This is a genomic window from Pseudomonas sp. NPDC086251 (assembly GCF_044746405.1).
Lineage (GTDB): Bacteria > Pseudomonadota > Gammaproteobacteria > Pseudomonadales > Pseudomonadaceae > Aquipseudomonas.
Map to the genome: position 1 here is coordinate 768,360 of NZ_JBIVBY010000001.1, position 57,671 is coordinate 826,030.

The window sequence follows — 57,671 nt, forward strand, 5'->3', positions numbered from 1 at the left end:
CTTCCGAACGGCATGACCTACGAATGGACCGACCTGACCTACCAGCAGATTCTGTCCGGCAACACCGCGCTGTTCGTGTTCCCGCTCTGCGTACTGCTGGCGTTCCTGGTACTCGCGGCGCAATACGAAAGCTGGAGCCTGCCATTGGCGGTGATCCTGATCGTACCGATGACGCTGCTGTCGGCGATTATTGGTGTGATTGCTTCGGGCGGCGACAACAACATCTTTACCCAGATCGGCTTGATCGTACTGGTGGGACTTGCCTGTAAGAACGCGATTCTGATCGTCGAGTTCGCCAAGGATAAACAGCAGGACGAAGGCCTCAGCCCGCTCGCCGCGGTACTGGAAGCGTGCCGTCTGCGTCTGCGGCCGATCCTGATGACCTCCTTCGCGTTCATCATGGGTGTCGTGCCTCTGGTGTTCTCCAGCGGTGCCGGTGCCGAAATGCGTCACGCCATGGGTGTGGCGGTGTTCTCCGGGATGCTCGGGGTGACCTTCTTCGGCCTTTTGCTGACGCCGGTGTTCTACGTATTGATTCGTAATTTTGTGGAGCGCGGTGAAAAGCGCAAAGCGGCCAAGGCGCACAATCTTCAAAAGCAACTGGAGGCGCAACAATGAGCTTGAAAGCCTTCCTGCCGAGCCTTCTGGTACTGGCCCTGAGTGCCTGTGCCGTCGGCCCGGACTACAAGACCCCAGCCACTGAACCGGCCAACATCACCACGGCCACCGATGGCGCTGCCGGCCAGAAGAACTTCGACCGCTCGCGTTTCGAAGGCATCTGGTGGCAGCAGTTTGAAGACCCGACGCTGAACCAGTTGGTAACCGAGTCGTTGAAAGGCAACCGCGATTTGCGCGTAGCCTTTGCGCGCTGGAAAGCGGCGCGGGCGATTCGCGACGACGTCAGCAATGACGCGATGCCGACCATCACCAGCCGGGCCAGCAGTGATCTGGGCAAAGGGCAGATTCCTGGCGAGACCACCAAACGGGTCAATAGCGAACGCTACGACCTGGGCCTGGACATGGCGTGGGAGATCGACCTGTTCGGCCGTATCCAGCGCAACCTGGAATCCGCCGACGCCGAACAGCAGGCGATCGAAGCCGATCTGTACCAACTGCAAGTCACCATGATTGCCGAACTGGTGGACGCCTACGGTCAACTGCGCGGTGCGCAACTGCGGGAAAAGATCGCGCTTGCCAACCTCAACAACCAGCAGGAATCGCGCAAGATCACCGAAAGCCTGCGTGATGCCGGCGTCGGCGACCAGCTCGATGTGGAACGCGCCGATGCCCGCCTGGCGTCCGTCGAAGCCAGCGTGCCGCAATTGCAGGCTGAGCAGGTAAGGCAGAAAAACCGCATCGCCACCCTGCTGGGTGAGCGCCCGGACAAGCTGACCGTGGACTTGGGTCCAAAGGACTTGCCGGCCATTGCCAAGGCGTTGCCGATCGGTGATCCGGGCGAGTTGCTGCAACGTCGTCCGGACATTCTCAGCGCCGAACGCAAGCTGGCCTCCGCCACCGCGCGCATCGGCGTGGCCAAGGCTGATTTGTTCCCGCGTGTCAGCCTTAGCGGCTTCCTCGGCTTCACCGCCGGGCGCGGATCGCAGATCGGTTCGTCGGCGGCCAACGCCTGGGCGCTGGGCCCAAGCATCACCTGGGCCGCGTTTGACCTGGGCAGCGTGCGAGCACGTTTGCGTGGCGCCGATGCGGATGCCGAAGGCGCTTTGGCAACTTACGAGCAGCAAGTGTTGCTGGCCCTGGAAGAATCGGAAAACGCTTTCAGTGATTACGGCAAACGGCAGCAACGTTTGATTTCGCTGATTCGTCAAAGCGAATCGAGCCGCGCCGCTGCCGACCTGGCGGAAATTCGCTACCGCGAAGGCACGGCGGACTTCCTCGTGCTGCTTGATGCCCAACGCGAGCGTCTGGCGGCGGAAGACACCCAGGCCCAGGCCGAAGTCGATCTGTATCGCGGCATTGTCGCGATTTACAAAGCCCTTGGCGGTGGCTGGCAACCAGAAACCGTCGCCAGCAAGTAACGTTTCAAACGAGCCCCTTTGGTTGGCCGCAACCAACCAATTTCTTTGCCCCGCGCCTCATTCGGTCGCGGGGCTTTTTTTTTGCCTGCCCACCGTGCCACGTTCCTGTAGGAGCAGAGCTTGCTCGCGAAAGCAGATGTACATTCAAAAATGACGGTGACTGACCCACCGCTTTCGCGAGCGAGCTCGGCTCCTACAGGGGATTGCGTCGTTCGCAACAGTGCGTTCAGGCGCGGATTCAGTGTAGGAGCAGAGCTTGCTCGCGAAAGCGGTCTGACAGGCAATTTGATGTCGAGCCTGCCGCTGTCTTCGCGAGCGAGCTCGGCTCCTACAGGGTTAGCGGTGATCTTCAGTCTTGTGGTTTTCCTCGACGGTGACGGTGGCTGTGGTCCCGGCGCGCAGGGTGTTTTTGCCGGCGTAATCGGCGTCGATCTGGATCCGCACCGGCACCCGCTGGGCGAGTTTGACCCAGGTGTAGCTCGGGTTGATGTTGGCCAGCAAGCGACCGCCCGGCAGGTTCTCGCGGTCAGCAATGGCGAAGGCAATGCTTTGGACGGTGCCGCCGAAAGTCTCGCCGCTCATCAATTCGATCCTGACGTGGTCGCCCTCCTCGATTCGTGGCAGCTTGGTTTCTTCGAAGTAGCCACTGACATAAAACGAATCGCTGTCCACCAGCGCCAGCAGCGCGCCACCGGCAGTGGCATAGTCACCCTGACGGGTCAGCAGATTGGTGACGTAACCGCTGACAGGCGCTTCGACCCGGGTGCGCTGCAAGTCGAGTTCCGCCTGGGTCAATGCGGCGATCGCCAATTGCACATTGGCCTGAGCCAAACCCAGGTTGGCCTGGTTACGCAGCAACTCGGCCTGCGCCACGGCGACGTCGGTGCTGGATTTTTCCCACTCCTCGCCTGAAATCGCGGCGCGCTCCTTGAGGGTGCGACGTCGGCGTTCTTCGCTCTGACGCTGCCTTAGCAACGCTCCACTGGAAACAATCGTCGCCTCGGATTGCCCGAGGGAGGCTTTCGCCACTTCCACCGAGCGCCTGGCATGCTCCACCGCCAGGGTGTAGCGCGCCGGGTCGATTTCCAACAACAACTGGCCCTTGTCGACATGCTGGTTGTCCTGCACGCGAAGGCTGACGATGCGCCCGGCAACATCGGCGGACAAGGTCACCACATCGGCCCGCACCCGCGCATCTCGCGTCCAGGGCGCGCGGGTGTAATGCTCCCAGGCGAACCAGCCCAGCACAAAGGCCAGCAACACCACCGCCACGGTTGCGAGTCGGGAAAGGATCTTCTTCAACGCATCAAGCTCCCATCACCAGAATCAGCGTCGCGCAAACGCAGGCGTACAACGCGCCTTCGAACAACGCTTCATGCCAGACAAACCGCAGCACGCCCAAGCGGCGCAGGATCCAGTCCAGCAGCAGGTAAATCGGCAACGCCAGCAGCAACGCCTGGGCGATTGGCGGCAGGTAGACGCCACCCACTTCCAGATCAATGGGCAAGGGCCGGTACTCCTTCCACGTCCAGAGGTTGAAAGTGGATGCGATGCCGCTGCAGAAACGACACCACAATCAGCAGTGCCACGCGCATCCTGAAGACTGACCACAGGTGTTCATGAACGTCCAAATGCAAGTCGTCCATTTCATCGCCCAGGACATGCAAGGTTTCGAGCAACTGTTCAAGGTCAATCCCGGGCCGCCCGGCGATCAACCGTCCTGTCTCGCGGACCGCTCCCAACAAACGGTTTTTCTGTTCCGTGCTCAGTAACGTGTTGCTTTGCCCCTGTTGCCTGAGCTGGTTCAACGCCACGCCCAGCGCCATGCAGCCAAGGCTGACTTCGAATAACTCGCTGGATTGCTTGTCATGGGTGGCGGGCAATAATCCCAGCATCATGGTCAAGCGATCGACCATGCGACTTTCAAAGGCAAATTGCTGCTCATCGGTGGCCGGTGTCTTCAATAAAGCGTAGACCTGCTCGCAGTTCTCATTGAACAGCCGGCGTATCCGCAAAACCGGCCTGAACGGGAAGATCAAGGCGTAGACACTTAACGCCAGCGACGCTGCGCAGATATACGCGCCGGCAAACTCGAACCACTGAATGGCGGTGTTCTGCCCGGTGCCGACGTTTTGCGGGCCCAGCAACAGCATCGTCGTCAGCCCAAGGCCAATGCCGGTGCCCGTGGTTGGCGGACTGGACAGCCCCACCGCGACGGCATACAGCAAAGGGGCCAACAACAAGGCGAGTAACTCGAAGTTGCTGATCATCGGTATCAGCAGGAACAGGTACAACGCCGACACCACCAACGCCAATCCCAGTCCTCTGGCAAAGCTTTGGCTGGCCAGCAGCGGCCGCGGAAACGTCGCCATCAGCGAACACAGAATCCCCGTCACAATCATCCCGCCACGCGCCCCGTCCCAACCGGTCTCGATCCAGATCAGGCCGGCCACCAGCAACGCGGTAAAAGCCCGGATCGCGTTCATCGACGCCAGGGTGAAGTCCAGGTGCAACGGGTTGTCCTGGCCGCGAAACATGCTGCTGGCCGGACGCCCGTCCTGGATTGCGTCGCTCAGTTCCAGAATTTGCGCCAGTTGCTCCAACATTCGCGCCTGCTCCCAGCGCAGCGCCCAGGCCAGTGAGCGCAGCGTGGCCGGCATCGTTTCGGTAAGCTGCTCGGCCTTGTAGGCCTGGTCATCGAACCGCTGTTGCAACGCCCCGAAATGGTGGCGCGCATCGGCTGACAATGAACGTCCCTTCTGGGCCAGTTCATCGAGAAAAACCAGTTCTTCGGCGCGTAAACGCTGGATCTCTTCTGGCAATGCGCCTTTCCAGCGCTCGGCCAACAGCTGCCGCTGGTGGCGCAGCGCCGTCAGCCGCGACGTCAGCAGCACCAGCTGATTACCGAGCAACTGCACCAGGCCATTGGCGCTGCGCAAACGGGGGGCATCGTAGTACAAGTGCCGACGGACACCTTCCAGCGCGCTGATCGCGCCGAGCAGCTGCATTTGCCGACGGTGGAAATCGTCCTCGCTTTCTTCGGTGCGGATGACAGCGGCAGCGTGGGTGGCGAGCAGCTTGATCACTTGATCGACCTTGGCAAAGTAATCACGGGCCACCGCCTCCGGGCGCGCCGTGAGAAGGCTGACCACGCACACGCAGGCCACCGCCAGCAACGTCTCGGTCACGCGGGTGACGGCCAGCAGGAACGTGCCGTCCTGATCCGGCACCGCCAGCAGCGCCACGACCACCGCCGTGTAGCCACTCAGGACAAACGCCTGGGAACTGGTGTAACGCAGCAACGTGCCACCGGCGGTACACAGCGCCAACCACAAGGCCAGGGTGATGATGAAAGGCATCGGCGCCTGGGGGAAGATCGCCATGATCACCACCGCTACCGCCGCGCCCAGGGTGGTGCCGATCACCTGGCCAAAACTGCGCGCCAGCACCATGCCGCCCAATGGCTGGCTGATAATGACCACGGCCATGATCGACCATTTCGGCTGGTCGAGGTCGAACAGAAAGGCCAGATACAGCGTCAAAATTCCGGCCGTGATGGTTCTCAAGGCAAACAGCAACACCCCGGGACCGGGATGGATAATTGCCTTGAAATATTGCAACAGCGCTTGCATGGAGGTGCCTGTCGGGTTGTCTCCAGCAAGCGTAGTCACTGCTTCGAGACCTCGACAGGTTTCAATGTCGACGGGTCCTGTAGGCAAAATCACTGATTGGCCAGACTGCCTTAAATCGCCTGACACACAGACTGAAGCCAGTCAGGGTTTGACTCACAGCCGTGCCTGACCGAAGCTGACGGCTTTGCAAAAGCTTGCCAGCTCCTGGATTCCTGCATGCCTCAGTCCCGCCGCTACCTGATCATCAGCCTCTGCATTCTCATTGCCATCGGCCTTGCCATCGGCCTTGCCTGGTTGTTCCTGCGCAGCTCCGCCCCGGTGGTGCCGGAGGCGATCAAGCGCGGCTTCACCGAAGCCCTGAACCAGGCACGCGCGGGTCAACCGGGTGCGGCGCGGGTCCTTTATCAGCAGTTGGCCCGCCCGGATATCTCACCGAAGCGACGCATCTGGCTGCACGCCGAACTGCCCAACTACCCGAGCTCCGTGGCCCTGAAACTGGCGGATGCGGACTTGCAACATGAATCGCCAGACGTGCGCATCGCGGCGATCAAAAGCATCAGCGGGCTGGTGCCCAACGGGCAACGCAGCCTGTTGATCGGGCCGTTGCTCGATGACAGCGAGCAGAAGGTCCGCTTTGCCGCTATCAACGCGCTGCTGGGGCTTTCGCCGGATGATCTTGGCCTCTACTTCGGCCCATTGCAGCAGGCGATCGACGCCTGGGAGCTGGTGCTCAAGAGCGCCCCGGAAAGCGCCGACAACTACTATCAGCGCGCTCGGCTGCACCTGCACAATGCCGAACTGAAAGAAGCCAAGGAGGCCCTCGAACAGACCTTGCGCCTGGACCCCGGCAACCTGCCGGCCCTGGTGATGCAGATCGAAGTGCTGGATAAACAGGGCCAGAGCGATGCCGCCCGGCAACTGTTGGCCAAACAGTTGAAGGCTCAGCCGGATTCGGCCTACCTGCAACATGCCCTGGGCCTCTGGTTGCTGCACCACGGCCAAAGCGAATTCGCCCTGCTCGGCCTGTCCAAAGCCGTGGAGCTGGAGCCGGACAACAAGGATTACCGCTACGACCTGGCCACCACGCTTCACGGTGAAGAAGAGCTGGAAGCGGCGCAGAAACAGTTGCAGGAAATCGTTCAGCGCCACCCGGCCGATCGCAAGGCCCGCGTGCTGTTGATCAATTACTGGAAGGAAAGCGGACAACTGCAGAACGTGCAGATCCTGCTGGCGCAACTCGAGCAGCTCAACCCGGACGATCCGGCGCTGCAACAAGGCCTATAAACACCTCCCCGTGTAGCAGCTGCCGAAGGCTGCGTTCGAGTGCGTAGCGCTCGTCATCGGGCGGCCGGCGGGCGCTACGCGCCCGAACGCAGCCTTCGGCAGCTGCTACAGATTACGTAGAAGAAAGGTTGAACCGTCGCCTCGGCCAAAGGTCAAGTGATCAGGTAGTCCATTCAGGCACTTCAGGCCTGCTGCCTCGCTTCCCCTAGTCATGAGAGGGCTTTTTTTGTCTACATCTAACGAGTTGTTCAGTGCAAAAGCCGCCACCGGCATCGAAGGTCTGGATGACATCCTGGCCGGTGGATTGTCCCGCGGCCATGTGTTTTTGCTCGAGGGGGAACCCGGAACCGGCAAAACCACCGTCGCCTTGCATTTTCTGTTGGCCGGCGCCCGAGCCGGCGAACGCTCGTTGTACATCACCCTGTCGGAAACCGAACGTGAGCTGCGCCAAGGCGCGCTGTCCCACGGCTGGGAGCTGGATGAAAACATCCACATCTTCGAACTGACACCGCCTGAAAGCCTGCTCAATGCCGAGCATCAGCAAAGCCTGCTGTACTCATCGGACCTGGAGTTGGGCGAGGCGACCAAGCAGATTTTCGAAGTGGTCGAACGGGTCAAGCCGACCCGCGTGGTGCTCGACAGCCTTTCCGAAATCCGTCTCCTGGCCCAAAGCTCCCTGCGCTACCGGCGCCAGATCCTCGCGATCAAACACTACTTCGTGCGCTATGACGCCACCGTGGTGTTGCTCGACGACTTGACCACCGAATCCCTCGACAAGACCGTGCACAGTGTCGCGCACGGGGTGATTCGCCTGGAAGAACTGACCCCCAACTACGGCGCCGAACGTCGGCGGATCCGCGTGGTGAAGTACCGTGGCCAGAAGTACCGTGGCGGCTTTCACGACTTCACCATCATGGGCGACGGCGTGCACGTGTTCCCCCGGCTGGTCGCTGCCGAACACCGTGGCGTGTACGTCCGCCAGCAATTGACCAGCGGCATCAAGGAAATGGACGCCCTGCTCGGCGGCGGCATCGAGACCGGTTCCAGTACCTTGATCCTCGGCCCGGCCGGTACCGGCAAGTCGCTGATCTCGATGATCTTCGCCGCCGCCGCCGTGGCCCGGGGCGAAAAAGCTGCGTTGTTCATTTTCGATGAAGAACTCGGGCTGCTGTTCGAGCGCATGAGAAACATGGGCATTGATTTGCAGGCCCTGCAAGACACCGGCAACCTGCTGATCGAACAAGTGGATGCCGCGGAATTGTCCCCCGGCGAGTTTTCCCACCGGGTGCGTCGCTGCGTCGATGAACGCGACATCAAGACCGTGGTGATCGACAGCATCAACGGCTATCAAGCCGCGATGCCTGAAGAGAACGCCCTGGTGCTGCACATGCACGAGTTGCTGCTGTACCTCAATCGCCGAGGCGCCGCGACGTTCATGACCGTCGCCCAGCATGGTTTGGTCGGCGACATGCAGGCCCCGGTGGACATCACATATCTGGCCGACACGGTCATCCTGCTGCGTTATTTCGAAGCGCTGGGCAAGGTTCGCCGGGCCATCTCGATTATCAAGAAACGCACGGGCAGCCATGAATCGACCATTCGTGAATACCGCATCGGCTCGCATGGCATGACCATCGGCGAACCGCTGGAAGCCTTCCAGGGCGTATTGCGTGGCGTCCCCACGTATCTGGGCGCGAGCAATCCATTGCTCGGGGATGAAACGCCGTGATTGCCCAGGAAGCGATGTCCGAGCGCGCGATCATTCTCGCGCCGCTGGGTCGCGACAGCCAGATTGCGCTGATGATGCTCAACGAGGCAGGTTTCGACGGGGTGATCACCCGTGATCTGATCGGGCTTTGCTTCGAGCTGCAGCAAGGCGCCGGTTTACTGCTGATCTCTTCCGAGGCCCTGCTGGGCGGTGATCTTGAGCCGCTGCTCGGGCTGATCGAGCAGCAGCCGGCCTGGTCGGACCTGCCGATTGTCCTGATGACCTACCATGGCGGCCCGGAACAGAACCCGGCCTCGCGATTCGGTCCGCAACTGGGCAATGTCACCTTTCTCGAGCGCCCTTTTCACCCGGTCACGTTGATCAGCCTGGTGACCACCGCGTTGCGCGGCCGTCGACGACAGTACGAAGCCAGGGACCGGCTGATCGACCTGAGTCAGAGCGAACTGCGCCTGCAAAACACCCTCGAAACCCTCGAACAACAGGTCGAAGAACGCACCGCTCAGTTGCGACACAACGAAGAAGCGTTGCGTCAGTCGCAGAAAATGGAAGCGGTCGGCCAACTCACCGGCGGTATTGCCCACGACTTCAACAACATGCTGACCGGCATCATCGGTAGCTTGGAACTGCTGCGTCGGCGCCTGGCTCGTGGGCGCATCGAAGACCTCGACAGCCTGATCGATCTCGGCGTGACGTCGGCCAACCGTGCAGCGGGCCTGACCCACCGCTTGCTCGCGTTCTCGCGGCGCCAGTCGCTGGACTCAAAACCCGTGGAAATGAATACCCTGGTGGTGTCCATGGGCGAACTGCTGCAACGCAGCATCAACGAAAGCATTCAACTGGACATGCAGCTCAGCGAACCCTTGTGGGTGGCCGAGGCCGACCCCAACCAACTGGAAAGCGCCCTGCTCAATCTGGTGATCAATGCGCGGGATGCCATGCCCGACGGCGGCAAGCTGGCGGTAAAAACCTGCAATCAATATCTGGATTCGGGCTTCACCGCCGCCCACAGCAACCTTGATCCGGGTGATTATGTGGTGTTGAGCGTCACCGACACCGGGTGTGGCATGCCACAAAGCACGATCAGCCGAGCATTTGATCCGTTCTTCACCACCAAGCCGATCGGCCAGGGCACCGGCCTTGGGCTGTCGATGATCTATGGCTTCAGCAAGCAATCGCGCGGGCATGTAGCCATTGACAGTGAAGTAGGCAAAGGCACGACCGTGAGCCTGTACCTGCCACGTTTCGGCGGCGACGTGCCCCAGGACAAGCCCGTCGACGTGCCGCACGCGCCGTTCGCGCAAAATGGCGAAACGGTGTTGATCGTCGAGGACGATCCGGCGGTGAGGGTCTTGGTCAGTACGGTGTTGAGCGAATTGGGTTATGCCTTCGTCGAGGCTGGCGACGCTGATAGCGCGGTGCCGATTCTCGATTCCGGGCAACGCATCGATCTATTGATCAGCGACGTCGGATTGCCCGGCATGAACGGCCGACAACTGGCGGAAATCGGCCGGCAGTACCGCCCTGAGCTCAAGGTGCTGTTCATCACCGGCTACGCCGAACACGCAGCGGTGCGTGGCGGTTTCCTTGACCCGGGCATGCAAATGATCACCAAGCCGTTCACCTTCGACCTGTTGACGGCGAAAGTGCGGGAGATGATCCGTGTGTGAGACGGTACTCCCCAGCCTGAAACGCAGCTTCACGACCCCAGCAATGAGCCCGCAGGTCAGGTTCACTTTTCGCGCCCATAGCGGGCGCTGACTGCTGCGTTAGAGCGGTAGCACAGTATCTGACAGCGGATCGCGGGGCTGAATCTGCCCCCTCCAGGATCGCTCATTAGCGTTCTTTGATCGCGACGAATCCGTTTCGCACCGTAATATTTATACATTAATTTTGTATTGCCTTACTTTCGCCTTCGGGTCCAACCTTAGACGCGAAGTTAATGGCGGCGAGCTCCAATAACATCAAGACACAGTTAAACCACTTGGTAGTCTGTTTAAACTTTTACGCACCACGGCGCGATACAAACCTATATGCGTTGCGCGAGGTATGGATACCTCTCAACTCGTTTTAAAAGGGACTTTAAATGGAATTGACTCCGAAGTTCATCCACGAACAGCTTCGTCATGAGCGAGTTCTCACACGAGACGTAGGATATATCTGTGACCCGGTTGAAGTCTGGTGGGCAAATCACCGGCCCAACCTGTCAAATCACGCATTGAAGTTACAGCTCATTTCCCTGCTCAGCGATACATTGCGTGAAGACGACAAGCTTTACTTTGACAGTGTCGGAAAAAATGGCATCTCAGCGGTATGCTTGACAGGCGTGTTCCGAACGGACAACTACTGTCTCGCCTTTATCGTTCACGAAGCACTGTGCGAGTTGTTCCATCTTCGGGACATCAAGTACCCTTATGAAAATCATAAAGCGATATTCCTAAAAACAAATGCCGAACGGTATCGAAACTGGGGGAATGGTTATGGCGAAATCACGCCTCACTCCGATGATCTGTACGAAGTTGAATCAACCGACCTTCTCGCACTAACCGTCTGCCGCGACAAGACCTGCACGCCGACACAGTATTTTCTTGCAAAAAATATAATTGATGGTCTTAGTGATACAGAACTTAGGCAACTTGCGCAAATGAGCGCACGCTTTCGATCGGGGAAAAACGTTGAAATTTCGAAAAGCCATGAGCGAAAACTGATTCAGTACGATCCCACCTACGGAATACAGGTTTACCTCGACTTCCGTGTTGACACTGATATCGGCGCGCGCATGGTGCCAACCAACCCTGTCGACAGGCCGTTGATTCGAAGGATCAGGCAGCAAATACCGTCATGGACCCCAACCTGTTCAGCTGCTACCACGGGTACCTTTCTTATTTTAGCGAACCATAAGGTGCTGCATGCCCGGCCCGTTTTGAATCTGGACATCCATACCGCAACCACTCATGCACGGAGGACCAAGCTCAGCGAAACTCCCCGCCTGTTGTTTCGTAGTAAAGGTCCGAGACACCATTTGTCTTTGGCACCCGGGTATGACGCTTATCTCTAAAGCAGTCAGAAGTACGTTCCTCACTTCAAATCCAGAAACACATCGAGGCATGCCTACCGTCACTACAAGGATATCCAATGAAAGGAGCCTTCATCGTTCGACTCATTATTGCGACTTCGCTCTACACGATTCTGGGTCGCGCTACCGTCTGGTTTGATCCCATTTCGAATGCAATACTTGTTTTCGGCAGTCGCTTTTTTCTGGTTTTTTCGCCGTTCTTTTTCGCCCACTTCAGGGCTGACGCAATCCTGGTAGCCACATTGTTAGCCGCGCTGGGTGCGTTATTGCTCGTGCTCCCCGGTCAGATATTTCTTATTGCGGGAGCGATATGCCTGGCGACCGGTGTTAGCGTGGCGGGTTATCTGATTAGAGCGTATGCCTCCGAAAACATTGGTGCAGCCGCGCGCAACAAGGTTGCCATAAATTCCGGCGTCATCCTTGCCGGCATCGCGCTTTCAATTCCAGACCAAAGTAACACTGTTATAGCGTTGGCAAGTTTCATACTTCTGTTACTGGCCGCGTATGTGGCTCGAAATATCGTTTCCTCTCGAACCCGTGTCGAATTACCCGCAGGAAGCACCGCGTCCCGATCCATTCAATTGGCATGTGTGCTGCTGGGTTTAACAATGGGCATCAAACTGTACAGCCCGTTTACCCTGCTGCCGCAATATATCGTGTCGACAACTGGATCACTCGCCCCGTGGTATGGAATGGTTGTTTTGGCCAGCAGCGTGTTCATCGTCATTCTGCAAAAACCGGTTATCAGCGTTATGGGCAAGTTTACCGGTGACAGGGTTTCGATGATCACCACATGGCTGACAATGTTCTGCGGCCTCTGCGTAATCGCGCTGCCGGGACCTTTCCAGGCAGCGACATTCACCGGCGCACTTGTGTGGGTACTGATGCTCTCGCTAGTTGAATGTTTTGCCAGCTACCTGGACGTGTTTGGAGCGAAAGACAATTGTCTTTTTATCAAAGAGCTCGCGGTCGGGGCTGGTGGAGGACTGAGCGCCCTGGTCTCACGTTACGCCCCTCCGGACATATCTGGCCCAATCCTGGCACTGACCGGGATGGCTTTCATGGTGATCGCCGTGATGATCATTCTGAATTCAAGCTCGGCTTATCGACCGAAACTCAGGAAATACGATGCGAATTAAAAGAGTGTCCATCAGTTTGCTGCGCATACCCCTTCGAAAACCGTTTGTGTCATGCCTTCGCCGTGTCGAATACATCGAGGACGTGGTCATCGAGATAGAGACGGATTGCGGCTTGCGTGGCTACGGAGCAGGTACACCCTCTTTGCGAATGAACGGCGAAAGCGTCGATTCAATAATATCGGTCGTAAAAAACGTATTGGCACCCACCTTGATGGGCAAGGATGTTTCGCAGCTTGAAGCGATCCTGACGTCGATGGATCATTCCATTGCCGGGAACGCGGCCGCAAAGGCATCAATCGACATAGCGCTACACGACCTTATGGCTCAAGCCGCCGGGCTGCCGCTTTATCGTTTCCTGGGTGGTGACAACCAGCAGATAACCACGGGCATCTCGATTTCCCACAACACACTTGATGAGATGGTGAGCGACGCTGCTGCCGCGGTCAGCAACGGTTTCACGACCTTGAAGCTTAAACTCGGCTCCGCGCAGGGTATTGAGGACGACCTTCGACGGGTGCGCGAGATCCGTCGCTCGGTTGGAGAATCTATTGAAATCGGCGTCGACGCCAATCAGGCATGGCGTGAAAACGATGCGCTGAAATTTGCGGAACAGGTCGACGCTAGCGGAATGAATCTGTCTTTTATAGAACAGCCTGTGCTGTTTACCGAAAGGTCCTGTCTGGGTCGAGTCACCGACGCCTCGCGTATTCCTGTGCTGGCGGATGAGAGTTGCTCATCGCTACTTGACGCAGCCGATCTGGCAAAACACGGAATTGTGGACGGGCTCGCCATAAAACTGATGAAGCTGGGGGGGATCCGCGCCGCAAGATCGGCTTACGACCTCGCTCGCCTGCACGCCAGGATTTGTGCGGCGACATGTCTCATGGAGTCTCCCATCGCGATCGCGGCAATGGCGAGTTTTTGCTCAGGCAGGCATTTCAGGTTCATTGATCTGGACGCTATGGCGTTGATCACTCACAACCCCGTTATCGGGGGCGCGACGATGTCGATGAATACGCTTCTCTTGAGTGACCAGCCAGGTCTGGGAATACAACGAATCGAGGGCTTGGAGCCGCTGCTCAGTATTAGTTGACGTGCGGCTATCGGAGCCGAATACGTTCATTGCGCCCCAATCAAAGGACAAGACCGACATGGAAAAATGCTTGATCGTCGTTGGCTACAACAACGTCCGTATTTACGACATCCCCAAGATTCAACGAGCTTGCCATCAGCTCTTCGATGCGAAGTTACTACTGGTGACAGAAAAGATCGAAGAAGCCGATCGTCACGCCGCCGATGAAGTCGTCGCGTGCGCCCTCGGGGAGGAAGCCGTCGAAACGTCGACTCGATGGGTGTGCGCAGAGCTTGACCGGCTTGAGCTCAACCCCATCGGCATCCTGCCCTTTTCAGACCGTGGCGTGCTGCTTGGCGCGACACTGGCCAAGCATTTCGGGCTTGCTGGAATAGCGCCGGACGATGCACTTGCAGGCCTCGACAAGTACGCCTTTCGCAACCGGGACGCGCAAAGCAAAGCGCACGTTCCAGGGTACCAACCTGTCCGTTGCGTTCACGTACGATCAAAAGCGCAGTTCCAGAGCACTGTAGCTGAGTTCGGCGGCCGAGCGTTCGCCAAGCCGCTGAACGAAGGAAACAGTCGTGGTTGCCATGTCGTACCCTCCATCGAGCACTGCGACGTCATCTGGTCAGACTTGAGGCACTATCACGACGGCGGAATCATCGTCGAAGAATTGATCGAGAATGCTCAAGAGTACAGTTGGGATTACGTGGCGGGATGCTCGTGGATAACGGAGAAACACACGACAACAGGGCTATACCGCGCAGAAATACAACAAATTGTGCCTGCACCATTGTCAGAGGATGTCCGGCGTCAGATCAACGCCGCCGGGAATCACATACGGCGACTGCTGCCAGACGGCGGTGCCTACCACAACGAAATATTCTCGCGCTCCGGACTCACTGCCGCAGTAGAAACAAACTTGCGGCCAGCCGGCCTGCACATCTGGGACCTGGCGGCGTTGGCGTTCAACCATCTGGATCCCTGGGAGATCTGGGTGCGGTGGGCTGTCACTGGCGTTGTCGAAGAGAGGTCGCCAGACCCGCTGTGCTACTCCGGTATTCGGCTGATTAAAGCACCGGCGTCAGGGGTTTTGACTGCGCTTCCGGATATTGGGCAGATCGCGGCCGAGCTTGGAATCGAGGTACGAGACTATCGATACACGAAACACTCTGGAGAGCGCGTCACGGATACGCCTCAAGACAACTCTGACTTTTTGGGTGAAGTCATAAGCTGTTCCACTGAGTACGCAGATCTCTGCGCGCAGCTGCTTGAATTGACGTCGACGATTGAATCCAGGGTAAACATCGCTTGATCGGCGGACTCTCCCACCGGTGAGTCACATCCGCCACGTCTGCGATCTTCTGATTTTCAAGCCTTTCAAAAGATCGCAGTTCACGGCAGCTCCCACCCGCAGGTGTGGGGCCGAAATTCCCCGACGGGTCTTACGAGAGCATTTCCTGCATCAGCTCTTGCAGCACATCCAGATCGAACGGTTTGCCCAGGATCGGCGCTTTGCGCGTGATCGGGCTGTCGGTCTCGCGGATTTCCTGCGGATAACCGCTGATGAAAATCACTTTGAGCTCCGGTCGCAGCTTCACGGCCGGTTCGGCGATCTGGACGCCAGAGATTCCGCCTGGCAGGCGGAAATCGGTGATCATCATGTCCAGATGCGGTTTGCTCGCGAGGATTTCGAAGGCCTGCTCGCCGTTTTCGGCCTGCAGCACCCGGTAGCCCTCACCCGACAGATAGGCCGACAGCACCATCAAAATCGAGGGGTCATCTTCGACGATCAATACGACGTCTTGTGCATCTTCACTCATGGGAAGCCTTTGTTCGGTCAATAGCTGCTGATACGACCGTGAGGTCGATCAGAGGTTGCGTTTATCCAGCTGTTTTCCTACAGCGGCAGACAAACGCGAAATAAGGCGCCCTCGCCAATCCGGCTTTCGACGGTAATGGAGCCGCCATGAGCGGCCACAATCTGTTCGGAAATAAACAAGCCCAGGCCCAGGCCCGCGACGGCGTGTTTGGCCGTAACGCGCTCGAACTGCTGGAAAATACGCTTCTGGTTTTCTTCACTGATGCCGATCCCCAGATCGCGCACTTCCACCAGCGCCTGCTGGTTGTCACTGTACACCTTCACGGTGATTGGACTCTTGGCGCCGTAACGCAAAGCGTTGGTCAGCAGGTTGGAAATCACCTGTTCAATACGAAATTCGTCCCAACTGCCGATCACCGGTTGCTCGGCGTCCAGGGTTACCGAGGACTCGGCGGCATCGATCTGCGCGGCGAAGTTCTGCAGCAAACCGCTTACCAGCGCCGACAGATCGAAGCGTTTCGGGCGGATCGACAGCTTGCCGGTGCGAATGCGCGACACATCGAGCATGTCTTCGATCAAGCGGATCAGGCTTTTGATCTGCCGTTCGTCGCGGTCGACCATGGCGTGCATTTTGTCCAGGGTGAACGCCGAAGCGTTATCCCGGGCCAGGTGCATTTTGCGCAATTGGGTTTCGAGGATCAGGCCATTGAGCGGCGTGCGCACTTCGTGGGCGACGATGGACATGAAGTCATCGCGCATGCGCACCGCCTGCTCCAGTTCGAGTTGGGTGCTCTGCAATTGCTTGAGCAGCGCCTCCTGCTCGCGGCGGCTCTGCTCCAGCGCTTCAACCTGCTGCTTCATCGCCTTGCTCTGGCGATAGAGTTCGACGAACACATTGACCTTGCTCTTCACCGCATGGATATCCAGCGGCTTGTGCAGGAAGTCCACCGCGCCGCTTTCGTAGCCCTTGAACGCGTAGTTCAACTCACGTCCGGCGGCACTGACGAAGACAATCGGAATGTTTTTGGTCTTTTCCGTGCCGCGCATCAACTCGGCCAGCTCAAAGCCGTTCATGCCTGGCATCTGCACATCAAGAATGGCCATGGCGAATTCGTGCTGCAACAACAGCGACAAGGCTTCGTCAGCCGAAAGAGCCTTATAGACCGTACGGTCTTCGCGCTTGATCAGCGCTTCAAGTGCCAACAGGTTCTCCGGCAGATCGTCGACGATCAGCAGTTTGGCTTGGATGTCACTTAGCATGCTATTCGTTCCAGCTCGACAATCAGACGGCCAATGCCGTGTATAGGGAGAACATGGTCTGGCTGGTGTATATCCAGGGCCGCCAGGGGCATGGTCGCGACTTGGGCTTCGTCCGGGTCCTGCACGATGGTCAGGCCGCCACGGCGCTTGACCTGCGCCAGGCCGCGGGCGCCATCCTGGTTGGCGCCGGTCAACAACACGGCGGCCAAGGCCGGGCCATAGGCATCGGCGGCAGACTCGAAGAGAAAATCGATGGCGGGTCTCGAATAGTGCACGCGGGGTTCCAGACTCAAGGAAAAACTGCGGTCCTGCTCCACCGACAAGTGATAACCGGGCGCGGCGAAATACAGCGTTCCGGCTTCGACCCGCGTCTTGTCATGGGCTTCCAGGACCGGCATGGACACGCGCCGTGCGAAGACTTCAGCCAGATGGCTGCGACGCGCGTCTGGCAGGTGCAACACCACCATGATCGGCAACCCGAAACCTTTGCGCAGTGGGCTGAGAATGTTCAGCAACGCCTCTACGCCACCGGCCGAGGCGCCAATCACAATCGCTTCTATAGTAGGCAGACCCACAGCATTGTTCATGATTTACGGTAAATCCGTTCTTGTTTGACCAACGGCTCGAACTGGTTGCCGAAGGCCGAAAAATCCAGCGTCTCCTTGCTGCCCAGCACTAAAAATCCACGGTGACACAGGGACTCGTGAAACAAACCAAACGCACGATCCTGAAGTTTTTTATTGAAGTAAATCAACACATTACGACACGAAATTAATTGAGTTTCTGAAAACACGCTGTCGGTCGCCAGGCTATGATCGGCGAAGGTCACGTTCTCACACAGCGTCTTGTCGAAAATGGCGTAGCCATACGCCGCTGTATAGTAGTCGGCGAACGAACGCTGGCCACCTGCCTGCTGGTAGTTATGAGTGTAGGCGCGGACATTCTCCATTGAGAAAATCCCTTGCTTGGCTTTTTCCAGCGAGCGCGGATTGATGTCGGTGGCGTAGATGATGGTGCGATCGAGCAAGCCTTCCTCGCGCAGCAAGATCGCCATCGAATAGACCTCTTCACCGGTGCTGCAACCGGCAATCCAGATCTTGATCGACGGATAGGTCTTGAGCAGCGGCACCACTTCCTTGCGGATCGCCAGGAAGTGCGAAGGATCGCGAAACATCTCGCTGACCGGGATCGTCAGCAATTGCAGTAACTGCATGAACGCCGTCGGATCGTGCAGCACTTTCTCCTGCAACGCCGAAATGGTGGCGCACTCGAACTGGCTCAACGCATGCTGGACCCGGCGCTTGATCGAAGCGCCGGAATAGTCGCGAAAGTCATAGCTGTATTTGAGGTAGATCGCCTCGATCAACAACCGCAATTCGATTTCGGTGTTCTTTTCCACTAAATACGTTCCACTAGATGCGTTCCATCTTCGGTAACCACACGCGAATCAGCGAGAACAGGCGATCCAGGTCGATGGGCTTGGCCAGGTAATCGTTGGAACCGGCCTGCAGGCAGCGTTCCTGATCGTCCTTCATGGCCTTGGCCGTCACCGCAATGATCGGCAGCTTGCGCCAGCGCGGGTCCTTGCGGATCTCGATGGTGGCCTCGTAGCCGTCCATCTCCGGCATCATCACGTCCATCAGCACCAGGTCGATGTCCTCGACTTCATTCAACTTTTCAATCGCCTCACGACCGTTCCGGCCGATGATCACGACTGCGCCTTTTTGCTCCAGCGCACTGGTGAGGGCGAAGATGTTGCGTACATCGTCGTCCACCAGCAGCACCTTGCGACCCTCGAAGACCTTATCGCGGCTGCGCGCGGTCTTGAGCATCTTCTGCCGTTCATGGGACAACTTGGATTCGACTTTGTGCAGAAAGAGTGTCACCTCATCCAGCAAGCGCTCCGGCGAGCGTGCGCCCTTGATGATGATCGAGCGCGAATACTTGCGCAGTTCAGCCTCTTCGTCCCGGGTCAGGTTGCGCCCGGTGTAGACGATCACGGGCGGGAACGAGCAGATATCCTCGGTGGACATGCGCTTGAGCAGGTCGTTGCCGAGCATGTCCGGCAGTTTCAGGTCGATGATCATGCAATCGAAAATCGTCGTGCGCAGCAGCTCCAGCGCATCCTGCGCCAGGCCGACCGCGGTGATCTCGATGTCCTCATCACCGATCAACCGGGCAATGCTGTCGCGCTGCAAGTCGTCGTCTTCCACCAGCAGGACGCGTTTCACCTTCTGGGTCAGCTTGGCTTCGAGACGGGCAAACACGTCCTTGAGCTCTTCGCGGGTGGTCGGCTTGACCGCATAGCCGATGGCGCCCATGTGCATCGCCGCCTCGACGCGGTCCTCGACAGAAATCACGTGAACCGGAATGTGCCGGGTTTCGGCGTGTTCTTTCAGGCGCTGCAACACGGTCAAGCCGGAATGATCCGGCAGGCGCATGTCCAGCAAAATGGCGTCCGGGATGAACTCCCTGGCCAGGTCGTAACCTTCGTCGGCACCGTGCGCGACCAGGCACTGATAACCCAGTTCATGCGCGAGGTCGTAGAGGATGTTCGCAAAGTTCGGCTCATCTTCCACCACCAGAATGCAGCGGGTGGCGAAGGGTGAACGACCACGATCGTCGTCGAAACGGGGGATATCGACTTCGGCAATCAGCGGCACCAACGCGACCGGAGCCACCCTGGGTGTCACGGCAACCGGCGAGGCTCTCATCGGTTCAATGGGCACATCGCCCGGTTCAACGTACTGCTGCGGCAGCACCAGGGTGAACACACTGCCCTGCCCCGGTTCGCTGGTGACGCTGATGGACCCACCCAGCAACGCGGCCAGGTCACGGGAAATCGACAAGCCCAGGCCGGTGCCGCCGTAACGGCGATTGGTGGTGCCATCGGCCTGACGGAACGCCTCGAAAATGCTTTCCTGCTGCTCCTGCGCGATACCGATCCCGGAGTCGCGTACGACAAACGCGATGCCTTCGTTCGGCTGCGTGGCCACGTTCAGGCTGACCGTCCCCTTTTCGGTGAACTTCACCGCGTTGGACAACAGGTTCTTGATCACCTGCTCCAGGCGCTGGCGGTCGGTGAAGATCATCAGCGGCGCACCGGCCTGCACATCCACGTGGAAATCCAGTTTTTTGTCCGCCGCCAAGGGCTCGAACATTCCCCGCAAGCCATCCACCAGGCGCGCGACGCTGGTGTTCTCCGGGCGCATCTCAAGCTTGCCGGCCTCGACCTTGGAAATGTCGAGAATATCGTTGATCAGGTTGAGCAAATCATTGCCCGCGGAATAGATCGACTCGGCAAACTTGACCTGCTCGGCGGTGAGGTTTTCCTGGGGGTTTTCCGCCAGCAACTTGGCCAGGATCAACGAACTGTTCAACGGCGTACGCAGTTCGTGGGACATGTTGGCGAGGAATTCGGACTTGTACTTGCTCGAACGCTGCAACTCTTCAGCGCGTTCTTCGAGCAGGAGTTGGGCCTGATTCAGTTCGGTGTTTTTCAGGTCCACGGTGTCGCGTTGCTCGGCCAGGATCTGGGCCTGCTCGGCGAGCTGTTCGTTGGTCTGCTCCAGTTCGACTTGCTGCGTTTCCAGATGCGCCTGGGATTCCTTGAGAATCCGCGACTGCTCTTCCAGCTCTTCGTTGGCGGTCTTGAGTTCTTCTTGCTGGACTTGCAGCTCTTCGTTGAGCTGTTGGGTTTCGGCCAGCACTTCCTGCAAGCGCTGGCGATAGCGCGCGGCTTCGATGGAGGTGCCGATGTTGCCGGCAATAAGTTCAAGCAATTCGATGTCGCGGTCATCCAGCGTGCGCAAAAAGCCCAGCTCGATCACGCCATTGACCCGGTCGTCGTCGCTAGTCGGCACCACCAGCACACTGTGCGGCAGACCTTCACCGAGGCCGGAGCTGACCTTGAAATAGCCGCTCGGCACCTCGTCGAGACGAATCAAACGAGCCTGTTGTGCCGCCTGGCCGACAATCCCTTCGCCACTGTAGATCTGTTGTTCAAGCGCTTCCTGTTCACGGGAGAAACCGTAGGCCGCGATACGCTTGAGGCCGCCATGATCTTCGCGCACATAAATAGCCGCCACGGCCGTGCCCAGGTACTGCGCGCAAAACTGCAGGATGTTGCGGCCCAGTATATTGAGCGACAGTTGCCCCAGCACTTGCTCGGCCAGTTCGGTCTGGCCGTTGCGCAGCCAGGCTTGTTGCTCCAGTCGCAGGGCACTGGCCTTTTGCGCGGCGAGGTTGGCGCTGTAACTGTTGGACAGATTGAGCAGGTCCCGACGGCCAATGTAGGCGAGCATCGCGCTGATACCGGCGATGAACAACAGATAAAGGCCAATGCTCCACACCGTGGTGCGGCGCACGTCTTCGTTGCGCGCGGCGCGCAACTGCTGCTCCATGTCGATCACTTCTTCGAATTGCTTGCGGATCTCGTCAGTCAAGCGCTTGCCCTGCCCGGCCTTGACCACACTGCGGTAATCGCCGCCGCTGCGTTGCAAGTCGATCATGTTTTGCGCGTAATTGGCCCAGTCCTGCTGCAGGGCTTTCAAGCGGTTCAGGCGGTCGGTTTGGACCGGGTTGTCCGCCGTCAGCTCAAGCAAGGTCTTGAGGGCAACCGCGATTCTCGGCTTGGCCGTTTCGTAGGGTTGCAGAAACGTGTCGTCGCCGCTGAGCAGGAAACCGCGCATGCCGGTTTCCAGATCGACTGTCAGTTTTATCGCTTCATTGGCGTTATTGATCACCCGGTCCGTGTGCTCGACCCACTGGATCGTCGACAGCAAATAGGTGATCAGGGAAATAAAGAAAACCGCGCTGATGACACCAACACCCAGCGGCAGGCTGATGTTACGGCTCAAGAGTTTGCGGAATCGTTGCTCATCAACCGAAGACGCGGAGGTCATGGGGTGGCCTTGTCGAACTGTTGAAAACCAGGGAGTTTGCCCCAAAAGTGGCACATTGATCCAACTATCTGACAGATTTTCGCGCAAAATCCTACATTCCCCAGCGACGGTGCAAGGGAGCGGTTATCCTTGCCGCCTCTTGCGCGGCTATTCTTTTTTGTAAAGCGCCGGGAACTTGTCGGGATCCGCCACTTACTCATGCAAGAGCCCGGTGATTTCGATCGACCGGCCAACGCGAATTTCAATCTTTGGGAACCCTTACTATGTCCTCCGACGCGTCCATCATCCTAGTAGTCGAAGACGACGCCATTGTGCGCATGCTGATCGTCGATGTGCTGGAGGAGCTGGAATTCAAGGTGCTTGAGGCCGACGGCAGCGAACAGGCGCTGGAGTTTCTCAATGACGAAGACCAGTACATCGATCTGATGATGACCGACGTCGGCTTGCCAGTGATGGACGGCCGTGAACTGGCCACCCAGGCGCGCATGCTGCGTCCCGAACTGCCGATTCTGTTCGCCAGCGGCTATGCCGAAAGCATTGACGTACCCGCAGGCATGCAGGTTATTGGCAAACCGTTCTCCATTGATCAGTTGCGCGACAAGGTCAAAGGCATGCTCGCGTCGTCCTGATACCCGCTCAAGCGCACGCAAGATCTCGATCGGCTGTGGTTTAATTGCGCCCCGTTTTTCGCCGCCCCTGCCCGTTTCAAGGAAATTCCGTGATGATTCAGCCCCGCGCAACCAAAGTCCTGGTCATTGGTTACGTCTGGCCCGAGCCGCGCTCTTCAGCGGCCAGTGGGCATGTGATGCAAATTCTCGAGAGTTTCAGGCAACAGGGCTGGGACATTACGTTCAGCAGCCCGGCCGGGATCGGTGAACACAAGGCCGACCTGACGGAACTGGGCATCCGTGAAGTGCCGATCGAGCTGAACAACAGCAGTTTCGACACCTTCATCAGCGAACTGGCCCCGGACATCGTGTTGTTCGATCAATTCATGATGGAAGAACAGTTTGGCTGGCGCGTCGAAAAGCACTGCCCCGAAGCGCTGCGCGTGCTTGAGAGTTGTGACCTGCAAAGCCTGCGGCATGCTCGGCATCAGCGCCTCAAGGAGCGTTTGAAGGCCAGTGAAGACGCCAACGATTTCAGCGAATTTTTCGCGCCGACGTTGCGTGAAGAATTCGAGTTCATGGCCGACATGGATCTGGCCAAACGGGAGATCGCGGCGATGTATCGTTGCGACCTGACGCTGATGGTCTCCGAAGTGGAAATCGACATACTGGTCGAGCAATTCCAGGTGCCACGCAGCCTGTTGTTCTGGTGCCCGCTGATGGTTGATCTGCCGAGCGAGCCGTCCGTGGCGTTTGAAGACCGGGCGAATTTTCTGCACATCGGCAACTTCCGCCATGCGCCCAACTGGGATGCGGTGCTTTGGTTGAAGACGGCCATTTGGCCAATGATCCGCGAGCGATTGCCCGCTGCTCAGTTGCATATCTACGGTGCTTACACCCCGCCCAAGGCCACCGCTTTGCACAACCCCGCCCAGGGTTTTCATGTGATGAACTGGGCCGAAGACGCCTTGCAAGTGATGTCGGCGGCGCGCGTGTGCCTGGCACCACTGCGTTTCGGTGCGGGGGTCAAAGGCAAGATTGTCGATGCAATGCTCTGCGGCACGCCGAATGTCACCACGCCGATTGGCGCCGAAGCCATGTATGGCGACGAAGCCTGGCCCGGGGCGATTACCCGGACAGCCCGCGAGTTCGCCGATAACGCCGTTCGCCTGCATGACGACAAGGCTCAATGGCTGATCGCCCACTCTCAGGCGCATCCCCTGTTGGCCAGCCGTTACCAGCAATCCGTACACGGCCCGGCACTGATTGACAGGTTGATGGATTGCCAACAGCATCTTGTGCAACTAAGAATGGATAATTTCACCGGCAGTATGTTGCGCCACCATCACCATAAAAGTACTCAGTACATGGCGCAGTGGATTGAAGCCAAGAATCGCAATCCGATAGAAGCTCTCTAATCACCGCTTAGATCCAGACTCACTATACCGAACAGCAACTTTCACACCGACTTGATACTTACTGTATCAAGTCGGCATTTGGCATTTTAGTTCCTGGCAATTATAACTACCGCTCACTTTTCCACTTTAGCCCGGCGCTTACAAACAGTCGCGCCATTAATAAATGCAAGGATGCATTCATGAGCAATACAGCATTAGAACACTATGAGCCGAGTCAATGGATGGCCTCCACGCTGGACATGGATTCATTGGCCCTTGGCGATTTGATTTTACCCGGTGCCCATAATAGCGGCGTCGACCGCAAGGCAACTTACGCAGCGCCCGGCTTAGCGCACTGGACAGCGTGCCAGAACAACTCTTTTTACGAGCAGTTGCAAAACGGCGCCCGCGCGCTGGATGTCCGGGTCGAGTACGACGTGGATTCCAGAGGCGTAGGCACGTTCTGGTTTCAGCACAACGGCGTACGGTCATCCCGATCGATGGAAAACCTGATCATGCAGTTGATGCGTTTTCTCCAGGAGAACCCCGACGAGTTTGTACTGCTTGATTTTCACAAATTGGAACCCGCCAACACCGCCTTCGACTATCAAGAGTTCAATCGGTTTTTACTGGCACATCTTGGGCCGAGAATCATTCCTTCGAGCAACCGGCACCTGAGTCTCGGCCAGTTGAAACAGGCCAATGCGGTTCAGCGAGTATGGGTGGCGGCAGAGCGCCATTGGGCGTTGGACAGGGACTGGTTTGTGCCGAAAGTCGAGCATCAGTGGAGCGGCATCGGCGATACCAGTGTCGATGAACTGGAAGCGCACATCACCCGAGTGATGAAAAGCCCGCCGTCCGGATCGATGCCCTGGTCGCTCTCCGCCACCAGCTATAGCATCGCGTTGGGGCCCGTGGACATCAAGGAACACCTCGATCGCTGGTTCGATGTCGAGGCCGGCCACTGGGTTTACGGGTGCAGCGTGATCAATGCGGATTTTTTTGAAGAGTCCCGCCTGGTGTACAACTGCCGGGCCGCTAACATACGCAAGGCTCAACAACGCAGTAAATAAGTAACACCCTTGTTTTTGTCCGTCAGGTAATTTCAGGCTTCATGCACCCTGAAGCCACTTTTTCCATGGAAGGGTTTGCTCAGAAAAAGGAAGAACAATGACTGATAAAAAAACAGTAATGAGAGATAAACATAACTGGATGAGCAGAGTCCTGGACATCGACAAACTCAAACTCAGCGATATTGTCTGGCCCTGCGCTCATAACGCGGGCATGGATAAAAAGGCGCCCAAACAAGAAGCGCTGTTGGGGAACTGGATAAGTTGTCAGAACGATACATTCGCCTGGCAACTGGAGAATGGCGCACGGGCCTTCGATATACGCCTGGGCTATACCGAAGGCCCTGAGCCGGTGTTTTACTTTCACCATAATGGCTATCAGTCGGGTCGCGTCCTGGAAGACTTGATCGATGCGCTGCTGCCCTTCCTCGATCGAAACCCGGATGAATTCATCGTGCTGGACTTTCATCAATTGGGTGATGGCGACAAGCCGTTCAATCACAAAAAGCTCAGTGATTGGCTGGTGCGCCGCCTCGGCCAACGAATCATCCTGTCCCGCGACGAGCTGAGTACCGTGGCGGTGCTCAAGCGATCCAGCGCACTTCGCCGGATCGTCATGGCCGCCTCCTTCAATCCGCAACTGGACCGTGAATACTTCTGGCCGGCCATCTCACACCGGTGGCATGGGCAGACATTCACCTCCACCACCGAGCTGCAACGCCACATCGCGTCAACGCTTGAGCGGGTGCCGCGCGAAACGTTTTTATGGTCACTGTCGGCCACCTGCTATTCCTTGCTCGGCGGGCCTCAAGACATCAAGCACCGTATCAACGAGTGGTTCAACACCACGGGAACCTGGGTGACGCGCTGCAGCATCATCAGCACCGATTTTTTCGACGAATCCGAGATCGTCCGTTACTGCTGGAGCGCCAGCAGCATGAAAGCGGTCTACGGACACGCCCTGCATGAGCGGCCAGGTTCACCTCGATTTTTGCATCGGTAAGCTGGCATTGCTCGCCTTGATAGGGGCATGATCAAGGTGCGATAACAACAAAAGCGCCCCGACATGTCCCGAACCGCCAGAGTCACCGACCCTTCCTACGAATTGATGGACGACCACAATGGGTTGTCCATCATCTATCGCCAGCACGGCTTCCCCTGCCCGCTGGTGCGCTGGCATTTCCACAAGGAATACGAGTTGCACCTGATCGTCGCCAGCTCCGGCAAGGTGTTCATCGGCGACTACATCGGCAACTTCTACCCTGAAAGCCTGTTCCTCACCGGCCCCAACCTGCCGCACAACTGGATCAGCCAGGTGGCCGAAGACGAAGTGGTGCCCAAGCGCGACATGCTGGTCAATTTCACGGACGAGTTGTTCGACAGCGGCCACCTGGTGTTCGCCGAACTCAAGGCGCTGGCGCCCTTGCTGGAGCGTGCGCAGTACGGCATCGAGTTCCGCTGCAAGCGCACTATCCGCCAGGCGATGACGCTGATGCAGCGCATTGCCGATACCCGAGGCGTGACCCGGCTCGGGCACTTTTTCATTCTGCTGGAGTTGCTCGCGGCCTCTGACGATTATCAGTTGCTGTCGGGTGCGACGACGCCGCAACTGGCTGACGAGCACAATATCGACCGGACCAACCGGGCCGTGGATTACATCTTTGCGCATTACGCGCGGGACTTGTCGCTGGAAGAAGTGGCCGAGCATTTGGGCATGAAGCCGACCTACTTCAGCCGGGTGTTCAAGCAAGCCACCGGGCGCTGCTTCATCGAGTTCGTCAATCGCCTGCGTATCAGCAAATCCTGTGAGCTGCTGGCCGATGGTGATAAGCCGGTGACGGATGTGTGCTTCGAGTCGGGGTTCAACAATATCTCCAACTTCAATCGACGGTTTCAGCAGCTCAAGGGCATGACGCCGTCGCATTACCGGCGGTTGGCGGTGCAGCGGTTGACCGAGCAAAACCTCGGTTAAGACGTTTGGTCTTGAGTTGATCTTTAGATCGCCTTCGCGGGCAAGCCTCGCTCCTACAGACGCTGCGCAATCCCTGTAGGAGCGAGGCTTGCCCGCGAAGAGGCCCTCAAACCTATACAAAATGGATATCCATTCCCTCCTGTAAAGCCTGTCCCTGCACCTCCCACCTAAAACACCAGTGCAAAATAGTATCGATTGAAGTGCGATGGATGATTTGTCACGTCGTCAATTGAAGGCTGTAATCAGTGCACATTCTTCCTGTCATCGGAAGACACAAAAACAATAACTGTCCTTCTGTAACCCGCCGGGTGCAGAAAAGGAGTGCACGATGCAACCTTCTGTAAAAGCTCTGCTTGCCCTCACCTGCATGACCCTCAGCAGCGTCAGCCTCGGCGCCCAGACCCTGACCATCGCCACCGTCAACAACAGCGACATGATCCGCATGCAAAAGCTCTCGAAAACCTTCGAGGCCGAGCACCCGGACATCAAGCTCAATTGGGTGGTGCTGGAGGAAAACGTCCTGCGCCAGCGCCTGACCACCGACATCGCCACTCAGGGCGGCCAGTTCGATGTGCTGACCATCGGCATGTACGAAGCCGCACTCTGGGGTGCCAAGGGTTGGCTGGAGCCGATGAAGGATTTGCCCGCCAGCTACGCGCTCGACGACGTATTCCCGTCGGTGCGTGAAGGCCTGTCGGTCAAGGGATCGCTCTACGCCCTGCCGTTCTACGCCGAAAGCTCGATCACCTATTACCGCACCGACCTGTTCAAGGATGCCGGGCTGACCATGCCCGAGCGTCCGACCTGGACCCAGATCGGCGAGTTCGCCAGCAAACTCACCAACAAAGATAAAGAACAGTACGGCATCTGCCTGCGCGGCAAGGCCGGCTGGGGCGAGAACATGGCGCTGATCACTACCGTGGCCAATGCCTACGGTGCGCGCTGGTTCGATGAGAAGTGGCAGCCGGAATTCACCGGGCCGGAGTGGAAAAACGCCCTGAATTTCTACGTCGACACCATGAAGAAATCCGGCCCGCCGGGGGCGTCGAGCAACGGTTTCAACGAGAACCTGGCGCTGTTCAACAGCGGCAAATGCGCAATCTGGGTCGATGCCAGCGTTGCCGGTTCCTTTGTCACCGACAAGACCCAAAGCAAGGTCAGCGACCACGTCGGCTTCACTTACGCGCCGCATGAAACCACCGACAAAGGCTCGGCCTGGTTGTATTCCTGGGCGCTGGCGATCCCGACCAGTTCCAAGGCCAAGGACGCCGCGAAAACCTTCAGCGCCTGGGCCACTTCCAAGGAATACGGCGCGCTGGTCGCCGAAAAGGACGGCATCGCCAACGTCCCGCCAGGCACTCGGGCCTCGACCTACAGCGAGGCTTACATGAGCGCCGCGCCGTTCGCCAAAGTGACCCTCGAGTCGCTGAAAGCCGCCGACCCGAGCAAACCGAGCGTCAAGCCCGTGCCGTACATCGGCATCCAGCTGGTGACCATTCCTGAGTTCCAGGGCATCGGCACCCAGGTGGGCAAGTCGTTCTCGGCAGCGCTGATTGGTCAAAGCACGGTCGACCAGGCCCTGGCCGCCGCCCAGCAAACCACCGAACGTGAGATGAAGCGCGCCGGTTACCCCAAGTAACCCGCATCCCCCTGTAGGAGCGAGGCTTGCCCGCGAAAGCGGTGTGTCAGACAAGCAGCCTTCGCGGGCAAGCCTCGCTCCTACAGAGATGCGTTGATCTTCACCTGCCTGTTCTTATTCGGTTCTATCGCCATGAATATTTCAACTGCCAAAGCTCACATGGACATTCCCCAACCGGTGCGTAAAAGCCGGTTGAGTAACCCCGGCTGGTTTCTGGTCAGCCCTTCGGTGGCGTTGTTGCTGCTGTGGATGATCGTGCCGCTGGGCATGACCCTCTACTTCTCGGTGATTCGCTACAACCTGCTCAACCCCGGCGAGAACGAGTTCGTCGGGCTGGAGAATTTCACTTACTTCCTGACCGACTCGGGTTTCATGCCCGGCGCCACCAACACCTTGTTGCTGGTGGGCAGCGTGCTGCTGATCAGCGTGGTGCTCGGGGTGCTGATCAGTGCCTTGCTGGAGGCCAGTGAGTTCCTCGGTCGCGGCGTCGTCCGGGTCATGCTGATTTCGCCGTTTTTCATCATGCCCACGGTCGGCGCGCTGATCTGGAAGAACCTGATTTTCCATCCGGTGTCGGGGATTCTCGCCTACGTCTGGAAACTGTTCGGCGCGCAGCCGGTGGACTGGCTGGCGCATTACCCGCTGCTGTCGATCATCATCATTGTGTCGTGGCAATGGCTGCCGTTCGCGATCCTGATCCTGATGACCGCCATGCAGTCCCTCGACCAGGAACAGAAAGAAGCCGCACGCCTCGACGGCGCCGGCCCGGTCGCGATTTTCTGGCACCTGACGCTGCCACATCTGGCGCGGCCGATTGCAGTGGTGGTGATGATCGAAACCATCTTCCTGCTCTCGGTGTTCGCCGAAATCTTCACCACCACCAACGGCGGCCCGGGCTACGCCTCGACCAACCTCGCGTACCTGATCTACAACCAGGCGCTGGTGCAGTTCGACGTCGGCATGGCGTCCGCCGGCGGCTTGATCGCGGTGGTGATCGCCAACATCGCGGCCATCGTGCTGGTGCGCATGATCGGCAAAAACCTGACAGACAAAGCCTGAGGCCTGCGCCATGACTCTTCAACAATCCCGCCGTCTGCAAAGCCTGCTGCTGGGCACGCTGGCCTGGGCCATCGCGATCCTGATTTTCTTCCCGATCTTCTGGATGGTGCTGACCAGTTTCAAAACCGAAATCGACGCCTTCGCCACGCCGCCGCAGTTCATCTTCACGCCGACGCTGGAGAACTACCTGCACATCAACGAGCGCAGCGATTACTTCAGCTTCGCCTGGAACTCGGTGGTGATTTCGTTCAGCGCAACGGCGCTGTGCCTGCTGATCGCAGTGCCGGCGGCCTACTCGATGGCGTTCTACGAAACCCAGCGCACCAAAGGCACGCTGCTGTGGATGCTCTCGACCAAGATGCTGCCGCCGGTGGGCGTGCTGATGCCGATCTACCTGCTGGCCAAGAGCTTCGGCCTGCTCGATACGCGCATCGCGCTGATCGTGATCTACACGCTGATCAACCTGCCGATTGTGGTCTGGATGATTTACACCTACTTCAAGGACATCCCCAAGGACATCCTCGAAGCCGCCCGCCTGGACGGCGCCACGCTGTGGCAGGAAATGGTCCGCGTGCTGCTGCCGATCGCCAAGGGCGGCCTGGCGTCCACGGTACTGCTGTCGCTGATCCTGTGCTGGAACGAAGCGTTCTGGTCGCTGAACCTGACCTCGTCGAAAGCGGCGCCGCTGACCGCGTTGATCGCCTCGTACTCCAGTCCCGAAGGACTGTTCTGGGCCAAGTTGTCGGCGGTCTCGACCCTGGCCTGCGCGCCGATCCTGATCTTCGGCTGGATCAGCCAGAAACAACTGGTGCGCGGCCTGTCGTTTGGTGCCGTGAAATAAATGGGCCGTCCCCTGTAGGAGCCAGGCTTGCCGGCGAAGGCGTCCGTCAAATCGCCTTCGCCGGCAAGCCTGGCTCCTACAGAAAAGCCTCACCGCTCAAATGAATAACAACACGTGGAGGCCCATCATCATGGCCAACCTGAAAATCAAGAATCTGCAAAAAGGCTTCGAAGGCTTTTCCATCATCAAAGGCATCGACCTGGAAGTGAACGACAAGGAATTCGTGGTCTTCGTCGGCCCCTCGGGCTGCGGTAAGTCCACGCTGCTGCGCCTGATCGCCGGCCTGGAAGAAGTCAGTGGCGGCACCATCGAACTCGATGGCCGCGACATCACCGAAGTCAGCCCGGCCAAGCGTGACCTGGCGATGGTGTTCCAGACCTACGCCCTGTACCCGCACATGACTGTGAAAAAGAACATGTCGTTCGCTCTCGACCTGGCCGGCGTGCCGAAGGCGGAAGTCGAGAAAAAAGTCGGCGAAGCGGCGCGCATCCTTGAACTGGGTCCGATGCTTGAACGCAAACCAAAACAACTGTCGGGCGGCCAGCGTCAGCGCGTGGCCATCGGCCGGGCGATCGTGCGTAACCCGAAAATTTTCCTGTTCGACGAACCGCTGTCCAACCTCGACGCCGCCCTGCGGGTGCAGATGCGCCTGGAACTGCTGCGCCTGCACAAAGAACTGCAAGCGACGATGATCTACGTGACTCACGACCAGGTCGAAGCCATGACCATGGCCGACAAAGTCGTCGTGCTCAATGGTGGCAAGATCGAGCAAGTCGGCTCGCCGCTGGACCTGTATCACCAGCCGGCCAACCTGTTTGTCGCCGGCTTTCTCGGTACGCCGAAAATGGGCTTCCTCAAAGGCAAGGTCACCCGCATCGAAAGCCAAAGCTGCGAAGTGCTGCTGGACGCCGGCACCCGCATCACCCTGCCGTTGACGGGTGCCAATCTGAGCGTCGGCGGCGCGGTGACCCTTGGGATTCGCCCGGAACACCTGAACCTCGCGCAAACCGGCGACTGCACGCTGCAAGTCACCGCCGACGTCAGCGAACGCCTGGGCAGCGACACCTTCTGCCACGTCGTGACCGCTTCCGGTGAAGCGCTGACCATGCGCGTTCGCGGCGATCTGGCCAGCCGTTACGGCGAGGCCTTGAGCCTGCACCTGGACGCCGAACACTGCCATTTATTCGATGCCGACGGCGTGGCGCTGACCCGCCCGTTGCGCGCTGCAGCCTGATTTAGAGAGCCTGTGATGAAACTGAATAAACACAACCTCAACCGCCTCGCCCCCGAGGTGGTCCTGCCCGCCTACGCCCTCAGCGATACGCGCCAAGGCATCGCGCACATCGGCGTCGGCGGTTTCCATCGGGCGCATCAGGCGTATTACACCGACGCCTTGATGAACACCGGCGAAGGCCTGGACTGGGCGATTTGCGGCGTCGGCTTGCGCGCCGAAGACCGTCGGGCCCGAGACGACTTGAAGGAACAGGATTACCTATTCACCTTGTTTGAACTGGGCGACACCAACGACACCGAAGTCCGGGTCATCGGTGCCCTGCGCGACATGCTGCTGGCCGAAGACGGCCCGGCGGCGCTGATCGACAAACTAGCCAGCCCCGAGATCCGCATCGTCTCGCTGACCATCACCGAGGGCGGCTACTGCATCGACGACAGCAACGGCGAGTTCATGGCGCACTTGCCGCAAATCCAGCACGACCTGACGTACCCGGATTCACCCAAAACCGTGTTCGGTTTTCTCTGCGCCGCATTGGCCAAGCGCCGCGCCGCGGGCACACCAGCGTTTACCTTGATGTCCTGCGATAACCTGCCGCACAACGGCGCGGTCACCCGCAAAGCGCTGCTGGCTTTCGCTGCGCTACGCGACGCCGACCTGCGAGAGTGGATCGCCAGCAACGTCAGTTTTCCCAACGCGATGGTCGACCGCATCACGCCGATGACCAGCACCGAACACAAGCTGCAACTGCATGACAAACATGCGGTCGACGACGCCTGGCCAGTAGTCTGCGAACCGTTTGTGCAGTGGGTGCTGGAAGACAAGTTCGTCAACGGTCGTCCGGCCTGGGAAAAGGTCGGTGTGCAGTTCACCGACGACGTCACGCCTTACGAAGAAATGAAGATCAAACTGCTCAATGGCAGTCACCTGGCGCTGACTTACCTGGGGTTTTTGAAGGGCTATCGCTTCGTTCACGAAACCATGAACGACCCGCTGTTTGTACGGTACATGCGGGCGTACATGGACCTGGACGTGACCCCGCAATTGCCCGAGGTGCCGGGGATTGACTTGACCGAGTACAAGAACACCTTGGTGGCGCGGTTTTCCAATCAGGCGATTGCCGATCAACTGGAGCGGGTGTGTTCGGATGGGTCGTCGAAGTTTCCCAAGTTCACGGTGCCGACGATTAACCGCCTGATTGCCGATGATCGAGAGACCAAACGTGCAGCGCTGGTGGTGGCGGCGTGGGCGTTGTACTTGAAGGGCGTGGATGAGAATGGCGAGACCTACGCCATTCCGGATCCGCGGGCGGCGTTCTGTCAGGCGTTGGTGGCCGATGATGCGTTGATCACCCAGCGGTTGTTGGCGGTTGAGGAGATTTTTGGCGCGGCGATTCCACGTTCGCCGGAGTTTGTGGCGGCGTTTGAGTGGTGCTGCAATAGTTTGCGCGATGTTGGGGTGTCGCGGACCTTGGAGCGGGTGCTGGCTTAAGTGCGATAGCGAAACGGAGGCCGCCTTCGCGGGCAAGCCTCGCTCCTACAGTGTTTTGTCGTTCGCTCGCCACTAATCCTGTAGGAGCGAGGCTTGCCCGCGAATGGCTTCACCGAGATCGACCTGACTCACCAAGGATCTTCCATGGCAAACCAACACCTGTACCTCGGCATCGACTGCGGCACCCAAGGCACCAAAGCCATCGTCCTCGACGCCATCAGCGGTCAGGTGCTCGGCCAAGGCGCCGCTGCCCATACGCTGATCAGCGGAGCCAACGGCCGCCGCGAACAAGACACCCGCCAATGGCTGGAAGCTTTCCGCCTGGCCACTCACCGCGCTTTACTCGCGGCGAATGTCGACGGCCAGGACATCCTCGGCATCGGCGTCTCCGGTCAGCAACATGGCTTGGTGCTGCTCGACGACCAAGGCCAGGTCCTGCGCCCGGCCAAACTCTGGTGCGACACCGAATCCACCCCGGAGAACGAGCGTTTGCTGGCGCATCTGGGCGGCGAAAAAGGCTCGCTGGAACGCCTCGGCGTGGTCATCGCACCGGGCTACACCGTGTCCAAACTGCTCTGGACCCAAGAACAGCACCCGCCAGTGTTCGCCCGAATCGCGCGCATCCTGCTGCCCCACGACTACCTCAATTTTTGGCTCACCGGCCGCAGTTGCAGCGAATACGGCGATGCCTCGGGCACCGGCTATTTCAACGTGCGCACCCGCCAGTGGGATTTGCAACTGCTGCGCGACATCGACCCGTCCGGGCGTCTGCAAGCCGCGCTGCCGGAGCTGATCGACGCCCACGAGGCAGTCGGCACGATCCTGCCGGGCATCGCCGAGCATCTGGGCATCAACCCGCAAGCACTGGTCTCCAGCGGCGGCGGCGACAACATGATGGGCGCCATCGGCACCGGCAACATAAAACCCGGCGCGATCACCATGAGCCTCGGCTCCTCGGGAACGGTCTACGCCTATGCCGATCAACCCAACGTCAGCCCGGATGCCTCGGTCGCGACGTTCTGTTCTTCCAGCGGCGGCTGGCTGCCGTTGATTTGCACGATGAACCTGACCAACGCCACCGGGGTGATTCGCGAGTTGTTCGAGCTGGACATCGAACGTTTCAACGCTCTGGTCGAGCAAGCGCCGATCGGTGCCGAAGGCGTGTGCATGCTGCCGTTTCTCAACGGTGAGCGTGTCCCCGCCCTGCCCCATGCCACCGGCAGCCTGCTGGGCCTGACGATGACCAACCTGACCCAGGCCAATCTGTGCCGCGCCGTGGTGGAAGGCACGACCTTCGGTTTGCGTTATGGACTGGACCTGTTGCGTCGCAATGGCTTACAAAGCCGCAGCATTTGCCTGATTGGCGGCGGTTCGAAAAGTCCGGTGTGGCGGCAGATGGTCGCCGACATCATGAACACGCCAGTGATCTGCACCGAACACAGCGAAGCCGCTGCCCTCGGGGCGGCGATTCAGGCGGCGTGGTGCACGTCCTGGGCAAACGGAGGCGAGGCTAGCCTGGCGGATCTTTGCGAGCGTTGTGTGAAGCTCGATCTCGCCAGTGAAACCTTGCCGATCGCCGACAACGTGGCGGCCTGTCAGCAGGCTTATGAACGCTATCAACAGCATGTCGCAACCCTTTAAAGAGCGAACAACTATGTATCTGGTCTGTGGCGAAGCGCTGTTCGATTTCTTCAGTGAAGAAGACACCAGCGGCCTGGCTTCAAAAGTGAACTTCAAGGCAATTGCCGGCGGCTCGCCGTTCAACGTCGCGGTGGGATTGCGCCGATTGGGCGTGGACTCGGCCTTGTTGGCCGGAGTATCGACTGACTATTTGGGTCGACGCTTACAGCAAGTGCTGCAGGACGAAGGCGTGCGTCCGGACTACCTGGTGGATTTCGCCGCGCCCACCACCTTGGCGATGGTCGCGGTCGGTGCCAACGGTTCGCCGCACTACAGCTTCCGTGGTGAAGGTTGCGCTGACCGGCAGTTGAAACCGGAGCATTTGCCGGCGTTGGGACCTGAAGTACGCGGTTTGCACATCGGTTCGTATTCGCTGGTGGTGCAACCGATTGCCGATACGTTGCTGGCGTTGGTGCGCCGGGAAAGTGGTAAGCGTCTGATCAGTCTTGATCCGAACGTGCGGCTCAACCCTGAACCGAATATCGAGCTGTGGCGTTCGCGGATTGCAACATTGGTCGAGTTGGCCGACCTGATCAAAGTCAGTGACGAGGATTTGAGCCTGCTCTATCCCGAACAGGCCCCTGAGCGGGTGATTGACGGCTGGTTGCAACACCGCTGTCAGCTGGTGTTCCTGACCCGAGGTGGCGAGGGGGCGACGGTGTTCAGCCGGGCTCATGGTGCGTGGTCGGTGCCGGCCAGCTCGGTGAAAATTGCCGACACCGTCGGGGCTGGCGATACATTCCAGGCGGCCTTGATTACCTGGCTGACGGAGCAGCAGCTGGATTCGATTCAAGGGTTGCAGCAGCTGGGCCGTGAGCAGATCGATGCGATGCTGCGGTTTGCGGTGCAGGCGGCGGCACTGACGTGCAGCAAGACCGGGCCGGATTTGCCGTATCGGCAGCAGCTGGATCTTCGCTGAATTTGAGGGCCTCTTCGCGAGCAAGCCCGCTCCCACATTTGACCGAATTCTCATGTTGCATACGGTTAAATGTGGGAGCGGGCTTGCTCGCGAAAGCGGTCTATCTCAGACCGCAACCCCTGCGGTCACAACACCGAAAAGTTGTAACTCACAATCACCCGGGTCTCATCCACATCACGGGCAAATTTCTCGTAGTTGGTCCGGTACGTCGCATTGCGTAACCGCAGGCTCACGTTCTTGAACGGGCCGCTCTGCACCACGTACTTGAGCTCGCTGTCGCGCTCCCACTCTTTGCCTTCCTGGTCACTGCCCAGCACTTTGATGTGATCACCGTTCACATAACGGGTCAGGAAACTCAGGCCGGTGATGCCGATGGCCTTGAAGTCATAGTCATAACGCAATTGCCACGAGCGTTCCTGCGCGGCGGCGAAGTCGTTGACTTGTACGTAGTTGACCAAATACGGATTGGTCCCATCCAGATACGGCATCGAGTTGTCGCCGTTCATGCGCTGCCAACCGGCGCTGAACGTGTGGCCGCTGATGGCGTATCCGAGCATGCCGCTCAAGGCACGGTTGTCGATGGAACCTGCGCGGGCAGCACCGCTGTCGGCACTCTTGAGCAAACGCACATCGGCCTTGAGCACGCCGCCAACCAATGGCTGGTTAGCGAGCAAGCCAACGAAATGCTGGCGGTAAATGTCTTCCAGTTCGGCGTAGTGATACTGGCCGGTGAGGCGTTCGTTGATCTTGTAGTCGAAGCCATACATGTCGAAGTGGTCGGCGGTGGTGTTGCAGGCGTAACGCTTGTTCTTGCAATGCACACGAATATCCTGGGAATCGGTTGAGTCCCGGGCGGTGTACTTGTCCAGGCGCGCCGCCATGAAGGTCAGGTCCTTGAACTCTTTGGACGTGAGCATCGCGCCATTGAACATTGTTGGCAGCAAACGCCCATCGTTGTACTTGAGCAGCGGCACGTCCGGCAGCAGCGCGCCGTACTTCAGCACGCTTTGCGAGATTCGCACCTTGGCTGTCAGCCCGAGCTTGGCGTATTGATCCTCCGAGCCTCGCGGGTTTTCCCCGCTGGAGGGCAGCAAGCCGCTGTTGCTGCTGTCGGGGCTGGAATCGAGCTTGATCCCGAGCATGCCCAGTGCATCGACACCGAAGCCCACGGTGCCCTCGGTGTAACCCGATTGCAGATTAAGAATAAAGCCCTCGGCCGACTCTTCGCGTTTCGACGCGCCCTGCTCGGTGGTCGTGTGCCCGTCTCGAAAATCGCGGTTGAAATACACCGTGCGCGATTCGATGTTTGCCGTGGTGTCATCGATAAAACCGCTCGCGTTTGCCGGCCCGGCAAATCCGGCGCACAGGACTAAAGCGCCGTAGCCGAATGACTGGCGCGCGGTGATCTGGGTAAAGGGGGGACGCATGAAAAAAAGCTCCAACACTGCAGCGTTTGCGCCATGGCGCAATAAGCCAAAAAAAGCATTCGTCCCGGACAGGTATCTGGCCAGGAGATATGGACACTCGGGGTGAGCGGCAATGATGGCAGGATGCTTTCACGGGCCACAGACGACTTTAGTCGGAAAATGGCGGCCCATGGCCTTGCGACGCCCCCGCCGGGCGACAGGTGGCGTTCAGCCAGGTTAACCAACGCTTAATCCCGCGGTCCAACACTTTACTGGACCGCACGCCCTCAGACTCCTCTGACGCCCAGTGCGGCAGGTTCGACGTTTGTTACGTCGAGCTGACTTTCCGTCCGCACCGGAGAACGTTCATGAACATGCGCCTATTGTGGATCACCGCCGCCCTCACCTGCACCGGCCTTAGCGGTCTTGCCCAAGCCAACGACACCACATCCTCTCAAACCGCCGTCCCGTCGTACCATTACGGCATGCCACTGAACGTGGGCAAGGTCGTTTCGTTGACCGAACCCAACACCCTGGATTGCAAAGTGGTGAAGGCTGACATGAAGTACATCGACACCAACGGCAAACCCTCGGAAATCACCTACAGGAAGTTGTCCGACGCTTGCAGCATGCAGAACTGACCGAAACCTGGCGCTCGGCCTGGTTTTTTTCCAGGCCAAGCGACTGTCGATAGAGAGGCGTAAGTTACAGAGCTTTTCTATCCGGATGCAAAGTCTCTGCATTCGTCCTGTTCTGCATGTCCGAACGCAACTCGGCGATCAGGTCATTGATCTCGCGACTTCCATTGAGCCGTTTGGCATTGATGCCGGTGACCAATAGATCAAGTTGATCGGTTTTACCGTCCGCATACACTTTTACGGTCATCGACAGGTCCGGCGACAGCGTGCATTGACAGCGTTTGGGCAGAAAACTGCTTTCAACGATATTGCGAAGTTCCAAGGCAGAAAGAAACATGGCGACCCTCTCCTTCATATGAGACTGCCAATAAAGTATCAACGCCGACTCCTGAAATCCGCGGTCAGCTTAAGAGCAGCTACAGCATAAAACATGCCCGGAATTTCGCCGTGCAGCTCATCGGCAAATCAAGCGTTTAGCGTAACTAGTTGTAAATACCCTCATGCAATCTGCAAGAAAGCCCTCTGCCGCCCCTGCAATTTGCATTCTTGCCGTGATGAGTTTGCAATCGCCGCGCACGGCAGCCCAGCATCCCCTTACACCAGCGCGCCGCACAATGCCGCGCGCTCGGCCACATGACGCAAGCTGTCGAAATTGATATTGGCCCCCGAGTCGATGGCCACCAGGGTCTGACCCCGGGCGCCGGTTTGCGCCACGTACTTCTTGATTCCAGCCACGGCCAGTGCGCCGGAAGGCTCGGTGATCGAGCGCGTGTCATCGTAGATATTCTTGATCGCGGCGCACAGTTCGTCATTGCTGACCGTCAACACCTCATCGACGCAAAACCGGCAAACTTCGAAACCATGAGCGCCAATCTCGGCGACGGCCACACCATCGGCGAAGGTGCCTACGGACGGCAGGACGACTCGCTCACCGGCCTCTAACGCAGCGGACAAACACGCGGAATGTTCCGACTCGACGCCGACGATGCGGACCTCAGGTCGAAGGTATTTGACGTACGCGGCGATGCCGGCGATCAAGCCACCCCCGCCCACCGGGACGAAGATTGCGTCCAGCGGCCCTTGGTGCTGGCGCAGGATTTCCATTGCCACCGTGCCCTGCCCCGCGATCACATCCGGGTCGTCGAAAGGCGAGACAAAGGTGCGCCCGGTTTGCTGTGCCAGGTTCAAGGCATGTTGCAGGGCAAACGGAAAGCTCTCCCCGTGCAATACCGCATCGGCCCCGCGACTGCGCACACCGAGCACCTTCAATTCCGGCGTCGTGCGCGGCATGACGATAGTGGCGGCAATCCCCAGCTCGCGAGCGGCCAGCGCCACACCCTGGGCATGATTGCCCGCCGATGCAGTGATCACGCCGCGAGCCTTTTGCTCATCGCTCAATTGCACCAGCTTGTTAAAAGCGCCGCGAATCTTGAAGGAAAAGGTCGGTTGCAAGTCCTCACGCTTGAGCAGGATCCGATTGCCCAAGGCTTCGGACAGCGCCGGAGCGTCTTGCAGCGGCGTGCGTACCGCCAATTCATACACGGGCGCGGCAAGGATCTTTTTCACGTAATGCTCCAGCAAGGTTTGCTGGGCCTGGATGCTGCTCATGGTCATCTCCTGGTTAAGGTCGGCGCCCCGGAGACAGAAAATGAAAACCCGCCTCTAGGGCGGGTTGGGTGCTGCAGTCGTGAGCTAGCCCGCCAAATAAGGAATGGCGGTAATAATGCTTGGCTGGCAGCGCAATACGGTGGAAGTCATGCGTGAAAACTAGCCGGGCGCTAATGGCAAGTCAATGGCCAATTTTGTCCGGCCTCTGTAGGCTGGCGATTCAGCTCATCGTCCCAAGGAAGGACACCATGAAGTCTATCGCCCTGCCCCTCTTAGCCCTTATCGCCTTCGCCGGCTACACCGTTTCGGTGATGCTCCAGGCTGAACAGTCGTTGATCGACTTTGGCATCAGCCTGATGTCGCGGCCTGATACGGCGCAGGTGGTGATTGATCTTTACTTGCTGGCAATCCTGGCGGGTATCTGGATGTATCGCGATGCACGTAAGCGTGGGCAGTCGGGGTGGTCGGTTGTTCCTTATCTGTTGATTACCGCAATTTTTGTGTCGATCGGGCCGTTGTTGTATCTGGTGGTTCGTGGTTTGCAGGATAGGCAGCGGCGCGCTTGAGATTGCTTTCGCGAGCAAGCCCGCTCCCACAGTTGACCGCATTCTCCTGTTGGATACGGTCAACTGTGGGAGCCAGCCTGCTGGCGAAGGCGGCCTGACAGTCACCTCATTTACTTGGCCAAGCGCCTGAGCCCAAGCACCATCACCCCCGCCCCCAGCATCATCGCCGAGAGAAACAACGGATACGAAACCCACCACGGCGTGCCCGACGTCATCATGCTGAATTCGGACATCCCGCCAATGCTCGCAATCAGGTTCAGCGGCAGAAACACCACGTTGATCAACGTCAGCTTGCGCAACAGGTTGTTCATGCTGTTGTTCATCAGGTTGCCCCGGGCGTCGATCAGCCCGGAGAACACCGTGGAATAGATTTCCGCCTGTTTGTAGCACTGGTTGTTTTCGATGATCAGGTCGTCGATCAGGCCGATGGCTGCGGCGCTGAAGTGTTCCTTTTCCGCATGGTTGCGCAGCCGGGTCAGGACCGCGCCGTTGCTGTGAATGGCGTTGATGTAATAGATCAGGCTTTCGCTGAGGTTGAACATCTGGATCAGGTGCTGGTTTTGCATCGAGGCGTTGAATTTCTGCTGCAACTCCCGCGCAACCAACTTGATCACCTTCAGGTGGCCCAAGTAGTGATGGATGTTGTTGAACAGCAAGTGCAGCAATACATCCAGCGGCGTGTTCAGTGGCTGCCGAATGCCAAGCCCGTTGAGCGGCGAGTCGTCGGTGGCGATCACCAGCAGCCGGTGCTGACAAAACAGCAAGCCACAGGACGATACTTCGAAGGCCAGGCTGCCGGCGCCGGAGTAGTTTTCCGGGCGTTTCCAGATCAGGAACAGGTTGTCGGGATGGAACTCGATGCGCGACACCTCATCAGGGTCCAGGGCCGAGGCCAGTGCGTGTTCATCGAGTTTGAAATGGCTGTGCAGCAGGTCCCGTTCGGCTGCATCCGGGTTGCTGAACAGCATCACCTGCGCGTCCAGCCGTTCTACGGCGTGCAGCGCGCCGTTGCTGAGTTGGAAACTCTTGATCATCGGCCGCTCACCAGGCCTGGCCGCGGCGCTTGAGCTCCAGCCGACGCACGAACTCCTCCAGCACCAGTGAATACAGATCGTCCTGCAAGTAGGCGTCTTCGATGCCGGCGTCCATGTTCGGGTTGTCGTTGACCTCGATCACCACCACTTTGTCGCCGGACTGCTTGAGGTCGACGCCATAGAGGCCGTCGCCGATCAGGTTCGCGGTCTTCACCGCCAGTTCCACCACCGCCCGCGGGGCTTCGTGAACCGCCAACGTGCGGCATTCACCGTTGATGTCCTGGCCCTTGGCCTTGTGGTTATAGATCTGCCAATGGCCCTTGGACATGAAGTACTGGCAGGCAAAGATCGGTTTGCGGTTGAGCACGCCGATGCGCCAGTCGTATTCGGTGTAGAAGAATTCCTGGGCCAGCAACAGCACCGAGTGTTCGAACAGTTCAGCGGTGGCTTCCAGCAGCGCTTGCTGGCTTTCGACCTTGATCACGCCACGGGAGAAACAGCCGTCGGGGATCTTCAACACCAGCGGAAAGCCCAGCCGCTCGCCGACCCGTTCGAAATCTTCCGGTCGCTCCTTGTACAGAATTTCGGTGGCGGGCATGCCCAGTTGATGGCTCTTGAGCAGGTCCGTCAGATAGACCTTGTTGGTGCAGCGCAGGATCGATGTCGGGTCGTCCATCACCACCAAGCCTTCGCTCTCGGCTTTCTTGGCGAAGCGGTACGTGTGGTTGTCGACGCTGGTGGTCTCGCGAATCAGTAGCCCGTCGTATTCGGCGATGCGCGCGTAGTCTTTACGCTCGATCAGCTCGACGTCGATGCCCAACGTCTTGCCGACCCGGACGAAATTATCGAGGGCCTTGGCGTTGGACGGCGGCAACGCTTCTTGCGGATCGTGCAAAATCGCCAGGTCATATCGCGCCAGTCGGCGCGAACGTGGCACGCGCCATATCTTGCGACTGAAACTGTCGAGCGAGTTGGCAAACTGATCTTCCTGATCCTCACGTAACTTATGCAAGGCGCCGGACTTTATGCCTTCGATGTGCCAACCGTTAGTTCGGCGAAACTCAACTAACAAGATCGGACACGGGAACACTTCGAACAACTGACGTGCCAGATCCTGCAACGGTTCGATGTTAGTCCTGCCAAAGTACAGCGTCAGGGTAAAACCTTCGGTGTCACTGTAAAGATGATTACTGAGGGCTTTTTCCAAGGGTTTATCGAGGTCGTCCAGGGCCAGGCCGTACAGGGATTTTTTGGTCAACTCGCTGATGGTTCGCACCGACGGTATTACTTTGTGCCCCCGCGCCTCCGCCAGCAACGAGCAGTAATAGCCGTGCCCCAGATACTTGTAGCTGCGGCACAGGTTGATCACCTGAACCCGTTTGCCCTGCTCACTGTCCCGCGTCTGCTCAAGGTATTCCTGGGCGCTGACAATGTCCTCGCTGGGGAAATACGACGCCCAGTCTTCCTTGCGTTCGACGATGATAATCAATTGACTTGAAGTTCTAGCTGCGTCATTTAAATAAGTTGCTGCCGGCAAACTTTGCTCGGATACTTCGCGCCAATGACCCTGTACCGCTGACATAGTGATTGATCCGTTGGAGAACAAGACCTTTCCTATTAAGCACGAAGTTTTTTGAAAGTCTCGTTTCGTTACGCAACTTTTACGGTGGTCATATGAATCTGCTTTTTCGCCTGGCGGTCGTTGAAGACTTAACGGCACTGCTGGAACTCGAACAACAATGTTTCACCACGGACCGGCTCAATAGTCGCAGTTTTCAATGGATGATCAGCCGCGCCCACGGGCAACTGTTGGTGGCCCAGCGCGGCGAACACCTGGTGGGTTACGCCGTGGTGCTGTTTCACCGGGGCACTTCGCTGGCGCGCCTCTACTCGATCGCCATTGCTGAACAGGCGCGTGGCAGCGGGTTGGGCAAGCAACTGCTGCAACGCATCGAAGCCTGCGCCCTTGAGCACGATTGCGCCTACCTGCGGCTGGAGGTGCGAATCGACAACCCGGCGGCGATCGCCTTGTATGAGCGCAACGGCTATCGGCGTTTCGCGCTGATTCACGACTATTACCAGGACCATGCCGACGCGCTGCGCCTGGAAAAACGCATCCTCCAGCACCGCGACTCCCGCAACATCAAGGTGCCGTATTACCCGCAGACCACCGATTTCACCTGCGGCCCGGCCTGCCTGTTGATGGCCATGGGTGCGCTGCAACAGGATCGAGTGCTGGAGCGCCGCGAAGAACTGCAGATCTGGCGCGAAGCGACCACCGTGTTCATGACCTCCGGCCACGGTGGTTGCAGCCCGCAAGGCCTGGCGCTGGCCGCGTTAAGACGCGGGTTTCGGGTGCGCCTGCAATTGAGCATGGCCGGGCCATTGTTCCTCGATGGTGTGCGTGATGAGCATAAAAAAGACGTAATGCGTTTGGTGCACGACGAGTTCACAGAACAGCTGCAAGCCACCGACGTCGAACGGGTGATCGGCGGGCCGTTGGAGTTGCCACGGCTACTGGACGCTGGCGGCCAGCCGTTGGTGCTGATCAGCTGTTATCGACTGACCCGCTCGAAATCACCGCATTGGGTGATCGTCACCGATTGCGATGATGAGTTCGTCTATTTGCACGACCCGGATGTCGACCACAGCCAACATCGTCAGCCGATGGACTGCCAGCATTTGCCGGTCAGCCATGCCGAGTTTGAGAAAATGAGCAGCTTTGGCCGGGGCAAATTGAGGGCGGCGGTGATTTTGTATGCCCGTTCCTGATTTGCATAATCCTGTAGGAGCGAGCTTGCTCGCGAAGGTCGTCAACGATGACGCCGCACGAGATGACTCACCGGTGCTCTCGGGTTTTTCGCGAGCAAGCTCGCTCCTACAGGGGATTGGGTTATTTCAGGCCGACTTTGTACAACACGCCGTCATCCTCGTCGGTCAGCACATACAAATACCCGTCCGGGCCCTGCCGTACATCGCGGATGCGCTTGTTGAGTTCACCCATCAATCGCTCTTCGTGAACCACCCGGTCGCCGTCGAATTGCAGGCGGATCAACTCTTGGCTCACCAGCGCGCCGATAAATGCGTTGTGCTGCCAGGCCTTGAACCGATCCGCGTCGTAGAAGGCCAAGCCGCTGAGCCCCGGCGATTTTTCCCAGACGTGGTGCGGTGCAACGGTGCCTTCGGCGGTTTTGCCATTGGCCTCCGGAATTGGCCCACCGGAATAGTTGATGCCATGAGTTGCCAACGGCCAGCCGTAGTTCTTGCCACGCTCGATGATGTTGACCTCATCGCCACCCTGGGGGCCGTGTTCGTTTTCCCAGAGGGTGCCCGTCCACGGGTTGAGTGCCGCGCCTTGTGGATTGCGATGCCCATAGGACCAGATTTCCGGGCGTACGCCGGCCTGTCCGACAAAAGGGTTGTCGTCCGGTACCTTGCCGTCCGGGTAGATCCGCACGACCTTGCCTTGCAGCTTGTCGAGGTCCTGCGCCGTTGGCCGGTCGTTGTTCTCGCCCAAGGTGATAAACAGGTAGCCATCACGATCGAACACCAACCGCGAGCCGAAGTGGTTACCGACCGAGAGCTTGGGTTCCTGACGAAATATAACCTTGAAGTCTTTGAGGGTCGTCAGGTCTTCGGACAGCTGTCCGCGGCCCACCGCCGTGCCGGCCTTGTCGCCCTTGCCGCCACCTTCGGCATACGACAGGTAGACCGTGCGGTCTTGCTTGAAGTCGGGCGACAACGCCACGTCCAGCAAACCACCCTGCCCCTTGGCCCAGACTTTCGGCACGCCCTCAATGGGGGCCGAGAGCTTGCCGTCAGCGCTGACGACACGCAGGTTGCCGGGCCGCTCGGTTACCAGCATGCCCTTGCGATCGGGCAGGAAGGCCAAGGCCCAGGGATGCTCCAGTCCCTTGGCAATCGTCGTGACTTCGAGGGTGCCCTGTTCGCTGTTCAGCTCTTGCGTCGACGCCGCGAAAACAGGCGCTGCAGCGGTGATCAGTGCGCTGGCGCAGAAGGTGGCCAGGAGGGTTTTACGCAACATGCACGATTCCTTTTGTCGTTCGAATGGCTGGCAAGAACGCTGTCCTGCGGTTCAACGGTTGCTGGTGTCCGCGTCTCGATGAGGTGGGTTGGGAATGAATTTCGGCTGGCTGGCGGGAGCTGGTCGGTCCTGGGGATAACGGTTGCCGACGCCACCATTATCAATAGTCGGCGGCCGTGGCACGGGCACGGTGTTGGGCCCACGAATGACCGGCGCGCCGGGTTGCGTGCCTTGCATGCTGTTGGGGTTGGCCCGGCGAATCGGGCTGTTGTAAGGGTTGCTGGAATTGCCCGTGGGGCTTTGGGCCAACAGCAACGAAGGCGTTGCCGGTGCGCTCCCGGCCTGGGCCAGAGGGCTCAGCAAGCCACTCAACGCCAACGCGGCGCAACCGAGCACAAATCTGTTCATGGGAAGCCTCTCGACATCAGCGTGGATAGGACCTTCGATAGCACGCTACGCCCGGGGTTCGGATTTGTTAACTAAAACCTGCTTCACAAGGTGTAACACGAGTTGACCACACCGCCGATCCGCCCGCAGGGCCGGGCCGCAGCGCGCTGAAACTTTTACACGGCGTCACCGGTCACCTGAACATCACTCACGAGAAGACGACCATGGCACGGGCAATCTGGAAAGGCGCAATCAGTTTCGGGCTGGTGCATATCCCTGTGGCGCTGGTCTCGGCGACGTCTTCGCAAGGGGTGGATTTCGACTGGCTCGACAGCCGCAGCATGGAACCGGTGGGCTATAAACGCGTGAACAAGGTCACCGGCAAGGAAGTCACCAAGGAGCACATCGTCAAAGGTGTGCAGTATGAAAAGGGCCGTTACGTGGTGCTCAGTGAGGAAGAGATCAAGTCGGCGCATCCGCTGTCCACGCAAACCATCGACATCTTTTCCTTTGTCGACAGTGACCAGATCCCCCTGCAAAACATCGACACGCCCTACTACCTGGCGCCGGACAAGCGCGGCGGCAAGGTCTATGCGCTGTTGCGTGAAACCCTGAGCAAAACCAACAAGGTCGCCCTCGCCCATGTGGTCTTGCATACCCGCCAGCACCTTGCTGCGCTGATGCCGCTGGAATCGGCGATGGTCCTGGTGATGTTGCGCTGGCCGGCGGAAGTGCGCAGCCTCGACACGCTTGAGTTGGGCAGCGAGGTGACCAAACCGGAACTGGCCAAGGGTGAGCTTGACATGGCCAAGCGTCTGGTTGAAGACATGAGCGCCGACTGGAAACCTGACGACTATCGCGACAGTTTTGAAGACAAGATCATGGCGCTGGTCGAGAAGAAGGCCAATGAAGGCAAGATCGAGGATGTGGAGACAGCGACTGGCGAAGAAGAGCGGAAAACGGCGGATGTTATCGATTTGACCGAGCTGCTTAAACGCAGCCTGGGTGGCAAGGGGGCTGGCAAAGCCAAACCGGCGGCGAAACCGGCGGCGAATAAAAAAGCCACGAAGACTTCTCGTGGCTGATTGATTGCGGGCGTATCAGTGAGGTATTGGGTGAAGGTACTAGCCCCTTCGCGAGCAAGCCCGCTCCCACATTAGTTTTGTGAACGACACAGATCAAATGTGGGAGCGGGCTTGCTCGCGAAGGCGTCCTGCGCCGCAATACAAAACTCAGACCAGTACAAAAACCGCCAGCAGCCCCGCAAAAATCGCCCACTTCTCCAGGTAATAGAGCTTGCGATTACGCTTCTTCAGCGCTTTGCCGCGCAGGCGAATCTTGTAGATTCGGGCGAACAGGCGGTTGATACCACCGGTCTTGTCGCCCACATCGTTCGGCGCGCCCGCCGCCGACATCACGTTACGGCTGAACCAGCCATTGAACGCCGCTGCCCAGCGATATTTCATTGGTCGCTCGATGTCGCAGAACAGAATGATGCGATTCTGCCCGGTGGTGTTTTCAGCGTAATGAATGAAGGTCTCGTCGAATATCACCGCTTCACCGTCGCGCCAGTGATAACTTTCGCCATCGACGTTGATGTAGCAACCGGCATCGTTCGGCGTTTCCAGGCCAAGGTGATAACGGTAGGAACCGGCGTACGGGTCGCGGTGGCGGACCAGTTTGGAACCCGGTGGCAGCTCGGCGAACATCGCGGCCTTGATCGAGCCGATGCTCTGCACCAGTTCGGTGGTGCGCGGGCAGAGTTTCATCGCCGAGGGATGGCTATCGCCGTACCACTTCAAATAGAAGCGTTTCCAGCCGGTTTTGAAGAACGAGTTGAAGCCCACGTCGTCGTACTGGTTCGAGCGTTTGATTTCCCCGGCCCTGAGCAGGTTCTGGCCTTCGGCGCGAATTTGTTCCCAATGGGTCTGCAACGGACTCAAGTCGGGAAAATCGGCGGGATTGAGGTAAGGCCTGTTGGGGATTTTCGAGAACAGATAAAGGAAGCAGTTGATCGGCGCCAGAAACGTCGAATGGTCGCTCAGTTGGCGGCCCAGTTTGTGGCGCACTCGACCGCGCAGATGAACGTACGCGATGGAGACAACATAAACAGCGGCGATGATGAGTTTCACAGAGGTCGTCACACGTCAGAAGTGAACAAACTGCGTCCCCTGCCAGCCAAACGGTTCAAGGGCATTGTGCAGCGTCTGAATACGAAATACCGGTCCCGAGGGTGCGGCCTTGAGGCTCTGCCGTCGGTCGGCATCAAGATGAAAGAGGGCATTTTAGCCACTGTTTGTAACCAGTTGTTAGCATTCAGATGTGAAAATCTGTCCGCTGGTGCCGCCAAAGCGCCCGTGCGGCCTCAATGCCCTATCGTTTAAAGAGCCAGACCAGTACAATCGCCGCCAAACATTACGCGCCCCCCTTGGTTGATGACGGAAATGAACCCGTCTCAGCGCACTTCGACTCGGGCCAAGCGCTCCATATGCAGCTGTCCACTTATTGCCAGATGGACCTTCCGCTTCTGACCGGGATGTATTTCCCGTGGTTTGAAATCCGGAAACGGGTACTGAATCGGTACTGCCGCAACCCTAGCTACTCTGAATGCTTCGCAGGAAAAACCTTTGATCTCTACAGCTAACATCACGATGCAGTTCGGCGCCAAGCCGCTATTCGAAAACGTTTCGGTCAAATTCGGCGCGGGCAACCGCTACGGCCTGATCGGCGCCAACGGTTGCGGCAAGTCGACCTTCATGAAAATCCTCGGTGGCGACCTTGAGCCCTCCGGTGGCCAGGTCATGCTTGAGCCGAACGTGCGTCTGGGTAAATTGCGCCAGGACCAGTTCGCCTACGAAGAATTCACCGTGATCGATACCGTGATCATGGGTCACGAAGAGCTGTGGAAGGTCAAGGCCGAGCGCGATCGCATCTACTCGCTGCCGGAAATGACCGAAGAAGACGGCATGGCCGTGGCCGAGCTGGAAACCGAATTCGCTGAAATGGACGGCTACACCGCCGAATCCCGTGCCGGTGAATTGCTGCTGGGCCTGGGTATCGGCATCGAACAGCATTTCGGCCCGATGAGCGAAGTGTCCCCGGGCTGGAAACTGCGCGTATTGCTGGCTCAGGCGCTGTTCTCCGATCCTGAAGTGCTGTTGCTCGACGAACCGACCAACCACCTGGACATCAACACCATCCGCTGGCTGGAAAACATTCTGACCCAGCGCTCCAGCCTGATGATCATCATCTCTCACGACCGTCACTTCCTGAACAGCGTGTGCACCCACATGGATGTCCTGGATTACGGCGAGGTGCTCCTGTTCCCTGGCAACTACGAAGAGTTCATGACCGTGGCGACCCAGTCCCGCGAGCAACTGCTGTCGGACAACGCCAAGAAGAAGGCGCAGATCTCGGAACTGCAATCGTTCGTCAGCCGCTTCTCGGCCAACGCCTCGAAAGCCAAGCAGGCCACTTCCCGCGCCAAGGCGATCGACAAGATCCAGCTGGCCGAGGTCAAGCCTTCGAGCCGCGTCAGCCCGTTCATCCGCTTCGAACAGACCAAGAAGCTGCACCGTCAGGCGGTCATCGTCGAGCGCATGGCCAAAGGCTTCGACGGCAAGCCGCTGTTCAAGGATTTCAGCTTCCAGGTTGAAGCTGGCGAGCGCGTGGCGATCATCGGCCCGAACGGTATCGGCAAAACTACCCTGTTGCGCACCCTGGTCAACGAACTGACCCCGGATGCCGGCACCGTGAAGTGGACCGACGCCGCGGAACTGGGCTACTACGCCCAGGACCACGCGCACGACTTCGAAGACGACTGCAACCTGTTCGACTGGATGGGCCAATGGACCCAGGGTGGCGAGCAAATCGTTCGCGGTACCCTCGGCCGTATGCTGTTCTCCAACGACGAAATCCTCAAGTCGGTCAAGGTCATCTCCGGTGGTGAGCAAGGTCGCATGCTGTTCGGCAAGCTGATCCTGCAAAAGCCGAACGTGCTGATCATGGACGAACCGACCAACCACTTGGACATGGAATCCATCGAGGCGCTGAACCTGGCGCTGGAGAACTACCCGGGCACGCTGATCTTCGTCAGCCACGACCGTGAGTTCGTATCGTCGTTGGCCACCCGCATCATCGAGTTGAGCCCTAGCGGCGTGATCGACTTTAGCGGTACTTACGACGATTACCTGCGTAGCCAGGGCGTTGTGTTCTAAATAGCAGCTGCTTCGACTGAAAGCCCTGTCCTGGTGACGGGGCTTTTTGCATTTCAGGCCCTGTGATTTTGTCGGTGCTTAGGGCCTCTTCGCGGGCGAGCCTCGCTCCTACAGGTTTGGCGATGCCTTTGTAGGAGCGAGGCTTGCCCGCGAAGGGGCCATCAAGCCCAACGAATATAGTTAGCCTGCTTCCTTTTATCCCGCGCCCTTGCCATGATGCAGTTCTCCTACCGCCGCCCGCGAACGAGCCCTCATGTCTGTGCAGCAGCTGCCACCGCAAAGCTCCACGGCGATCACCCTGCAGATCGTCTCCATCGTGTTCTATACCTTTATAGCCTTCCTCTGCATCGGCCTGCCGATTGCGGTGTTGCCGGGGTATGTCCACGAACAACTCGGTTTCAGCGCCATCGTTGCCGGGCTGACCATCGGCTCGCAGTACCTGGCCACCCTGCTCAGCCGCCCCATGGCCGGGCGCATGTCGGACAACATCGGAACCAAACGGGCGATTGTTTACGGGTTGTCGGGGATTGTGTTGAGCGGCCTGCTGACATTGCTGTCGACCTTGCTGCAGAGCTTTCCGCTGGTGAGCCTGTTGATCCTGATCGCTGGCCGGCTGTTACTGGGGATCGCCCAAGGGTTGATCGGGGTCGGCACGATCAGTTGGTGCATGGGCCAGGTCGGCGCTGAACACACCGCACGGTCGATCTCGTGGAACGGCATTGCGTCCTATGGCGCCATCGCCATCGGTGCACCGCTGGGGGTGGTGATGGTTGCCGAGTACGGGTTTGAAAGCCTGGGGATCGTGCTGTCGTTGCTGGCACTGGCGGCGTTGGTGCTGATTCACAACAAGCCGTCGGTGCCGGTCATTCGCGGCGAACGTCTGCCGTTCTGGGCGGTGTTCGGGCGCATTGCACCGTTTGGGGCCAGCCTGAGCCTGGCGTCCATCGGCTACGGCACGCTGACCACCTTTATTACCCTGTATTACGTTAATCGTGGCTGGACCGGCGCCGCGTATTGCCTGACGGTGTTCGGGGTGTGTTTCATCCTGTCGCGCCTGTTGTTTATTTCCGCCATCAGCCGTTTTGGCGGTTTCACCTCGGCCATCGCCTGCATGACCATCGAGACCGTCGGCCTGGTACTGCTGTGGCTGGCACCGTCCACCGGGTATGCGCTGATCGGCGCCGGCCTGACCGGTTTTGGCCTGTCGCTGGTGTACCCCGCGCTGGGGGTGGAAGCAATCAAGCAGGTGCCCAATTCCAGTCGCGGCGCGGGGTTGAGTGCTTATGCGGTGTTTTTCGACCTGGCGCTGGCGATTGCCGGGCCGTTGATGGGCGCGGTGGCGTTGAATTTGGGGTATTCGTGGATTTTCTTCTGCGCGGCTTTATTGTCGATCACCGGCCTCGGCTTGACCCTGCTGCTGAAACGCCGCGCAATGGCCTGACACGCGAAACCCTGGAGCTGCCGAAGGCTGCGATCTTTTGACTTTTCTGTTTCAAAAACAAGATCAAAAGATCGCAGCCTCGTTGCACTCGACAGCTCCTACAGGGGATTGCGTGAATCTTATTGATCGGCGGTTTGCATTCCGGCGCGATTCGGTTTGCCCAGGGCGCGGGAGAAGAAGCGTCCGGCTTCGGAGATCATGTTGCGGTGAATGTCTTCGCGGTCGACGCCATCGGCATCGGTGCACAGCGCCGGCATGGCGATGATCTGCTCTTCATTACAAGGCGCCAAGAACACGAAGTGCCCTGCCCCGGCCAGCAATTTGAAGTCGGGCGCGATGGGCAGTTTGCGCGCCAGGGCGGCGGCGTTTTTGTCGAAGGCCACCAGTTTGTCGCCGTCACCGCTGTAGAGCAGCACCGGCACATGCACATCGGCCAGGGTATGACGGCCGAACTTAAGGCTCAGCGGCGCCATCAGTAGCAACGCGTGGACGCGTGGATCCGCCACCGGTTGCAAGTCATCGCGGTCGGCGATCAGCTCGCCCTGGGTGTTACAGGCATCGTGGTCGTCCGGGCGTTCCTGACAATAGCGCCGCAGGCGGTCGAGATCAGGTGTCGCACCGGACAGAATCAATGCGGTCTCGCCACCCGCCGAATAACCGATCACGCCCACCTGATCGGCATTGACGAAAGGCGCGAGCATGCGGTCGCCCAAGGTCGCGGTAATGGCTTCGGAAATCTGGATCGGCCGGCCGTAGAGATTGCTCAAGGTGCCAAGGCGGCTGTGGTCTTTGGAGTTGTCACCGGGATGGATCACCGCCACCACCACAAACCCTTTGCGTGCCAGCGACGTCATCAGGTCGTGCAGGGCCAGCGGGGTTCCGGTGTTGCCGTGGGACAGCATCAACATCGGGAAACGGCCGATAGCGACGCGGGTGTCTTCACCGGCTTCGACGGTGTAACCCTCAAGTTTGCTGGAATGTTCTTTGTCGCTGGAGGGATAAAAGGCGATGGCCCGCATCGGCTGTAGGTCCAGCGGGTCGAGAAAACTCATCTCATGGAAGCCGACACTCCAATGTGGCTGTGGCGCAGGCGCGGCGTGCACTGAATTCAGGCTGCTGAGCAGGCAAATCAGTAACGTTGCACATAGACGCATCATGGGATGCCCCACCTTGGGTACTTGACCGGGAAGCCCGTTGTTCTTCAGACACCGAAGACGCGGCCTTGTGCCAGAAATACGCAGCCACCAAGGTCGTTGCAAAACGGGGACGTTAACCCTCGACTGCATAACCTGGGCCATAATCTTCTACAAAATAGAAATGACCAGAAACAAAAAACTCCGTACCTGGCACTTGCGTGATCAGAATACAGAGTTTTTTGGGAGTTGCTTGAGCTGTTTGATTTTTTTTACAGACGCTTTACGCGGCGGCGAACAACTGCTCGCTGATTTGCGTGTGCGCATCGCTCATTGCTTTGGTGCGCACTTCATCACCGTAAGCCAAACCATGGGCGCGGACGAACTCGATGTCAGTGACGCCGAGGAAGCCGAACAGCACTTTCAAGTACTCTTCGTGAGCAACGCCAGTCGCCTGGCCGGCATGCAAGCCGCCGGAAGTCGACACGATCACGACTTTCTTGCCACCGCACAGGCCTTCAGGGCCGGCTTCGGTGTAGCGGAAGGTTTGACCGGCAACGGCGATGCGGTCGATCCAGGCCTTGAGTTGAGTCGGGATGGTGAAGTTGTACATTGGGGCTGCAATCACCACGGCATCGGCGGCGATGAATTCGGCCAACGTCGATGCGCTCAGCTCGGCTTCGTGCTGTTGCGCGGCGTTGCGCAGTTCAGCGGTGGTGCCGGCGGCGACCAGGGTCGTGGCGGAGAAATGGCTGATGGCGTCGGCGGCCAGGTCGCGGTAGGTCACCACGGCCGTTGGCTCGGCGGTTTGCCAGGCTTTGACGACTTCGCTGCTCAGCTGACGGGAAGCCGAATTGTCACCAAGAATGCTCGAATCGATATGCAGCAGTTTCATGTGGGATCTCCAGGTGAGGACCGCCACGAGGCGATCTGATGGGAACAATCCTACAGACGAAACCAATAGCTGATTAGTCGGCAACAATGCGATAGTTTGTCCTACTGATAGAACAATCGAGCTGACATCACCATGCAAGACCTCAATGATCTCTATTACTTCGCCAAGGTCGTGGAAGCCGGTGGTTTCGCGGCGGCCGGGCGCGTGCTCGGGATTCCCAAATCGCGGCTATCACGACGCATCGCCGAACTGGAGGAACGCCTGGGCGCACGTCTGCTGCAACGCACCACCCGGCAACTCAAGCTGACCGCCGTGGGCGAGCGTTACTTGCGCCATTGCCAGGCGATGCTGCTGGAAGCCGAGATGGCCGATGAAGCCGTACTGAGCATGTCCAGCGAACCTCGCGGGCGTTTGCGGGTTTCCTGCCCCGTCGGGCTGGCCCACGAAATGCTACCAAGCGTGATCAGCAAATTTCTGGAAAAACACCCTCAGGTCCAACTGGAAGTCATGCTGCTCAATCGCCGGGTCGACCTGGTGACCGAGGGCGTGGACGTCGCGCTGCGGGTCCGGGAGTTGGGGGATGAAGATCCCTTGCTGGTGACCCGACGCTTGCGCCAGGCGCAGATGCTGATGGTGGCCAGTCCGGCGTTCCTCCTCGGTCGGGAGATCCATCACCCCGATGACCTCAAGGGCTTGCCGGTGCTGGGCGCCCTGGAAGCCGATCGCATGGTGCACATCCGCATGCTCGATCAACAGGGTAAAAGCTGCGACCTGGCGCTGGAAGCGCGGTTGGGTATCGACGACTTCATTGTGCGCCGGGCCTGCACGCTTGCCGGCCAGGGCTTTACCATGCTGCCGATGATGTATTGCGAACAGGAACTGCAAGACGGCTCGCTGGTGCAGTTGCTGCCCGACTGGTCGTTGCCGGGCGGCTGGCTGCAAGCGGTCTACCCTCATCGTCGCGGGGTGATGCCCGCCGTGCGCGCCTGGATCGACCATTTGATCGAATCATTCAATGCCTGTGGGGACCGACTGATATGAAGGCTGGACGCATGAGCGAAGAGGACGTCGCGCAATTCTGCCTCGCGCTGCCCGGCGCGCGGGAAGACTACAAATGGGGTGGTGTGCGGGTGTTCTCGATTGCCGGGAACAAGATGTTCGCCTTGCAGAACCTGCGTGGCGCGTCCCTGGCGTTCAAGGTCGACAAGGACTTGTTTCTCGGCCATTGCGACCGTCCGGGCATTCACCCGGCACCTTATCTGGCGCGGGCCCAGTGGATCATCATGGAAACGCCCTACCCTCTAAGCGCCGAAGAGCTACAAGGGTTGCTGCAACGTTCCCATCAACTGGTGGTGAGCAAGCTGCCCAAGCGTACTCAGGTCGGCTTGCTGCTGTAGAACCCGCAGGTTTAGAACAGCGCGAGCAGATGGGCGCCGAGGAACAACTGGTCGATCCAGAACACCTGATGCAGCAGCACAATCGCCCAGCACACCAACTGAAACGAGACCTTGCGCGTCTTGTGCCGAAACACCTGCTGCGCAATCAAGGCACCCGGCCAGCCACCGCCGAGTTCCAGCGCGTGCAACACGTTCTCCGGGGTGCGCCAGGTGTCGGCGCGCGCCTTGCGCTTGTCGCTCCAGTACAGGAAAAACGCCACCACGCTGACGATGCCGTATGCCGCGAGGGGAATCGCCGACACCCCGCGCAGCCATAACGACATCGAGCCAAACAGCGGCAGCGCGCAGAGGATCGCGAACACCACCAGTTTCAGGCGCAGATGCTGGATCTCGCCCCCGGACGGGCGCCCGGGGTTGTAGCGCGCGCTGGAGTCACTCATGGCTTGGCCGCGGCCCAATCGACCCAGCCAAACTGCCAGGTCGCGAGGATGAACAGGCCGAACGCGATCCGGTACCAGGCGAACGCCGCGTAGCTGTGGCTGGCGATGAACTTCAGCAAGCCCCGGACAGCAATCATCGCGAAGATGAACGCGGTCACGAAGCCGATCGCAAACACCGGAAAATCTGCCGGCACGAACAAGTGACGGTATTTAAACCCCGAGTACACCGCGGCAGCGACCATGGTCGGCATCGCCAGGAAGAACGAAAACTCGGTCGCGGTCTTGCGCGACAGGCCGAACAGCAAGCCGCCGATAATGGTCGAGCCGGAACGCGAAGTGCCCGGAATCATCGCCAGGCATTGGGCGAAACCGACTTTCAGGGCATCTTTCCAGGTGATCTCGTCAACGCTTTCGGCGTGCACTTCATGCTGACGTTGTTCGGCCCACAACATGATGATCCCGCCCACCACCAATGCCGCTGCCACCGTGATCGGGTTGAACAGGTAATGGTGGATCAAATCGGAAAAGATCACCCCCAGCACCACGGCGGGCATGAAGGCAATCAGCAGGTTCGCGGTGAAACGTCGGGCGCTGGGTTGTGTCGGCAAGCCGATGACCACGTCGAGGATCTTGCGGCGAAATTCCCATACCACCGCCAGGATGGCGCCCAGCTGAATGATGATGTTGAAAGCGATGGCCCGCTCGCCACCGAAGTCGAGCAAGTCGGCCACGATGATCTGGTGCCCGGTACTGGAAATCGGCAAAAACTCCGTCAGCCCTTCTACAACCCCAAGAATCAATGCCTGAAAGGCGGTCCAAAGATCCATCAATCCCCCAAGAAGCGATGCGCCACGGCATGCACCGTTAATATTTTTCAGAGCGTTTGACTGCGCCCAGCGTAGTTGAAAACCCGCGAGCGCAAGATCCACGCACAGCCGTAAAAATCCTGTGAAAAATCAGACTGGATTCAGGTTTTTCCGTGCGGGGCCGAAATCCTATCAGACAAGTCCGTTTTACGCTGCCGCGTATTGGACCTAGGCCTTGTAGGCCCGGTTGGCAAAGTGTGGTTGGATGCTGGCGATCATTTATTACAAGAAAAAGAATCCGGAGTGACAGCGTTATGAACAGCTTGCGCAGTATGTCGATCAGCCGCCGTTTGTGGCTCATTCTGATCGTGGCCGTGATGATGCTATTGACGTTAGGCGTGTTGATGCTCAAGCAGATACACGATGACCTCTACTACGCCAAAGTTCAGAAAACCCAGCACGTGGTGCAAACCGCCAGTGGCATCCTGACTTATTATCACGACCTGGAAACCGCCGGCACGCTCACCCGTGACGTCGCGCAGAAACAGGCACTGACGGCGGTTCGCGGCCTGCGTTATGACCAGAACGATTACTTCTGGATCAACGACCTGACGCCGGTGATGGTGATGCACCCGGCCAACCCGAAACTCGAAGGCCAGAACCTTTCGACGATCCGCGACCCGGACGGTTTTGCGCTGTTTAATGAAATGGTCGCCATTGCCAAGTCCAAAGGGGCTGGCACGGTTGATTATCGCTGGCCGAAACCGGGTGCCAATGCACCGGTCGAGAAAACCTCCTACGTAAAACTGTTCGAACCCTGGGGTTGGGTGATTGGCTCGGGCGTGTACGTCGATGACGTGCAGGCCGAGTTTTATGGCCAGGTCTGGAAGGCTTCTTTCGTCGGGCTGGTGATTGCCCTGATCATGGCGCTGCTGGTGATCCTGATTGCCCGCAGCATCGTACGGCCGCTCCAGGAAACCGTGACGGCCATGGCCAACATCGCCAGCGGCGAGAGCGACCTGACCCGCAGCCTCGATACCCATGGCCAGGATGAGGTCACGCAATTGGCACGCCATTTCAATGCATTCACCACCAAGTTGCGCCTGGTGATCACTGAGCTGCAGGTGTCCGCCAGCGCCCTTGGCCAGTCTTCCAGTGAGTTGGGCAACGACGCCGCCCAGGCCCAGCAACGCAGCCAGCAACAATCGCAACAGATGGAACTGGTGGCCACGGCTATTAATGAAGTGACCTACGGCGTGCAAGACGTGGCGAAAAACGCCGAGCACGCCGCCAGTGAAATGCGCGATGCCGAGTCTCAGGCACAGCAAGGCCAGGTCAACATCGATGGCAGCCTGCAACAGATCGACAAGTTGTCTTCGACGATCGATCAGGCGGTTGAAGTGATTCGTACCCTGGCCGCCGAAAGCACGCAGATCGGCAGCGTTCTGGAAGTGATTCGCTCGATTGCCGAGCAGACCAATCTACTGGCGCTCAACGCGGCCATCGAAGCCGCCCGTGCCGGTGAACAGGGTCGCGGTTTTGCGGTGGTGGCCGATGAAGTCCGGCTATTGGCCCAGCGCACGCAGAAGTCTACGGCTGAGATTCAGTCGATGATCGAACGTCTGCAGAACCACTCCGAAGCGGCGGTGAAGGTGATCGGCGACAGCAGTCGCGCATCGCAGTTGACCATCGAGCAGGCCGGTCTTGCCGGTGCGAGCCTGAACGCCATTGGCCAGGCGTTGCGCAACCTCAACGGGCTGAACGCCTCGATTGCCAGCGCCACCTTGCAACAGGCGC

At 58.7% G+C, this 57,671-nt stretch carries 49 protein-coding genes and 1 pseudogene (1 of these 50 only partly in view); 30 read left to right on the forward strand and 20 right to left on the reverse strand.

The window, feature by feature from the left end:
* A partial coding sequence (locus ACIPL2_RS03365) for an efflux RND transporter permease subunit (RefSeq protein ID WP_401352955.1) occupies positions 1–618 on the forward strand: 618 nt, incomplete at its 5' end.
* The gene (locus ACIPL2_RS03370) at positions 615–2,036 is read left to right on the forward strand and encodes an efflux transporter outer membrane subunit (protein WP_401352956.1); all 1,422 of its coding nucleotides are present in this window, start codon (positions 615–617) and stop codon (positions 2,034–2,036) included. The genes ACIPL2_RS03365 and ACIPL2_RS03370, both read left to right, overlap by 4 nt.
* 336 nt (positions 2,037–2,372) lie before the next feature.
* Here the strand turns inward: ACIPL2_RS03370 and ACIPL2_RS03375 are convergent, their stop codons facing one another.
* The 3 genes from ACIPL2_RS03375 to ACIPL2_RS03385 are packed head-to-tail and all read right to left on the reverse strand — an operon-like array spanning position 2,373 to position 5,668.
* Positions 2,373–3,338, reverse strand: coding sequence for an efflux RND transporter periplasmic adaptor subunit (locus ACIPL2_RS03375; RefSeq protein WP_401352957.1), 966 nt, complete (start codon positions 3,336–3,338; stop codon positions 2,373–2,375).
* A 4-nt stretch (positions 3,339–3,342) separates the two neighbouring features.
* A complete protein-coding gene (locus ACIPL2_RS03380; RefSeq protein WP_059405193.1) occupies positions 3,343–3,543 on the reverse strand; it encodes a DUF1656 domain-containing protein in 201 nt (66 codons plus the stop codon).
* Entirely contained in the window at positions 3,533–5,668 is a 2,136-nt protein-coding gene (locus tag ACIPL2_RS03385) for an FUSC family protein (protein WP_401352959.1), read from the reverse strand. The genes ACIPL2_RS03380 and ACIPL2_RS03385 overlap by 11 nt, the downstream gene beginning before the upstream one ends.
* Before the next feature lie 216 nt (positions 5,669–5,884).
* On the opposite strand from ACIPL2_RS03385, the gene ACIPL2_RS03390 reads away from it, so the two are divergent.
* From ACIPL2_RS03390 to ACIPL2_RS03420, 7 genes are all read left to right on the forward strand, one after another.
* On the forward strand, positions 5,885–6,952 hold the full coding sequence (locus tag ACIPL2_RS03390) for a tetratricopeptide repeat protein (protein ID WP_401352961.1): 1,068 nt from the start codon (positions 5,885–5,887) through the stop codon (positions 6,950–6,952).
* Between the two features lie 226 nt (positions 6,953–7,178).
* Entirely contained in the window at positions 7,179–8,681 is a 1,503-nt protein-coding gene (locus tag ACIPL2_RS03395; RefSeq protein ID WP_401352963.1) for an ATPase domain-containing protein, read from the forward strand.
* A gap of 14 nt (positions 8,682–8,695) precedes the next feature.
* Positions 8,696–10,348 carry an ATP-binding protein gene (locus ACIPL2_RS03400; RefSeq protein WP_401353366.1) on the forward strand — a complete coding sequence of 551 codons (1,653 nt, stop codon included), beginning with the start codon at positions 8,696–8,698 and terminating at the stop codon, positions 10,346–10,348.
* Positions 10,349–10,764: 416 nt separating this feature from the next.
* Positions 10,765–11,736 (forward strand): hypothetical protein, encoded by a 972-nt coding sequence (locus ACIPL2_RS03405; RefSeq protein WP_401352965.1) that lies wholly within the window; start codon positions 10,765–10,767, stop codon positions 11,734–11,736.
* Between the two features lie 77 nt (positions 11,737–11,813).
* The gene (locus ACIPL2_RS03410) at positions 11,814–12,893 is read left to right on the forward strand and encodes a hypothetical protein (protein WP_401352967.1); all 1,080 of its coding nucleotides are present in this window, start codon (positions 11,814–11,816) and stop codon (positions 12,891–12,893) included.
* Positions 12,883–13,986 carry a mandelate racemase/muconate lactonizing enzyme family protein gene (locus tag ACIPL2_RS03415; RefSeq protein ID WP_401352969.1) on the forward strand — a complete coding sequence of 368 codons (1,104 nt, stop codon included), beginning with the start codon at positions 12,883–12,885 and terminating at the stop codon, positions 13,984–13,986. Before ACIPL2_RS03410 ends, ACIPL2_RS03415 begins: the two co-directional genes overlap by 11 nt.
* Before the next feature lie 58 nt (positions 13,987–14,044).
* Positions 14,045–15,283, forward strand: a complete 1,239-nt coding sequence (locus tag ACIPL2_RS03420; protein ID WP_401352971.1) for an acetyl-CoA carboxylase biotin carboxylase subunit family protein — start codon at positions 14,045–14,047, stop codon at positions 15,281–15,283.
* 130 nt (positions 15,284–15,413) lie between these two features.
* On the opposite strand, the gene ACIPL2_RS03425 is transcribed toward ACIPL2_RS03420, so the two are convergent.
* The 5 genes from ACIPL2_RS03425 to ACIPL2_RS03445 form a co-directional block, all read right to left on the reverse strand.
* Positions 15,414–15,791, reverse strand: coding sequence for a response regulator (locus ACIPL2_RS03425; protein ID WP_059405185.1), 378 nt, complete (start codon positions 15,789–15,791; stop codon positions 15,414–15,416).
* A gap of 77 nt (positions 15,792–15,868) precedes the next feature.
* A complete protein-coding gene (locus tag ACIPL2_RS03430) occupies positions 15,869–17,050 on the reverse strand; it encodes an ATP-binding protein (protein ID WP_401352973.1) in 1,182 nt (393 codons plus the stop codon).
* Positions 17,044–17,637, reverse strand: coding sequence for a chemotaxis protein CheB (locus tag ACIPL2_RS03435; RefSeq protein ID WP_401352975.1), 594 nt, complete (start codon positions 17,635–17,637; stop codon positions 17,044–17,046). The genes ACIPL2_RS03430 and ACIPL2_RS03435 overlap by 7 nt, the downstream gene beginning before the upstream one ends.
* A complete protein-coding gene (locus ACIPL2_RS03440) occupies positions 17,634–18,449 on the reverse strand; it encodes a protein-glutamate O-methyltransferase CheR (RefSeq protein ID WP_059405182.1) in 816 nt (271 codons plus the stop codon). Before ACIPL2_RS03440 ends, ACIPL2_RS03435 begins: the two co-directional genes overlap by 4 nt.
* Positions 18,450–18,462: 13 nt before the next feature.
* A complete protein-coding gene (locus tag ACIPL2_RS03445; protein WP_401352976.1) occupies positions 18,463–21,954 on the reverse strand; it encodes a response regulator in 3,492 nt (1,163 codons plus the stop codon).
* A gap of 263 nt (positions 21,955–22,217) precedes the next feature.
* On the opposite strand from ACIPL2_RS03445, the gene ACIPL2_RS03450 reads away from it, so the two are divergent.
* From ACIPL2_RS03450 to ACIPL2_RS03505, 12 genes are all read left to right on the forward strand, one after another.
* Positions 22,218–22,583 carry a response regulator gene (locus ACIPL2_RS03450; protein ID WP_401352978.1) on the forward strand — a complete coding sequence of 122 codons (366 nt, stop codon included), beginning with the start codon at positions 22,218–22,220 and terminating at the stop codon, positions 22,581–22,583.
* 92 nt (positions 22,584–22,675) lie between these two features.
* Entirely contained in the window at positions 22,676–23,980 is a 1,305-nt protein-coding gene (locus ACIPL2_RS03455) for a glycosyltransferase (protein WP_401352980.1), read from the forward strand.
* A gap of 179 nt (positions 23,981–24,159) precedes the next feature.
* Positions 24,160–25,032 carry a phospholipase gene (locus ACIPL2_RS03460; RefSeq protein WP_401352982.1) on the forward strand — a complete coding sequence of 291 codons (873 nt, stop codon included), beginning with the start codon at positions 24,160–24,162 and terminating at the stop codon, positions 25,030–25,032.
* Between the two features lie 97 nt (positions 25,033–25,129).
* A complete protein-coding gene (locus ACIPL2_RS03465; protein WP_401352984.1) occupies positions 25,130–26,032 on the forward strand; it encodes a phospholipase in 903 nt (300 codons plus the stop codon).
* Between the two features lie 63 nt (positions 26,033–26,095).
* Positions 26,096–27,001 carry an AraC family transcriptional regulator gene (locus ACIPL2_RS03470; RefSeq protein ID WP_401352986.1) on the forward strand — a complete coding sequence of 302 codons (906 nt, stop codon included), beginning with the start codon at positions 26,096–26,098 and terminating at the stop codon, positions 26,999–27,001.
* A 328-nt stretch (positions 27,002–27,329) separates the two neighbouring features.
* Positions 27,330–28,640, forward strand: a complete 1,311-nt coding sequence (locus ACIPL2_RS03475) for an ABC transporter substrate-binding protein (protein WP_401352987.1) — start codon at positions 27,330–27,332, stop codon at positions 28,638–28,640.
* Between the two features lie 132 nt (positions 28,641–28,772).
* Entirely contained in the window at positions 28,773–29,699 is a 927-nt protein-coding gene (locus tag ACIPL2_RS03480) for a carbohydrate ABC transporter permease (RefSeq protein ID WP_401352989.1), read from the forward strand.
* Positions 29,700–29,709: 10 nt separating this feature from the next.
* Positions 29,710–30,540, forward strand: coding sequence for a carbohydrate ABC transporter permease (locus ACIPL2_RS03485; RefSeq protein WP_007936731.1), 831 nt, complete (start codon positions 29,710–29,712; stop codon positions 30,538–30,540).
* A gap of 130 nt (positions 30,541–30,670) precedes the next feature.
* The gene (locus tag ACIPL2_RS03490; protein ID WP_401352991.1) at positions 30,671–31,774 is read left to right on the forward strand and encodes an ABC transporter ATP-binding protein; all 1,104 of its coding nucleotides are present in this window, start codon (positions 30,671–30,673) and stop codon (positions 31,772–31,774) included.
* 15 nt (positions 31,775–31,789) lie between these two features.
* Positions 31,790–33,262, forward strand: coding sequence for a mannitol dehydrogenase family protein (locus tag ACIPL2_RS03495; RefSeq protein WP_401352993.1), 1,473 nt, complete (start codon positions 31,790–31,792; stop codon positions 33,260–33,262).
* A 144-nt stretch (positions 33,263–33,406) separates the two neighbouring features.
* On the forward strand, positions 33,407–34,903 hold the full coding sequence (xylB, locus tag ACIPL2_RS03500; RefSeq protein WP_401352995.1) for a xylulokinase: 1,497 nt from the start codon (positions 33,407–33,409) through the stop codon (positions 34,901–34,903).
* 13 nt (positions 34,904–34,916) lie between these two features.
* Entirely contained in the window at positions 34,917–35,861 is a 945-nt protein-coding gene (locus ACIPL2_RS03505; protein WP_401352997.1) for a carbohydrate kinase, read from the forward strand.
* Positions 35,862–35,986: 125 nt separating this feature from the next.
* On the opposite strand, the gene ACIPL2_RS03510 is transcribed toward ACIPL2_RS03505, so the two are convergent.
* A complete protein-coding gene (locus ACIPL2_RS03510; protein WP_401352999.1) occupies positions 35,987–37,288 on the reverse strand; it encodes an OprD family porin in 1,302 nt (433 codons plus the stop codon).
* Positions 37,289–37,635: 347 nt separating this feature from the next.
* Between ACIPL2_RS03510 and ACIPL2_RS03515 the strand changes: the two genes are divergently transcribed.
* Positions 37,636–37,908 (forward strand): DUF2790 domain-containing protein, encoded by a 273-nt coding sequence (locus ACIPL2_RS03515; protein WP_401353001.1) that lies wholly within the window; start codon positions 37,636–37,638, stop codon positions 37,906–37,908.
* Between the two features lie 64 nt (positions 37,909–37,972).
* On the opposite strand, the gene ACIPL2_RS03520 is transcribed toward ACIPL2_RS03515, so the two are convergent.
* A complete protein-coding gene (locus tag ACIPL2_RS03520; RefSeq protein ID WP_401353003.1) occupies positions 37,973–38,242 on the reverse strand; it encodes a DUF1652 domain-containing protein in 270 nt (89 codons plus the stop codon).
* Positions 38,243–38,517: 275 nt separating this feature from the next.
* Positions 38,518–39,519: pseudogene (gene ilvA / locus ACIPL2_RS03525) on the reverse strand (threonine ammonia-lyase, biosynthetic); the annotation flags it as partial.
* Between the two features lie 242 nt (positions 39,520–39,761).
* Between ilvA and ACIPL2_RS03530 the strand changes: the two are divergent.
* Positions 39,762–40,079 carry a DUF2834 domain-containing protein gene (locus ACIPL2_RS03530; RefSeq protein WP_401353004.1) on the forward strand — a complete coding sequence of 106 codons (318 nt, stop codon included), beginning with the start codon at positions 39,762–39,764 and terminating at the stop codon, positions 40,077–40,079.
* Positions 40,080–40,189: 110 nt separating this feature from the next.
* Here ACIPL2_RS03530 and ACIPL2_RS03535 read toward each other — a convergent pair whose 3' ends face one another.
* Entirely contained in the window at positions 40,190–41,113 is a 924-nt protein-coding gene (locus ACIPL2_RS03535; protein ID WP_401353006.1) for a magnesium transporter CorA family protein, read from the reverse strand.
* A gap of 7 nt (positions 41,114–41,120) precedes the next feature.
* Positions 41,121–42,695, reverse strand: a complete 1,575-nt coding sequence (locus ACIPL2_RS03540) for a RimK family protein (RefSeq protein ID WP_401353007.1) — start codon at positions 42,693–42,695, stop codon at positions 41,121–41,123.
* Between the two features lie 92 nt (positions 42,696–42,787).
* Between ACIPL2_RS03540 and rimI the strand changes: the two genes are divergently transcribed.
* Positions 42,788–43,885 carry a ribosomal protein S18-alanine N-acetyltransferase gene (gene rimI / locus ACIPL2_RS03545; RefSeq protein ID WP_401353009.1) on the forward strand — a complete coding sequence of 366 codons (1,098 nt, stop codon included), beginning with the start codon at positions 42,788–42,790 and terminating at the stop codon, positions 43,883–43,885.
* Positions 43,886–44,006: 121 nt separating this feature from the next.
* On the opposite strand, the gene ACIPL2_RS03550 is transcribed toward rimI, so the two are convergent.
* Positions 44,007–45,158, reverse strand: a complete 1,152-nt coding sequence (locus ACIPL2_RS03550; RefSeq protein WP_401353010.1) for a PQQ-dependent sugar dehydrogenase — start codon at positions 45,156–45,158, stop codon at positions 44,007–44,009.
* A gap of 51 nt (positions 45,159–45,209) precedes the next feature.
* Positions 45,210–45,566, reverse strand: a complete 357-nt coding sequence (locus ACIPL2_RS03555) for a hypothetical protein (protein WP_401353012.1) — start codon at positions 45,564–45,566, stop codon at positions 45,210–45,212.
* Between the two features lie 203 nt (positions 45,567–45,769).
* On the opposite strand from ACIPL2_RS03555, the gene ACIPL2_RS03560 reads away from it, so the two are divergent.
* The gene (locus tag ACIPL2_RS03560) at positions 45,770–46,630 is read left to right on the forward strand and encodes a Ku protein (RefSeq protein WP_401353014.1); all 861 of its coding nucleotides are present in this window, start codon (positions 45,770–45,772) and stop codon (positions 46,628–46,630) included.
* Between the two features lie 147 nt (positions 46,631–46,777).
* On the opposite strand, the gene lpxO is transcribed toward ACIPL2_RS03560, so the two are convergent.
* The gene (gene lpxO / locus ACIPL2_RS03565) at positions 46,778–47,677 is read right to left on the reverse strand and encodes a lipid A hydroxylase LpxO (RefSeq protein ID WP_401353016.1); all 900 of its coding nucleotides are present in this window, start codon (positions 47,675–47,677) and stop codon (positions 46,778–46,780) included.
* A gap of 495 nt (positions 47,678–48,172) precedes the next feature.
* On the opposite strand from lpxO, the gene ACIPL2_RS03570 reads away from it, so the two are divergent.
* Together ACIPL2_RS03570 and ACIPL2_RS03575 are read left to right on the forward strand one after the other, a co-directional pair.
* The gene (locus ACIPL2_RS03570; protein WP_401353018.1) at positions 48,173–49,762 is read left to right on the forward strand and encodes an ABC-F family ATPase; all 1,590 of its coding nucleotides are present in this window, start codon (positions 48,173–48,175) and stop codon (positions 49,760–49,762) included.
* A gap of 253 nt (positions 49,763–50,015) precedes the next feature.
* Complete coding sequence (locus tag ACIPL2_RS03575) at positions 50,016–51,203, forward strand: MFS transporter (RefSeq protein WP_401353020.1); 1,188 nt, start codon at positions 50,016–50,018, stop codon at positions 51,201–51,203.
* Between the two features lie 119 nt (positions 51,204–51,322).
* Here ACIPL2_RS03575 and ACIPL2_RS03580 read toward each other — a convergent pair whose 3' ends face one another.
* Positions 51,323–52,360: an alpha/beta hydrolase family protein gene (locus tag ACIPL2_RS03580; protein WP_401353022.1), complete on the reverse strand. Its 1,038-nt coding sequence runs from the start codon at positions 52,358–52,360 to the stop codon at positions 51,323–51,325.
* Positions 52,361–52,619: 259 nt separating this feature from the next.
* Complete coding sequence (locus ACIPL2_RS03585) at positions 52,620–53,231, reverse strand: FMN-dependent NADH-azoreductase (RefSeq protein ID WP_059405156.1); 612 nt, start codon at positions 53,229–53,231, stop codon at positions 52,620–52,622.
* A gap of 132 nt (positions 53,232–53,363) precedes the next feature.
* Between ACIPL2_RS03585 and ACIPL2_RS03590 the strand changes: the two genes are divergently transcribed.
* On the forward strand, positions 53,364–54,272 hold the full coding sequence (locus ACIPL2_RS03590) for a LysR substrate-binding domain-containing protein (RefSeq protein ID WP_401353024.1): 909 nt from the start codon (positions 53,364–53,366) through the stop codon (positions 54,270–54,272).
* Positions 54,269–54,628, forward strand: coding sequence for an MmcQ/YjbR family DNA-binding protein (locus ACIPL2_RS03595; RefSeq protein WP_401353026.1), 360 nt, complete (start codon positions 54,269–54,271; stop codon positions 54,626–54,628). The genes ACIPL2_RS03590 and ACIPL2_RS03595 overlap by 4 nt, the downstream gene beginning before the upstream one ends.
* An 11-nt stretch (positions 54,629–54,639) precedes the next feature.
* Here ACIPL2_RS03595 and ACIPL2_RS03600 read toward each other — a convergent pair whose 3' ends face one another.
* Entirely contained in the window at positions 54,640–55,068 is a 429-nt protein-coding gene (locus ACIPL2_RS03600; protein WP_401353028.1) for a DUF1294 domain-containing protein, read from the reverse strand.
* Positions 55,065–55,895, reverse strand: a complete 831-nt coding sequence (locus tag ACIPL2_RS03605) for an undecaprenyl-diphosphate phosphatase (protein ID WP_401353030.1) — start codon at positions 55,893–55,895, stop codon at positions 55,065–55,067. The genes ACIPL2_RS03600 and ACIPL2_RS03605 overlap by 4 nt, the downstream gene beginning before the upstream one ends.
* A 293-nt stretch (positions 55,896–56,188) precedes the next feature.
* Between ACIPL2_RS03605 and ACIPL2_RS03610 the strand changes: the two genes are divergently transcribed.
* Positions 56,189–57,671: the 5' portion of a methyl-accepting chemotaxis protein gene (locus ACIPL2_RS03610; RefSeq protein ID WP_401353032.1), read on the forward strand. It continues 152 nt past the right edge of the window; only the first 1,483 of its 1,635 coding nucleotides appear in the window; it begins with the start codon at positions 56,189–56,191; the stop codon falls past the right edge of the window.

Excerpts from the sequence above, each read along its gene's own strand:
- ACIPL2_RS03370 (WP_401352956.1), top strand. The coding sequence starts at position 615 with ATGAGCTTGAAAGCCTTCCTGCCGAGCCTTCTGGTACTGGCCCTGAGT.
- ACIPL2_RS03385 (WP_401352959.1), bottom strand. The coding sequence starts at position 5,668 with ATGCAAGCGCTGTTGCAATATTTCAAGGCAATTATCCATCCCGGTCCC.
- ACIPL2_RS03390 (WP_401352961.1), top strand. The coding sequence starts at position 5,885 with ATGCCTCAGTCCCGCCGCTACCTGATCATCAGCCTCTGCATTCTCATT.
- ACIPL2_RS03400 (WP_401353366.1), top strand. The coding sequence starts at position 8,696 with ATGTCCGAGCGCGCGATCATTCTCGCGCCGCTGGGTCGCGACAGCCAG.
- ACIPL2_RS03405 (WP_401352965.1), top strand. The coding sequence starts at position 10,765 with ATGGAATTGACTCCGAAGTTCATCCACGAACAGCTTCGTCATGAGCGA.
- ACIPL2_RS03410 (WP_401352967.1), top strand. The coding sequence starts at position 11,814 with ATGAAAGGAGCCTTCATCGTTCGACTCATTATTGCGACTTCGCTCTAC.
- ACIPL2_RS03415 (WP_401352969.1), top strand. The coding sequence starts at position 12,883 with ATGCGAATTAAAAGAGTGTCCATCAGTTTGCTGCGCATACCCCTTCGA.
- ACIPL2_RS03420 (WP_401352971.1), top strand. The coding sequence starts at position 14,045 with ATGGAAAAATGCTTGATCGTCGTTGGCTACAACAACGTCCGTATTTAC.
- ACIPL2_RS03425 (WP_059405185.1), bottom strand. The coding sequence starts at position 15,791 with ATGAGTGAAGATGCACAAGACGTCGTATTGATCGTCGAAGATGACCCC.
- ACIPL2_RS03430 (WP_401352973.1), bottom strand. The coding sequence starts at position 17,050 with ATGCTAAGTGACATCCAAGCCAAACTGCTGATCGTCGACGATCTGCCG.
- ACIPL2_RS03435 (WP_401352975.1), bottom strand. The coding sequence starts at position 17,637 with ATGAACAATGCTGTGGGTCTGCCTACTATAGAAGCGATTGTGATTGGC.
- ACIPL2_RS03445 (WP_401352976.1), bottom strand. The coding sequence starts at position 21,954 with ATGACCTCCGCGTCTTCGGTTGATGAGCAACGATTCCGCAAACTCTTG.
- ACIPL2_RS03450 (WP_401352978.1), top strand. The coding sequence starts at position 22,218 with ATGTCCTCCGACGCGTCCATCATCCTAGTAGTCGAAGACGACGCCATT.
- ACIPL2_RS03455 (WP_401352980.1), top strand. The coding sequence starts at position 22,676 with ATGATTCAGCCCCGCGCAACCAAAGTCCTGGTCATTGGTTACGTCTGG.
- ACIPL2_RS03460 (WP_401352982.1), top strand. The coding sequence starts at position 24,160 with ATGAGCAATACAGCATTAGAACACTATGAGCCGAGTCAATGGATGGCC.
- ACIPL2_RS03465 (WP_401352984.1), top strand. The coding sequence starts at position 25,130 with ATGACTGATAAAAAAACAGTAATGAGAGATAAACATAACTGGATGAGC.
- ACIPL2_RS03470 (WP_401352986.1), top strand. The coding sequence starts at position 26,096 with ATGTCCCGAACCGCCAGAGTCACCGACCCTTCCTACGAATTGATGGAC.
- ACIPL2_RS03475 (WP_401352987.1), top strand. The coding sequence starts at position 27,330 with ATGCAACCTTCTGTAAAAGCTCTGCTTGCCCTCACCTGCATGACCCTC.
- ACIPL2_RS03480 (WP_401352989.1), top strand. The coding sequence starts at position 28,773 with ATGAATATTTCAACTGCCAAAGCTCACATGGACATTCCCCAACCGGTG.
- ACIPL2_RS03485 (WP_007936731.1), top strand. The coding sequence starts at position 29,710 with ATGACTCTTCAACAATCCCGCCGTCTGCAAAGCCTGCTGCTGGGCACG.
- ACIPL2_RS03490 (WP_401352991.1), top strand. The coding sequence starts at position 30,671 with ATGGCCAACCTGAAAATCAAGAATCTGCAAAAAGGCTTCGAAGGCTTT.
- ACIPL2_RS03495 (WP_401352993.1), top strand. The coding sequence starts at position 31,790 with ATGAAACTGAATAAACACAACCTCAACCGCCTCGCCCCCGAGGTGGTC.
- xylB (WP_401352995.1), top strand. The coding sequence starts at position 33,407 with ATGGCAAACCAACACCTGTACCTCGGCATCGACTGCGGCACCCAAGGC.
- ACIPL2_RS03505 (WP_401352997.1), top strand. The coding sequence starts at position 34,917 with ATGTATCTGGTCTGTGGCGAAGCGCTGTTCGATTTCTTCAGTGAAGAA.
- ACIPL2_RS03510 (WP_401352999.1), bottom strand. The coding sequence starts at position 37,288 with ATGCGTCCCCCCTTTACCCAGATCACCGCGCGCCAGTCATTCGGCTAC.
- ACIPL2_RS03515 (WP_401353001.1), top strand. The coding sequence starts at position 37,636 with ATGAACATGCGCCTATTGTGGATCACCGCCGCCCTCACCTGCACCGGC.
- ACIPL2_RS03520 (WP_401353003.1), bottom strand. The coding sequence starts at position 38,242 with ATGTTTCTTTCTGCCTTGGAACTTCGCAATATCGTTGAAAGCAGTTTT.
- ACIPL2_RS03530 (WP_401353004.1), top strand. The coding sequence starts at position 39,762 with ATGAAGTCTATCGCCCTGCCCCTCTTAGCCCTTATCGCCTTCGCCGGC.
- ACIPL2_RS03535 (WP_401353006.1), bottom strand. The coding sequence starts at position 41,113 with ATGATCAAGAGTTTCCAACTCAGCAACGGCGCGCTGCACGCCGTAGAA.
- ACIPL2_RS03540 (WP_401353007.1), bottom strand. The coding sequence starts at position 42,695 with ATGTCAGCGGTACAGGGTCATTGGCGCGAAGTATCCGAGCAAAGTTTG.
- rimI (WP_401353009.1), top strand. The coding sequence starts at position 42,788 with ATGAATCTGCTTTTTCGCCTGGCGGTCGTTGAAGACTTAACGGCACTG.
- ACIPL2_RS03550 (WP_401353010.1), bottom strand. The coding sequence starts at position 45,158 with ATGTTGCGTAAAACCCTCCTGGCCACCTTCTGCGCCAGCGCACTGATC.
- ACIPL2_RS03555 (WP_401353012.1), bottom strand. The coding sequence starts at position 45,566 with ATGAACAGATTTGTGCTCGGTTGCGCCGCGTTGGCGTTGAGTGGCTTG.
- ACIPL2_RS03560 (WP_401353014.1), top strand. The coding sequence starts at position 45,770 with ATGGCACGGGCAATCTGGAAAGGCGCAATCAGTTTCGGGCTGGTGCAT.
- ACIPL2_RS03575 (WP_401353020.1), top strand. The coding sequence starts at position 50,016 with ATGTCTGTGCAGCAGCTGCCACCGCAAAGCTCCACGGCGATCACCCTG.
- ACIPL2_RS03580 (WP_401353022.1), bottom strand. The coding sequence starts at position 52,360 with ATGATGCGTCTATGTGCAACGTTACTGATTTGCCTGCTCAGCAGCCTG.
- ACIPL2_RS03585 (WP_059405156.1), bottom strand. The coding sequence starts at position 53,231 with ATGAAACTGCTGCATATCGATTCGAGCATTCTTGGTGACAATTCGGCT.
- ACIPL2_RS03590 (WP_401353024.1), top strand. The coding sequence starts at position 53,364 with ATGCAAGACCTCAATGATCTCTATTACTTCGCCAAGGTCGTGGAAGCC.
- ACIPL2_RS03595 (WP_401353026.1), top strand. The coding sequence starts at position 54,269 with ATGAAGGCTGGACGCATGAGCGAAGAGGACGTCGCGCAATTCTGCCTC.
- ACIPL2_RS03600 (WP_401353028.1), bottom strand. The coding sequence starts at position 55,068 with ATGAGTGACTCCAGCGCGCGCTACAACCCCGGGCGCCCGTCCGGGGGC.
- ACIPL2_RS03605 (WP_401353030.1), bottom strand. The coding sequence starts at position 55,895 with ATGGATCTTTGGACCGCCTTTCAGGCATTGATTCTTGGGGTTGTAGAA.